Origin of the sequence: Ginsengibacter hankyongi, assembly GCF_008710285.1 — a bacterium.
Taxonomy (GTDB): Bacteria; Bacteroidota; Bacteroidia; order Chitinophagales; family Chitinophagaceae; genus Ginsengibacter; species Ginsengibacter hankyongi.
On sequence record NZ_VYQF01000016.1, the window covers coordinates 1 to 55,361 of the forward strand.

Consider the following 55,361-nt stretch of genomic DNA (forward strand, 5'->3'; position numbering starts at 1 on the left):
CAAATTAATCTTGCATTTTTCATTCATTCCGGGACTGCTTAATATGGTCTCAAAAATATTTGACTTCTCTTTTCCAGGATTGATTGCCACGTTACCCATAAAATTCATTTATAATTTCAAAATTTATTGACAACACAAATCTATTTTGCTAACACCATTTTCACCCCTTCAGAATTTGAACAGGTATTCGCCAATCGGCGCTAAGGTGACCAATATAGACGATGGTCCCGAGTTCCTGTCATTTCATGAAAAATTACATTCAAGATTGGTTTTAGAGAAATAATTCGGACAATTTTTTTAGACTGTTATACCCGAATAGTTTTTATTCAACTGAACTAGGGTATAGATCATTCAACTATTATTGTACAGGCAAATAAGAATATATCCAATAATAATATTCGTTAGTGAGTCCACTCTTTGCGGGATCAACAGACAAAGACCCAACGGTTTCAGTCCTTATTTTAAGCTGCGATTTACCTTTGGTAAAGGAACCGGGAATCTCAAATTCGGTATCGCGGAATTTAGCCGTAATATTCCCCTTTTGCCAATCCGGTAGTGAATCATTATAATAAAGCCTCTTATTTAAATAATAATTAGCTCCCTGTTCGAACCAATTCCCTGCAAACTTATTATCGACAAACACTTTCACCCGCTGATGATAGGACGTCTGGTTTATTCGCTTTCTTATCCGCACCCCGTCATTTTTTGGATTAATATGGATAGTAAAAGCGGTGCTACCATTAGTCCATCGCCCGGCATCAGAAAATAGGGTATCAAAATCGCCCTCATAGCCTGCCCGGTCATTTTGAAATTGCGCTTTAGTGCCTCTTATTGTATATGAATGAGAAGTTTCTGATTGCAAATCACCAATATCAATACTGTCTGTTCTCTCCAGGTATTGCTTCGGGTTATAATAATAATAGATAGCGCTGTTAAAAATTCCATCACGGTCATGCACATAATAAATGGCGTGGTCTTGCGTAAATAACAGGGAATTTACGAAAGGAATGTAATCGATTATGTGGAATCGATAGCCAATATCCTTTGCGAGCCCTCCTGAAAAAGGCCGGGTAAACCCAGGGTGGATTCCGTAGGAATGATTGAAGTAATCCTCGCCACCCGTACTTTCAACGGCCGGAGTTTTTGAACCATCAACGTATATGCTGAAATTTGCTTCAATAGCTCCTGTTAGCTGCGATACCGTTCCAACCATAATACCTGAACCTTTCACTGAAAGATTAACAAAATCAGGTTGCCCGGCTTTAACAGCAGTCGGAGGGTTATACTTCACCCGAAATGTCCCGGTACTTTGTTCGGGATACGGATTGGAATCAGACCAGTTAAACTGGCAGGAAACATGGATGGGCCTTTGCTGCTTATTTATCAATTCCATTTTAAATGACTTCCAAAACGGCATCGGAAAATAATTATAGAGACTTTTTCCGTCAAAACCTGCCGGCATACCTCTGGCATTATTCATATTAACTTTAGCATAACCACCAAAGAAAAATGCAATCGGCAAACAGGCAGTAACTTCAGAGTCTGTGGAAACACTAATATATATGCTGTCCATTGCGGTACTATCCCCCTGTGGCAGGGTAAGATGTATCTGTCTAATTACGCCCGGGGTAACGTCATTAAAAAAAGTGACTGTTTTGTTTGCTCCAACGATAACATCCACGGTTTTATGGCGATTGCCAGGAACCTTACCGGGAAAACTTCCCACCGGGTTTTGCATCTTCTTGTAAATACCCGCGAGGTCTGCCTTTGATATAGCTTCTGAATAATAATGACTCCTGAAAAGGTGCAAAGTGAATTGGTACCATTGAGGTTTAATATCACTATAGGCTTTAAAATTTTCATGAAAGGGCAAACACGGAAATGCCCACCAAATGCCGTCTTTTGATTCCCATAGGTATTCAGGATACTTCCGGCTATTGAAATAATTCTTGAATGATTTATCAATCCCGGAGGTGCTCTTTTTTGAATCAAAGAGTTTCATTCTTCCCGTGGAATCATTTGATAAAAAAGCAAACCAACAATGCACCAACATTCCTGATTCGCCTTCATAATTAGCCATCTCATAACCATTCTTTCCCTCACTGGTGTAATTTAAAAAGTCCTGAACAGTTTTGTTCAGGGGACTTTTGGAAGTGTGAGACCACAGTTTTACTCCTGTTCGTATAAAAGGAAGGTCTTCCCATACAACTGCGGGGTTCTTAGGTACATGTTGTCCAAATACTCTTAATGAAAATAGCGTGAATCCCCACATTATCGCCATACCCCGGTTGATGTAACACGATTGGCCCGGGATCTTCCATTTATTTAATTTGTTAACCATATTTTTGAGTGTTTCCAACTAGTTCAACTTTTTTGACTTCATAAAAACATAGTGGCCGCCGGTAGAACCGGCAACCACTACATCTCTAAATTTTACCAACCAGGATTTTGTTCCAGTTTATTGTCCAACAGTATCTGTCGTGTCGGTAACGGCATTAGGTAATTTTTGGCCGGGTCAAAATGCCGGTTTGCAGAAGGCTCAACAATTAGATAACCTTCGTTATCGAGCTGAGGTTTAATATCCGCCCAACGCGGATCTGTTGCATATTGTGTGCCCGTCCACTTCACTCCTTCGAGCGCCTGCGGCAATTCGTCCTCTGCTGTTTTCCATCTCCTGATGTCATCAAATCTAAAACCTTCCATACTTAGCTCAATCGTTCTTTCCCGTCTAATTTCCGTTCTCATATCCAAGCCATTGGCGGCTACTAATTCATTAGTAAGTGGCGCCACACCTGCCCTTGCCCTCAATAAGTTTATTGTTTGATTCAACTCGTCATTTGTAATTGAACCATTTTTCTCAAATAAAGCTTCCGCATTTATTAATAATACTTCGGCATACCTGATAACCGGGTAGTCTGTTCCCAGTGGTCGTGCTATTTCCTGTTGAAATTTTAAAGGATAATAGCCCGTACTGGTGGTACGTCCAAAAAGTACGTCGTATATAACTCCCCCGGAATAAGGATTCGACCAGGTCCGGTTGTATTCAGGTGGATAAAACCCCCAAAATACCTTAAATGGAACACAAAAATCATTGGTCATTCTTAAATCCCTGTTTTGGTATTCGCTGGTGGCCGTTTGCTTTCCCTGGAACAGGGGCGACTTATCAATTGGAAGCCCGTCCTTGCAAAGAAACATATCTGCAAATTTTCTTGTCGGGCTATATGAGTTGTTACCACTTACACCGGGCGCAGGCCTGATATTATTATCGAATCTATTCACAAAAATATATTCGTTTTGATTACTCTTGGTTAGGTTGGCGGCGTTTGATTGGACGTTGTCCAGAATGAAAAAATACCTGTAACTCGAATCTCCAAGCACATCTCTCCTGTCGAAAAGGGAATACTGGCTGCTTGTCATTACTGATTTTGAGGCATTAATGGCAATATCAAGCAAATCCTGCCATCCGCTCAAACCCCTGAATTCGCGCCACGTCCCTTCAAAAAGAGCTATTCTTGCTTCAAGCGCCAGGGCAGCACCCTGACTCACTCTTCCTTTATCCGAGCCCGCAATATTGGCTTCAACCGGCAAATCATTGATTGCAGAATCCAGGTCTTTCAATAGGTAACTGGTAACTTCTTCCCGCGTATTTCTCGGCCCATATAAAATATCATTATCACTGAGCGTAAGCACTTTATCAACAATAGGCACTCCGCCATAATCCCGCAATAAGTTAAAATAGGCCATCGCCCTGAAAAACCGTGCTTCGCCTCCATACACGGCAACCTGGCTTTTTAAAGACGGATCTGCCGAATTTACTTTGTCTATAAGATAGGTCGTGTTTCTAATGGTGATGTAGGCATTTTCCCATAAGCTACTGGAGGCTGGCGCAAAATAACTTCCGTTACTTATCGTATTAGTACCTCCTACGTTAGCCAGAATATCGGAATAGCTATCACGGGCGTAACCGGTCGTTTCATTGGGCAATCCAATGTAAAATTGATTTGCAAATAATTTAAATTGATCCGGTGTCTTAAAAAAAGTGGCCTCCGAATAATTAACCTGCGGAACAAGGTTCAGGTTTTTCTCACATGCGGTAAGCAAGAAGCACGGTATAAATAGTGCGTAAAAGAAACATTTGAATGTTTTGTTCATAAAATTAGAATTTAGAATTTTAAGTTTAGACCAAAGGAAAATTGCCTTGGAAAAGGTGTAACAAAATGGTTGAACGGCTTTTCCGGATCAAACACACCGGGGAGATTATATAGTTCAAAAACATCGGTTCCACTAAAAAAGACGCGTAAATCCTTTATCTTATATTTTTCTGTTAAGCGATTAGGGACATTATAACCGAATTGGATATTCTTCAGTCTTATATATTTATCATTAAATAACCGGTAAGGGGCGTCCGATACGGTGTAATTATTATTATTAATATCTCCCCTGACATTCAGTTCCGGGTAACTTGCGTTGGTTTGTGTCGGTGTCCAGGTATTATGGTAAAAATAGCTAAGCTGAGGCCAAGAGTCGGCTTCGAAGGCTCTGTTCCCATCATACACCATCCATTTCAATACCCCCTGAAAGAAAGTGCTGAAATAGAAGTTTTTATAATTTAATCCCAGATTAATCCCAAAAAGATAATGCTGGCCTGCATCTCCGAGGTAGGCTAAATCTCCTGAAGTCGACGTTGGTTTTCCGTCGGCTCCTAATTGGTACAACTGCGGGGTCAATTTTCCGTCACCGTTTAAATCTTTATATTTTGCATCACCGGGTTGTAACCCCTGTGGAATTCCGGAATGTATAGAGGCGGTGTATTTATCTGCTTCACCCTGGCTCTGTAATAATCCATCATAGCGGTATCCGAAGTAGGCATCTGCAGAATACCCTTCAACAAAGCTATTGAACCCAATATTTGGAATCCTTGAGTCGGCAAGTTGAATTACCTTATTAGTACTGTTGCTCAGGTTAACCCCTATATTATATCCAAAATTTCCAAATTCGCTCTTCCAGTTTACAGCTACTTCCCAACCTTTTGTTCTTACGTGAGCTCCGTTTATACTGGGTGGGTTAACGCCTAATAATTGAGGAAATTCCTTACTGTAAAACATATTCGCGTTGTCCTTTATAAAATAATCAACGGAACCGGAAAGCCTGCTGTCCAGTACTGAAAAATCAATGCCCAGGTTTCTGGAGTCTACTCTCTCCCATGTCCTGGTAGCACTACCCAGGCCAGCCAACATCGCTTGCTGTGTTAGCAAAGGGGAAGACGAACTACCAAACGGATAACTTCCGCCGATGTTAATCTGGGGTATGTAATCATATAATCCTATACTGGCTTCGTTACCCAGCTGTCCCCAGGAAGCACGTATTTTCATAAAATTGATAACATTGCTGAATTTTTGCATGAATTTTTCGTCGGAAATGGTCCACGCACCGGAGAGGCCGTAAAAGGGCGACCACTTATGGCCGGGTGCAAATTTGGAAGACCCGTCATACCTGAAGTTGCCTTCCAGGATATATTTTTCTTTATAGTTATAATCCAGCCTCGAGAAAAATGACTCAAGTGCCTGATCTGTTTTCGATTCACCATTGAACTGCTGCGTGGAGCTACCCAGTCCAAAAGTCGGCAATTGGCTACTAATCAAACCAAGATTTCGTTGTACTCCAATATTCCGGTATTCCTCCTCCTCGTGGGAATACCCGGCAAGGAGGTCGAATTTATGATCATTTTTTATGCTGAATTTATAATCCGCAAACAAGTTACCTACAAAAGACTTTGTGCGATTATAATAAGCCCCCGCGCTATTCCGGTTGTTGGTAGAATTGTAAGAAAACACGTCATTTTCATTATACATATCGAAACCGAGGTTGGCCCAGTCGCCTTCCTGGATATCGAAATTATTAGCCATATCGCCCGTTATATTTAAGTTTTTCACAGGCGTCAATTCAAACCCCAACTGGCTGTTTATCCGGTAATTAATCTCCGTAACATCTCCCCCCGCCTCTGCATACCCGATTGGGTTTTGGTGGGAACCAAAATTATAATAATGCCCCGCAGGAGTATACGGCATATAAACAGGCCAAATAAGCCCCTGCCAAAATTCAATAGACCCGAAATTATAAGGCTCCACGACCTTTTGCCTCTCTAATTCGATATTTTCATTGATTTTAAGCCAATTGGTTATATCGTAACTGTTCTTTAACCTTGCAAAAAATCTTTTGTTATTATTCGAACCATAGCGGAGCATGGATTGCTGGTCCTCGTATCCTATCGAGTTGTAATAATTCAGTTTATTTGTCTTACCGGAAATCGATAAAGTATTTATATTTAATGGCGCAGCATGGTACATAATTCCGGGCCAATAATAATTTCCAAAAACAAAATTCTCCGTATTATCAAAAGGCCACTGGGTTTGGTATTTCCCGTCATTCTTACTTATTTCTGCCATCGTTAAATTATTCTGCTTGATGTAGTTTACTATATGGGTAAATCCATTGGTAACCTCGCCTGCATTTACATAGGCATCATTCATCATTTCTACTAATTGCAGAATATTCACAGACTTTTTCTCTAGCGCCGGCTGTTGAATAGTATACGTAGAAGAAAAATCAATGGTTGGTTTCAATGACTGGCCTTTCTTGGTGGTAACTAATATTACGCCACCAGCCGCCCTTGCTCCATAAATTGCTGCCTGGGCATCTTTTAGAATGCTGATACTGGCGATATCGTCAGGGCTGATATTATCCAAAAGGTAGGAAGCATCACCACTTTGTGGTATCCCGTCAATAACAACTAAAACACCGGGATCGCTGCGTGAGGTAATGCCCCTTATAGTTATACTACTTTGGGTGCCCCGAATTCTTCCTTCATTTCCCCGGACAATCTGTACTCCTGGCGCCATCCCCTGGAGAAGTTCCGTTGTTCGCGCAGCGGGCCTCCCTTCCAATTGTTTTTCTCCAATCGTAGATACTGCCCCGGTTAACGTAGCTTTCTTTTGCGTGCCGTAGCCAATTACCACCACTTCGTTTAGCCCGGTCGTCGCCGGTTGCAAGGCAATGGTGATTTCACTAAGTCCATTCAGTGGAATTTCCTGTGTTTGGTAACTAATAAAGGAAACTACCAATACGGCATTTTTGTCCGGCACATCGATAGAGAAGTTACCATCGGCTTTAGTGACTGTACTAACTTTGCTGTTCTTCAAAGTAATAGTTGCGCCATTAAGTGGTTTATTACCTACGGCATCGTGCACGGTCCCGTTGATTCTTCTTTGTTGGGAAAAAACCGGCGTTGATAGTAAAAGTAATAATACAATTCTCAAACAGTAATTAAACAGTTTTGATTTTTTCATGCTCTTTTTTTTTTGATTTAATAATTAGTTCTTTATCAGGGAACTTATGATAGATAATTCCCGGGGTATACCTAAAACCACGGGTTTATTTGATCTAATTTTTTATTTCAAACACAATGTATTTTCCAGGTTGCAACATTCATTCTATTGGCTTAATCGATGGCCGAAAGTACATGCATGGCATTATCGTTCGCTATTTTACGAGCGTCACGTTAAGGCTGAATTTTGTCCGATAACAAACTAATTCAACAGCTGCTGCAACAATTTGAAAAATGTTCCTACTTAAAAATTCGCAGCCGGAAAGCAATCATTTACTCAACAAGTATTTTTATTATTTAAAAAGAGTTATGTTATTAAACCCTTCTAACAAAACGTAAAACAAATTTACCATCCGGAGCAGGTAGGCAGAATCGACGTTCTTAGCATTTTATTATATGATATTAGCAAACAAATGTTTTTTTCCTGTGCCGGAATGAATAGCAGATTTCGACCGTAGAATTTATCTATTGTACGGAATTGGCGGGCCATTAACTATGTGTTTCCGCTTTAATTAATTTTTTTAGCTTAAGCAGCCTGCGCGGCTGCATCGGCATGTTAACATGTTTATTAAGAACAACCCGGGATTTGCTAGAGGACGGGATTATTGTTACCGCTGATAAAAACCTACCGGAACAAATGATGAAAGCTGAATAGGCAAAGCCGTTTGTTTAAATTTTCAGGGCTTAAATTTTGTATTTTAACCCAATAATTAAGCTATTTTATCTTTTAAAGCTGAAGTTCTTGGCCAGATGGAATATATATGATAACTTTTGACAGAAGTTTTTTACAAAAGATTGCTAAAAACTACTGATATGAAACCACAACTATTGAAAGTGTCTGCTGAACCCTCCTGTTCGTTCAGCGTTAGACAAGACAGGGTCCCTTATGTAAATAACCGTTGGCATTATCATCCTGAAATTGAATTAATTTATTTTAAGGAAGGGCGCGGAACTCAATTTATAGGTGACAATATCAGCCTCTTTAATTCAGGCGATGTAATTTTAGTGGGAGCCAACCTTCCCCATTACTGGAGTTTTGATGAAACGTATTTCAATTCTCAAATTGAGGAACCGAATGTATTTGTCACTCATTTCTGCGATTATTTTTGGGGGAAGGATTTTTTGACCATTCCTGAAAACCTTCCCATAAAAAACATTTTGGAAACCGCTAAAAGAGGAATACAAATAACAGGGCCAACCAGAGAATTTATCGGGAATCTTTTAGAGAAAATGCTTGTATCAGATGGGTGCAATAAAATAATATTAATATTGGAAGCGCTCGTCAATATTGCTCATTCCGGCAATTATAAAATACTCTCATCCATTGGATTTCAACACAATGTCCGGGAAGCGGGGAACGACCGGATCAATTCCATTTACGAATTTTCTTTAGCCAATTACAAGAGGAAAATTCTAATGGAGGAAGCGGCAGCGATAGCCTGCATGAGTCCTAATTCTTTCTGCCGGTATTTTAAATCCAAAACAAGAAAAACATACTCCAATTTCCTGATTGAAATCAGGGTGGGAATCGCCTGCAAATTATTAATTGCAAACAATTTAAGCATCAAACAAATTTGCTTCGAAAGTGGGTTTAATAATTTTGCAAGTTTTCATAAATTTTTTAAGATGATCACGGGCAAAACTCCTTTGAACTACCAACGGGAATTTATCTCAAAAAATTAGCGATGGATGGCCGTAACGGATAACCTAACTTAGTAAATATACTTTCAGGCTTCTGGCGCCGTGCGCCCCGACAACAAGAGATTGTTCAATATCTGCAGTTTTCGAAGGGCCCGCCACAAAGACACCATAGCCTTCGTTACCAAGCGTTATCCTCTTGTAGGCCTCATGCATGTCAGCTACTATTTTAGTTACGTCCAGGACAATAACCAGGTGCTGGCAAATAAATGGCAGAAGCCTGTTTCTCATCTTGCTTTCTTCAAGCCAAATGGCGCCGTTTTCTGCAATACCCAATGTTCCACTTATATATGCAATTTCTACAGGGTCTAAAAAAGCAGGGTTACTGTTGATATTGATCTCTTCGTTAACGATGCCCAAGACTTCGGTTGTATTGATCGTATAGTGACCGCCTGCGATATTCTTTTGTAGATCATCTTTTATGGTTTGTACATTTTCTACCCAGACTGCAGTTGCTCCATTTATTTGTAAAATATTTAAAAATTGCGGCACAAGGACAGAATAATCATATTTTATGTCGACAACCACATCCGGCATTGGCTGGAATGCAGGTTTGTTTATAGCGATGGCTGCCAGTATTTTTTCTCTGCTGTTCATTTTTTATTTTTAAAATACCAGGTTCGAAAACTCTGCCTCGGCGGGACAGGCATTTCCCGTTGTTTATACCAGGAGTTAATTGTTTTGTTCGCAAGCAATGATGGGAAATATCTCATTATCCACCTTCCCGTTCTGCCTGCAACCCGGTATATAGAAGGATATGATACAACAAAAGACATCATCTTCATGCCGAGCCTCTTGCCGGACGATACATGCCCTTTTTTTGTCAATGCCTGGCGCCATTTCCACAATTGGTCATGGATATCAATTTTTACAGGGCAAACATTACTGCAGGACCCGCATAAGGTGGAGGCAAAAGGCAGATCGGCATTTTCTTGCATATTTATATTTGGATTCAAAATAGCGCCGATGGGTCCGGCTACAGCGCTGTGATAGCTATGTCCGCCACTTCTCCTGTAAACAGGGCAGGTGTTAAAGCAGGCACCACAACGGATACATTTTAAAGAGTTCCGGAAATCGGGTCTTCCCAATTGCCTGGTTCGGCCGTTATCAACTATTACCACATGCATTTGCTGGCCGTTTCTCGGTTTATGAAAATGACTGGAATAAACAGTAATAGGCTGCCCCGTTGCACTCCTGGTAAGCAAACGTAAAAAAACACCCAGGTGTTCCGCTTTTGGGATTATCTTTTCAATGCCCATACAGGCAATGTGAATTCCCGCAGCATGTGCACCCATATCAGCATTGCCTTCATTGGTGCATACCACGAATCCACCAGTTTCTGCCACCGCAAAATTTACCCCGGTAATCGCCAGCTCGGAAAAGATAAATTTTCTTCTCATATGCTGCCTGGCAGCTTCCGCCAGGTATTGCGGGTTATTATTACCTTTTTCTGTATGCAAATGGCTGTGAAAGGTATTGCTTACATCCTCCCTTTTTAAATGTATAGCCGGAAGTACAATATGACTTGGATGCTCTTTCCTCAATTGTACAATATACTCACCCAAATCAGTATCAATGACTTCAATACCCTGTGATGTGAGGTAAGAATTTAAGTCGCATTCTTCCGTAAGCATGGATTTACTTTTGACTACATGCTTAACTTGATTATTACGAATAATTTCAGATATAATTTCGTTATGTTCTTTAGCGTCTTCAGCCCAATGAATATGTATCCCATTGCTTCTTGCCTTTTTTTCAAACTCAATTAAATACTGATCAAGGTTGGATAAGGTATGATTTTTTATTTCGGAGCCATACTCCCTTAACTGCTCCCATTCAGGAACGTTATGTACGGCCCGGTCACGTTTGCTCCGGACGAACCATAATGTTTCATCATGCCAGTCTACCCTCTTTTCATCTTCATTGAAAATAGCTGATAATGCTGAATGGTTTCTCTTATTATGTTCCATGATGGTGCATTCTAAATTATTAAAAATGGGCCCTTTGGAAAAAGAGCCCCTGAAACAGCTTGATTAGCCTGTTTATGAGAAAATGAGTTGTAATACCGGACGTCAGTTTAAATGCCAAGTAATTTTTATCCAAAAAATTCAAATGGGTTATCATTAATAATTTCCGTTTATGTTCAAATTGCATTGAGAATTTCGGCGATATGTATCACCCGTATATCACTTTTTTTTCTTCTCAAGATACCTTCCAGGTGCATCAGGCAACTTACGTCTGTGGAGGTGATATATTCTACCTGGTTTTCTTTATGTTCCCTAATTCTATCTTTTCCCATTTTTACAGAAACGGCTTCTTCAAAAACAGAAAATGTACCCCCAAACCCGCAACATTCATCCCATCGTTCGGGCAACATCATTTGTAAATTCTTTACCATGCTTAATAGTTTCTCCGGCTTTGAAAAAGGGGAAGCGACCAGTTCTGACATAGAGCAGACGTGCAATCCCCGTTGGCCGTGACAACCAACATGTACGCCAACCTTATGGGGAAAATTTGATGGCAGCTTTTCAACTTTTAATACATCGAGCAAAAACTCGGTTAGTTCAAAAACATGCCTGCGAATATGCAGGGCAGCGTCTTCATTTTCATCCGTCAAGTGTTCTTTAATATGCAGTACGCAACTTCCGGAGGGCGATACTACGTAGTCGAAATTGGAGAAGTTTTCTACGAAGTTTTTATTGCACCCTTTTGCTAAACCGGCAAAGCCACTATTGGCCATCGGCTGGCCACAACACGTTTGGTTTAAAGGAAAAATTACTTCACAATTAAGACGCTCTAATAACTCCACGGTGGCAACGGCTACCCTGGGATAAAACTGATCAATATAACATGGAACAAATAAACCCACTTTCATAATTACTGTTCAAAAGTTGCAATAGCTTTAATGGTTTTTATCACGGAATCGGGGGTCAGTGAAATACTATCGATGCCCTCCCGTACAAGAAACTGCGCAAAATCCGGAAAATCAGAAGGTCCTTGTCCGCAAATACCCACTTTAACCCCATTTCTTTTGGCGGCACAAATGAGTTTGGAAATCATTTGTTTTACGGCAGGGTTTCGCTCATTGTATAAATGAGCCACCAATGATGAATCCCGGTCAAGACCAAGCGTTAATTGCGTTAAGTCATTTGAACCTATTGAAAATCCATCGATATGTTTGGCAAATTCATCGGCCAAAATAATATTTGAAGGCACTTCTGCCATCAAGTAAAGCTCCAGATTATTTTTACCTCGTTCCAACCCAAACTCTCTCATCACTTCCTTTACTTTTATTAATTCCTCAACGGTACGGCAGAAGGGTATCATCACGACTACATTATCCAATCCCATTTCTTCCCGAACTATCTTTATTGCTTTACACTCAAGCCCAAAAGCTGCTTTATATTCATCAGAATAATATCTTGAAGCGCCTCTCCAGCCAATCATAGGGTTTTCTTCATGCGGCTCAAAATGATTTCCGCCCAAAAGATTATAATATTCATTAGTCTTGAAATCGCTGAAACGCACAATAACAGGATTTGGATAAAAAGCAGCACCAATCTTAGCAATCCCGTATGACAACTTTTTGATAAAGAAATCTTCTTCATTATCATAGCCGAATATTCGTTTTTCTATTTCTTTTGTTAATAAAGAATCATTTAATTCTTTATGATGCATTAACGCAAGCGGATGGATCTGAATATAATTATTAATGATGAATTCTTCTCGTGCGAGCCCCACACCACAATTAGGCAAATGTGAAAACTTGAAACACATCGAAGGTGATGCTACATTCAGCATAATCTTTGTATCGATTACCGGCAAATTATCAAGATTATATTCTGTGGTTAAATAATCAATTATCCCTTCATAGATATAGCCTGTTTCTCCTTCGGCGCAGCTCGCCGTAACCTCATCACCTTCCTGCAAAATTTTGGTAGCATTGCCACAGCCAACAATGGCCGGAACTCCCAGCTCTCTTGCTACGATAGCAGCATGGCAGGTACGGCCACCTTTATTTGTAATGATCGCTGAAGCTTTTTTCATAATTGGCTCCCAGTCCGGGTCTGTCATATCAGTAACTAATATATCGCCATCATTAAACTCATGCCCTTCTATTACCCGTTTATCTAAAGAATATAAAATATTGGCTTTGCCCGAGCCAATTTTATCGCCAACCGCTATGCCTGTCAGTAATATTTTTTGCTCTTTTGGATTTTTCCTGATTTCATATTCTGTTATTTTTCTATGATTGGTCTGTGAATGAATAGTTTCTGGTCTTGCCTGAACAATGAAAAGTTCTTTGCTCAACCCGTCGAAGGCCCATTCTACATCCATGGGCGTCCATCGGTTTTTGATTTTTGTATAATATTCTTCGATCTTTACGATCCAGTCTGAAAGCTGAATTACTGTCGCATCCGATAAACAAAACCGGTTTTGAAAACCTGTCTCTGTCGGAATAATTTTAACTCTTTCATCCGCTTTATCACCATATACCATCATTTTATCTTTTACCCCTAGCTTTTTCTCAATGATAGAATTGTACCCGTCCTTCAGGGTGGGTTTGAACACAATAAATTCATCGGGCAATATGGCCCCCTGAACTACCATTTCTCCCAATCCGAAAGATCCATTGATAATGACAACATCTTTAAAGCCGCTCTCCGTGTCGAGGCTAAATGCGACTCCGGACGACCCCAAATCACTTCTTACCATTTTCTGCACGCAAACACTTAATCCGATGGAAAAATGATCGTACCCGAAACTTTGCCGGTAGCTGATGGCACGATCCGTAAACAGCGAGGCGATACAATTGCGAACGGCATCCATGAGAGACGCGGGGCCACGAACATTCAGGAAAGTCTCCTGTTGCCCGGCAAATGAAGCGTCAGGCAAATCCTCAGCAGTGGCTGAAGATCGTACTGCAACATCCGTAAATTCCTGGTTATAATCTGAAGATAGTTTTTCATAGGCCTTTATGATCACCTCGCTCATTTCTTTTGGGAAACGGCCGTTTTCGAGTAAAAGCCTTACCTGCTGACCTCCTCTCCTGAGTGATTCAATATTATCGTAATCTATTGAATTTATGATGTGAGTGATGGTGCTTTCCAGATTATTATATTCCAGAAATTTCCTATAGGCTGCAACGGTAACAACAAAACCATTCGGAATATTAATTCCCAAAGAAGCCAGGTGCTGCATCATCTCACCCAATGAAGCATTTTTACCCCCGACCGTTTCAACATCATTAATGCCTACCTCGTTAAGTTCCAAAATAAATTTATCCTTCATAACCATTGCGTTTCGCTAAAATAAATTTGATATTTTCCCAAAAATAGAAGACACAAGGCCATTCATTTTTCAGGAATTTGCCTATTTATTAAACAATCCTGCCATTTCTTTTTTTTGCGATAAATTATTGGACACCAAACGAGTCATAAAAACCGTTTAAATCTATTCAGGTCCATACATCTGCCATTCCAAAAGAGAAGGTGCATCGTCCTTATTTTCAATGAGCAACCTGAAAGATTCAGCGGTGACGGGCATAAAATTTTTCTGATCACCGACACCTTTAGTTGTTGTTGCAATAATCGTTTTCCAGGTTTCTCCGGATTTATATTGAAGGGTTATACCTTGCTTTTTGTTTTCCCAGGGATTCCAGGGTTCGTCTACAATAAGACTCGAAATGGCAACCGGCTTTTTGAAATCAACGGTTGCAGAAGCATTTCTTTCTGTTTTAGCAGCTGTCCATCTTGTAAGACGATTCCCATCGGTCAGGTTTTTAGCGCCTTCTGTTGCATCATTTTCTGAAGACACCACCGCTTCAACGTTCTCCATAGGCGATGGAATTATTTTAAGGTCACCCTCAAATTCAACAGCAACGACTGTATTTATAGTATCGGGAATCTTTTTGGGCAAATGAATCACGGAATGTTGGTTCGCTTTATTTATCGTTACTAAAAGTGGTTTTGAGGGATCCGCCAGTAAATAAGCTTTCCTGATTTTGTTGGCCATCGGAACACCCAGTAAATCATTTGCTGGGTAATCAAATACATGGAGGTATAATTTCTGGCCTTTCCTGGTACATCTTCCATAAGATAAATAGGGAAAAGGGCTGGCAGTAGTACCATATATGGCTTCCTTATTCACATGAAGCCATTTTCCCATTGCTGCCAGTCTTGTAATACTTGCTTTTGGAATTTCGCCTTCGGCGGTTGGACCCACATTTAGTAAAAAGTTCCCTCCTTTGCTTACAATTTCTGTAAGGTTCCTGATAAGCGTTTTTGAGCTCTTCCAATTGGAGTCATAAGATTTATATCCCCACGTATCATTCATGGTCATGCAGGTTTCCCAGTTTCTGCCGGGAAAACCGGTAGAGGGAACAAACTGCTCCGGGGTTTCTGTATCCCCTTGGAATTTGCCGCCTAAGCGGTTATTGGTAATTAGGTTAGGGTGTTGCTTTAATATCGGCATGAACTTTTCGGCTCTCGCTTTGGTCATATCCTTTGGAGTATCCCACCAGAGAATATCGATATTACCATAATTGGATAAAATTTCCCTGACCTGCGGAACAGCAATATTATCCAGGTAAGTATCCATATCCCCATCCTGAGCTGGGTCCCAATGACCGTTGATAGCAGCGCCACCGGGATGATTCCAATCCTGTGCCTGCGAATAATAAAAGCCAATCCTGATGCCCTCTTTTCGGCATGCCGCCACCAGCGGCTTCAGCAAATCTTTACCATAAGGAGATGCATCAACTACATCCCAATCAGTAACTTTTGAATCAAATAAGGCAAAACCATCGTGGTGCTTCGAAGTAATAACAATATATTTTACCCCGGCATTCTTGGCCATTTTGACCCAGGCTTCCGGGTTGTATTTTACCGGGTTAAACTGTTTTGCATAAGGTTTATATTTATCTATCGGAATTTTAGCTGTATTCATAATCCATTCGCCAATGCCCGGAATCTTTTTTCCTTCATAAGTTCCCGCCAGAGCAGAATAAACGCCCCAATGGATAAACATGCCGAACTTGGCGTCTTTCCACCATTGCATTTTTTTAGCTTCTGCCGTCGATTCATTAGATTGCGCATGAACGGCATGAATAGCAAGCACGAATAAAAAAATAGAAGATATTACTTTTTTCATTTTTAAATTTTTAAGGTATAAAATATAACTTATCGAAAACGATTCTTTTTAACGGAATAATTTGGCAATTACCCTTCTGTCCATATAACCAGATCCAGGAAAAATAAGCAGGAATCTTCCCCTCGTAATTTAGCTGATAACCATCCGTTCTCCGGTAAAATAGTATTGAAAAATCACCTCTATTCGCGGTATCTTCATGCTTTCCGTTTATGCGAAATCCTATTTTAGAAACGGGTTATTTTACAAAGGAAAGCAAATTCATTGCGGTAAATTTTTCCATTCAAACCAATAATTAAACTATTTTGGCTTTTAACTTACGATCGTCATTTCCCTGCTGACCTGCTTAGAAATCGATCTTCCAAGTTTATACCCCTTCACGGAGAAAAATAAGAGGAAAATATAACAGGGCACCAAAATCCAGTAAGCCTGACGGGGATTATAATAATCACTCAAATATCCATAAACTAAGGGAGTGATTGCGCCTCCCACGACACCCATGATCATCAAAGCCGATCCCCGTTTCGTGAATTTCCCCAAACCCTCTATTGCGAGGGGCCAGATAGATGGCCATAGTAACGCGTTACTCAGGCCTAACAATGCTATGAACCAAACCGATGTTTTGCCTGCAATGAATATGGCGGTTAAGGATAGGATAAGACCTAATAAGGAAGACCATTGCAAAGCTTTTTTTTGTTTAATATATTTTGGGATTGCAATAGCGCCCGCGATATAACTAATAATCATGATCAACAGAATATACGTTGCAAAGAATTTAGCCTCCTTAAAACTATAGCCCATATATTCACTATAGTTAATAATGGAATCGACCGCTAATACCTCTACGCTCACTTCAAAAAAGATAGCTATAGCCCCCAAAACAAGGAAGGGGTACTGAAACACGTGCCGTTTCTGCACCGCTTCTTCCCCGGTAAATGCCTCCTCCTGCTCTTTCACTTCCGGAAGCTTTGAATAACGGATCATCAGTCCAAGGCCCACCAAAACTATAGTCATAATCACGTAGGGCATTATCAGGCGCGAGGATAATTCATTCAGGATTCCCAGTTGCTCAGTGTGTTTTAATGAGGGCAGTAATTTTTTTAACTGGTCGATTTCATCCGGGTTTTTTGTTATAGCGCGAATAAGAATAAGGGGCGCTAATGCTCCTGCAGCCTTATTACAAATTCCCATGATGCTAATCCGTTTGGCGGCACTTTCAATCGGGCCCAGGATAGTGATGTACGGATTCACTGCTGTCTGTAGAATGGTAAGGCCCGTCGCCTGGACAAACAATCCCAATAAAAATGTAATATAATTGCGACCCAGTGCGGCCGGTATGAAGATGATGGTGCCTGCGGCCATCACCAGCAAGCCCAGCGTCATCCCATTTTTAAACCCTGTTTTTTTCAGCAGCGCAGACGAGGGAATTGCCATTACAAAGTAAGAAAAATAGAAGGAAAAAGCAACCATCATCGATTGCCAGGTAGCGAGGTTGCAAACAAATTTAAAATAAGGTATGAGCAAAGAATTAAGCCAGCTTACAAACCCAAAAATGAAAAAAAGCAATCCAATAATGGCGATGGCTCCATAATTTTTTTTGTCCTTGTAATTTGCTTTTCCCATAAGTAATTGTAATAGTATTGATTTCCTTTTATGAATGATAACGGACTTGTTAACCGTCTGCCCTACATTGAAAATTACCTAACATTCTCGTCCTCGCGAGATACACCAGAAGTATTTCTTTGCATACTTCAATCAAATGAATTCCCGGCCTATTTCCGGCACGATCTCCTCTTCTAGAAATAATCGCTAAACGGCCGTTGTTCAACTATGGCAGTTAGTCCCATCATCGGTCCCGCTATCCCGGCCAGGAATCCCATCGCTCCGCCTGCGCCCTTTGAATCGATCCACTCGGGAAATGCCAGTTTTTCAACGTTAGCTACCAATTCTTTCGCAATTTCAACGGCAAATTCGATATCCTGGTGAGCAATAGCCGGCAAAACCCAACCGGTACCTATGGACCAAAATCCACCGTTGGTATAACTGCCTAATGGAACATTTACCAATTGTCGCTGCCAACCGTCCTTTTCAGCAATCTGTCGGGTGAAGCCTTTTAAAAAAATGTCATCGCGGTGCTTACGGTACCAGTCTACTATGCTTTTTTGTTCAGCGGGCTCTACCATCCAATATGCTAATCCATTTCCCCAAACATTTACCTGCCTGCAATCTTTTGATCCGGCGAGGAAGGCTCCTTCCTCTTTGTCAAAGAGTCGGTATAGATTTTCGGGGATACCCTTTGCCAGGCGTGTCCAGCGTGTGGTAACGTCCTTGTCAATACAATTGTCAAAAAAACGGGCTGCCCGCGTCAGACCAAAATGAAGTATCATACTGCTCATCAATACAAAACCTGTGATCGCTTCAGGATCATGAAACCCAAAATCTACTCCCGGGTGCTGGGGATCAATATAAGCCAACCCGCAGGAAAAGGGTACCAACTCCATGCTTCGTTCAAAAATCCTGGCCCAGTCTTCCTTCCTGGGAATTTCAGCCCCCCATTTTTCAAGATGATCGATAAGCCTGATCCAGGCCGCAGGAAGATGCAGCGGCATGTGTATCGCATGGGGGCTATTCAAACTTCCGGGCTGCATTACGGGCATCCCGTCTGCTTCTACCCTGTCGGGGAAGCAAGGCAAATCAACAATACTTTCTGTAAGAAAACGGGCAATGGCGGTAAGCTCTTCCTTGTTATAAAGATCCGGTTGCACCATCATGGGATACAAAAAATCATCTGGCCATATTCCCCGGTAGGTAGCACTCACGGATGGGGAATGCAATTTAAGAGAACTGCCAAAGACAATCTTTGAACGTGTCAGGGACTCAAGAAGACTTTCTCTTAATCGTTCAAGCAACTTTCGAAAGATGTCATTGTTAGATTTATACCCTTCTGATCCTGTTCCGGATCCTGGAATTAAATCGATTGGAGCTATGCTCAAAACGGCTCCCGCCTTCCCCGTAAGAGCCAGGAACTTCCTCCGGCTTAATCTTATTTTTTTTCCGGCCATACTCACTTATTACGTTTAATCAATCGATTAATTAAAGTGTCAATCGGCTACTTTTTTTTGAATAATGATAATCCCTCCTTTGCCCGCCGGAACCACGACGTCATCCAGGTTATTGTAAAAATGCGCTTCCTGAAAATCACGAATGGAAGGAGCCCGAATGCCCACTTGTGTTGCATTCAGGTTTACCGATTTCCAGTTAATATCGAGCTTGATATGAATATCCTGCGTGGCCCAACTGGCATAGGCGATTAATATCTTATCCGACCGCCGATATACTGTTACTTTAACCTCTTTACTATTGCATTTAACGGGCAGAAATGGATCCCAGTAACCTATCATTTTTGCCTTTTTAATTCCGAATTGATCCCACAGTTGCCAAAGGGCAGAAGGATCGCATCCTCCCCAACCCAGCCGGGAGGTGACGCCATATACCATACCACGCCAGGCATTGCCACAGCCGTTAAGCATTTCGCCATACAACCCGAATGGAATGCCCGACATTTCCACCAACCAGTAATCGGGGTTTTCATTATAATTGAACATTTCACCCAGCCAAAGACTATTAATACACGGAAACAATTCCATGTATTCATTGGCCGTACTGTTCAATCCGTATGCCGGCTGAAAATTATTACCGGAATGAAAATCGATCAGGCAACTATCTGCGGACCGGTCCAGTACCTTTCGAACCCTCTTCATGATCTCACGGTCATATCCTACCCCATCCAGGTAAATGCCCCGTATACCCACGTTCTTTACCAGCCACCTAAGGCCTTCCAGGTAGTAATTATGCCACCTCGATAATCCTTGTGTCCGAATCGCCATATCCCATCCACCGCCTTGAACCGGGCTGTGCCAGGCCGCGTCATAATTCGTCCGCAAATGTTCCGTGAGCCATGACCCCCCGGTGGAATATAAATTACCCCCTGTTCCGTCGTCAGCAAACTGGTCAGCTAGCTGTGAACCCATGCCGGGAGTAAAAATTTCGTTGCCCAGGCTTCGTAACGCCCATAACTCCGGGGTGTGGTTACTCAATTCCCGTACGGTATAGTAAATTTTGCAGCGGATACCCTTTGACCGCGCCGCGGCAATAAAGTTTTTCAAAGTATCAGTAGCTATAAAAGGATAGTTAATATACGGGTTCAGGATGTTTCCCTGGTGAATGTTCATAACATTCGCGCCTTTTTCAACTGCCTTCGTTAGCCAATTATCTACGGGTGGGTCCGATTGAAAATACCGTTCGCTCCAGTGATTATTGTCCAGCAGTTTAAGCGGTGTAATCAAAAGGCCAAAATTAAGATGCAACACCTGCCCGGCCCTAAGTACCTTTTTGCCTGTGAAGGCCTTGAATAAAAAACTATTTCCCTGCTCCGACAAACTGCAACCGCCTAATCCTTCATTGCTCCAGTCTTTATAAGTCCCTGTTTTATCAAAATTGTATAGGGTCCAATCCGGGAATTCATTCTTCAACTTGCACTGCAGGCCTGCATTTACGTCTCCAATCCATACCATGTTGTTGGCTCGTTCTTTATTCCATCGCCAGTCCCATCTTTCGGGTCGCAGCCCTCCTTTAAACCCCAACCCCATCATATAGGTAGCGACCGGTTTAGCATAAGGTATAAGCAATTGTATATCATCTACAGTCATAGCTTCCCGGGCTTTAAAATCTACCTGGTAGTTGATATACCCGTCACATTCCATTTTTGCCCTTATAATCATTTGGGCATCCGGTCTTTCTTCCGTAGTACGCCAGCTCACCGCACCTTCTTTTTTTTCAGTTATCTGTGGTCCACCTGATTTCCATTTTAGTTTTTCTCCATGCTGCAGGGTTACTAATTGTACCGGAGCCGCAATTATATCTCTTGGTATTCCGTTTATCGAATCATTGCTTCCGGTAAAATAGCTGGTTATTTTATCGGGCAATCCATATTTATTAAAACGAAGTGTGCGGCCCAATACTTTTACGATTTGCCGGTTTAACTCTACGGGAATGTATGGCTTAAAAACGCTATCATCTAAACCAATATCAGAATCTAACCAATTCAGCCTGGCCATCCTGAAGAGTTCATCATACCCCCTGTCTGCAATTATTCCGTCTCCGACACTTATATGGACATCTATCAGCCGTGCTCCAATTCCATGGGCCAAAACGGTTACCGTTCCTGTATATAGCCCGGGACTTACATCTTTCATAATATCGACACCGATCCACAGCGCCTGTACATGGCCCTTTTTTATATCGACTTCTTTTGTAAAGGCTTTACCCAGCCAGTCTCTCCCTTGCAGGTTGATACACCGTATAGAAGAAGCAGGTATTTTTTGGCCGGTTTTTTCCGTAAGGTCTGAAAAAACCAATCGCACGTTTTTTAGTGCTTTAAAAGCTGCGAATATCCCTAATTGATATACATAAAACTCGTTTCTTAAAGCGCTTCCGGAGAAGGCCTGGCTTTCGTTTTCCACTGCCCAACGTTCAGGAATATGCGTGTCCATCCGTATTGGATGCTTACGGTCTTCGGGAAATATTAAAAACTCCTTGTTAGAATTTTGATCCAAAAATGACCGCACTGTTTTTTTTGTTGCCACGATCTCCATGGGATCGAAACTATTGAAGGTATTTATAGATTCAAATCGAACTACCCTGGCTTTAGGCAAACGCCCCGTATCAGGCAAAGTCAGCACATTATTCTTTTTCTCCCATGTAACATCACAATGATCCACATAACCCGGGTATATTGTATTGGGGAAGTACCAGCTTCCGCTCGTCCTGTAGGGCATAAAGTACAGGTAGTAGTCGCCCTTGCCTGTAGCCGGTTGAAAGATAAAATCGCCAGATTCTGTATTGACGTTAACTCTGTAAATATTTTCCACGGTTTTGCCGGTAGAAGCATCCACAAGAATGACAGACTTCTTCTCCGGATTATCTTCCCTCCGCCAGGGCACATGAACCCATACGGCATCTGAATCAACCGGGACCTCTATTACAGCCCGGTGATTACCATATTCTTTATTATCCCATTTCCCGGTGCCATAGCAGATCTCCTGCGCAAATACGGCTCTTTTTCCCAAGAGAAAGAAGACCAAAATAAACAAGCCGGCAGCTCTCAGATTTTTTTTATTGCACATATGTTAGATAATTAACCCAATAGGCTTCAAATTGCCAGTTAACTGATTTTAAAATCAAATGATTCCTTTTCTTTATCGTTGATTAAACGATCTATGGTTTTTCTTTAATTGCAAAAAGATCAGTGACCACCATTTGCAGGGCATTCACAACAGCATTTGTAATTTGTATCCCCTTCCCGACGTCAGCTTTCAGAGGATTTCCAAAAATTCCATTGGAAGTCATCGTTTTAAAGTTGCGGTAATAGGAAGCCTTCGGGCCCTTTAACATGTCTCCCTCTGCCCATGGGAAGCCGGCTTTGTTTCCACCTTTTTCCAGTTGCTCCCTGGCCACCAGGTGAGGAGCAATGACTTCCATAAGTGACGTTTCAAATTCGCATGCATGCCCGGTACCTCCCGGGCCGGTCTCGCTGATTTTTTTCAGGGCTTCCTGAACTATCAGCCACCACGTTACGCCTACGATATGCGCTTTTGGATTTTCCTGGCCGAGCTGTTCCAATATCACCTGTCCTATTCCCTGGTTGCCACCATGGCTATTGAACAGAATTATTTTATAAAATCCATGATGCAAAACTGAGCCTATGATATCCTTTACTACCATCCCAAAGGCGGCATGGCTCAAACTTAGGGTACCCGGAAATCCTAGGTGATGGCCGGAGCATCCGATGCCAACCGTGGGTAGTATCAATATCGAATCTCCGATGGCAGCGTTTAGCGCCGCGGCAAAATGGTCCCCGATTAACCGGTCGGTTGCCAGTGGCAAATGAGGCCCGTGCTGCTCTGTAGCGGCAAGAGTCAATAGCACCGGAATATTTCTATCCAGCCTGTCTAATTGCAGATAGCTGAGTTGATCCCAAATCATAGTACATGCTTTTAACGAGAGGGTAGTTGATCAATGCAATGGATGTTACAATACCGCCCAGCATTCCACTTCTACCAATAAGGTGCTCAGCAACCCGGCCTGCACCGCAGTTCTTACTGGCATGATGGCTTCCCGGAAATATTCTATATATACTTTGTTAAACCTCCCCCAGTCTTCTATGTTTTTCAGGTAGACGGTTACCTTAAAGACCTTATCCATACTGCAGCCAGCAACAGCCAATTGCCTCCTGCAATTTTCCAGCGTGAAAGCCGCCTGCTCTTCGATAGTGTCTCCGATGATCTTTCCTTCCATATCAATCGCTGCCTGCCCGGAAATCACTACCAGTTTACCGGGGTTGATCATAAGAACAGGTGAATAAGGACCCGAAGTTTTGTGTTGTGCAGCATTGGCCGGCACCTCTATAGGGGCTGGCCTCCGGTCCTCAAATGTGCTGCCTATGAAGTTGGGAAGATAACCGGTAAACCCGGCAATTTTCCATGACCCGTTAACCCGGCGGCAATGGTATATGCTTTGCCAGTTAGCTGGAACCCTCTCCCCCTCCAGCTTCTGGGAGTCCCATATGAATTTCTTATGTGCCAAAGCGACATCTCCTTTAATCTCTATATCGCGGAGAATTGTTGCCCGGTGCAGTAAATTTTCCGCATTATCGTTGCCAATAGCTTCCCTGAAGGCCGATGCTTGCCTAAGCCATTCCGCTTTATAAGAACGGAGATCACAAAAAGCCAGCGTCCACGCGTCAGGGTTATACGTGCGGTTACCATCTATTGCCATAAACCCTTCCTTTATAAAATCACCCTCTGTTAAAGACCAGTCTTCACTAACGAACGCACGGATGTCTTTTGTTACCAGGATTTCCCAGATCGCTGCCCTGTCTTTATCTGTTGCGGCAAATGGATTTATTGTCATATCAGTAGTATTCTATTTTATTTATTTGGTAATGTGCAATGGCGTCGAGGTCCGGCTCTACCCCCAGGCCCGGCCCTTCCGGCAGGTATACAAACGGAGGCTCGAAACGAAGTGGCGTTTGAAGCAAGTCATGCTCCCGGATCATGCGTCCAAAAATGTCCCCCGGCCACGTGCAAGACGATGCAGCAGCAGAACTATGAATATACATGGCTTCCAGTATACCAAGATCGATTTCTGAACCATGCCAGCAAGGTAACCCGGCTGCAGCAGCAATGTGATCCATCCGCTGGAAGTCGGCAAGCCCCGAGTTAAAATTAAATCCGTCGACAGCTTGCAACTGAATTGCGCGAATTGCATCCTGAATTCTCTGGCCCTGGAGGACATAAGGAAGCGAAACATGTAATACGATGGGTATAGAACTGTAAGTCCGCAACGCGGCGTATTCACTGATCTTCCAGCGCGGTATCGGATCTTCGAGACACAAAACGTTCCCGGGTTCCCGCAGGGCATCTATCCTTTTTCGAGTCTCAAAAGCATACTCCCATCGTTCATTGGGATCGAGGATGACCTGCATACCGGGGGCCGCATCCGCAATAGCTTTACACCACCCTACCACATCGTCTTCGAGATCACTTTTAAACTTGATACAATCATATCCCATTTCCTGAAAATACCGAACCAACGGCCCGACTTCTTCGGTCACTCTGTGGCTTGACCAGGCTCCCACTTTCACTTTCTCCCTCAGGGCCCCGCCCAGGAGGTCCACCACCCGCATGTTCCGCATCCTTGCATATGCATCCCATATAGCACATTCAAAACCATCGTACTCCCTGCAAAAAACAAACGGCAGTCTTTGAAGTACAAGACTTTCGATATCGCGATCAACCAGGATCCGGGCTATTTCGGCTACCATAGCCAGGCTGTGGCCCCTGTAAAGTTCCCCCCAACCCATGATGCCCGAGTCCAGCTGCAGTCCGATCAGCATTTTCGGCAATTCATCGAATTGAAAACTCCATCCCTCTTTGGCACCTACCGGGAGTTTATGCAGTGGCTTGCTTACCTGCATGCTATCTATAGAGCCCTCCCTGGCCGGCACAATTACTTCAAAGCAGGAAATCCTTACAACTTTCATATGCGTAGTTAAACTGAGCCTAATAGTTTAATGGTAGTACCGCAATCGATATAAATGGTTTGCCCTGTGATACAGCGGCTATGATCTGAGAGCAGGAAGCCTACAGCATAACCACAATCTTCTGCTTGTATTTTACGATGGATCACCTGTTCCTTGAAGATATATTCTTCCACCCACTGTTCAGGGTTTTCCGTCCAGGATCTGATTAACTCATAATTTTGTTCGGCGTGTACATACCCGGGAGCTATTGCATTTACACGGATGTTCTTCCCGCCTAATTCTACCGCCATTCCCCGGGTGAGGCCTTCCACTGCAGATTTTGCACTGGCATAGATCGCATAGCCGGGAATCGTTGAATGCGCATGTACAGAGGACACATTTACAATGTTTCCTGCAAGCCCGTTTTTTAAAAGCTGGTTTACAAATAATTTGGACACCATCCAAACGCCCCTTACGTCCACACCGTAAAGTTGATCGAATTCCTGCTGATTCGCCTCGTGGGCAGGTTTACTCAATCCAATACCGGCATTATTTACCAGTCCGTCCAGTACGCCATATTCTTTTTCTACAAATGCAAACATATCTTCCACTTCTGTGGGATTACCGATGTCAGCAACAACCGTAAACGCTTTTACATGTTTCTTCCCCGCTGCGTCGGCCATCTCCCGGTTTCGCTCGTTTATTACTACACGGGCGCCGCTTGCAATTAATACATTGCATATCCCTTCGCCCACGCCAAAACCACCTCCGCCCGTCACCAGGATATTTTTTCCTTTCAGGTCCATATTCTAATATATTTATATTGGCGCAATGCGCCCTTTACATGATACCATAAGTTTCAAAAGCCTGTTTTGCACTCATCCCTTCCTGGATCTTTATTTGAACTATTTTTTCTCCTCTCGCCTTTTCGATCGCTAGATTAAATACTTCTTTTACGGCACCGACGGGAACAATACATACCCCATCCATATCCCCGATAACTATATCTCCGGGATTTATTAAAACATCTCCCATCTTAATAGCGACGCGAAAATCAACCACCTTCCCGCGTGGGGCCTGATCCTGCGCATAGTTCCCATAAGAAAAAGTAGGGAAGTCTAGCTTTATGATTCCATTATAATCGCGTGAATAGCCATTTACAACGGCGCCCGCTGCACCAAGCATTTTAGCCCGGGTAGACATCAGCTCACCCCATAATGCGTATGATGGTGACGCGCCGGTACAGATATATACTTCACCTGGGCTTAAATCATCGAGGGCTTGGAGCATAAGGCCGAATTGCATTTTTACTTCCTGGCCTCTCTTATCCGGTTGATTTACACTGATATCTTCTTCCAGCACAGTCATAGCCCTTCCTGCAAGTAGCATGTTCGATTGCAGGGGCTGTATCTGGGGCGGGAGGAATTGATGAAGTAAACCCAGTTTATCCATAACATCGCCAACGACCGCTGTGTACAATTCTTTCCGTACTATACCAAATAATTCTTGGTCAGTTTTCCATAAAGATTTCCTTACCAGTTTCACCTTTCCGCCTGTTTTTTTCATATCGTCAATTTTACCCTCATTTAATTTGCTGGTAAAAATATTTTAAATATACCTCAACCATTCCAATGCATTTACCGAATCCTTAAGGTATTTTAACATACCACATTTTTTGATAATCCAAATATTTTCACAATTATATGCGGCAAATTAGCAGACGAAAAATCTTATCTTGATTTACCTATTTCTTAAGGTATTTTAACATCATACGTACTTTAACAATAAATATGTGTTAATTTAGTTTTAGAAAATAATGTCTCGATGAAACCGCAGTTAATTGATATCCCGCTTGAGAATAAAACTACCATCCGGATAAAAAAGGTAGACCAGTTTCATCTCAACAGCCCCTTTCATTTTCACCAGTTATGCGAATTAGTATGGATTGAAAAAGGATCTGGCAAAAGACTTATTGGTGATCGTGTCGAAAGTTTCTCGGATGGAGATTTGGTACTAATGAGCCCTAACGTACCTCATATTTGGCAGAACGAGGTGGCGGTTTCCGGGAGGAAGGAAAAATGCAAAACAAAAGCCACTGTCGTATATTTTCCACAGGACTTTTTATTAAAACTTTCCGATGAGCCTGCGGTCACACAGCCTGTAGAGCATCTAATTCACAAGGCTTCCAGGGGAATCAGGTTTTTCGGGGACACACATGAAAGCGTCACCCGGATTCTTTCCCAAATTTCGCCGGAAGATGGATTAAAAAAGATTCTTTCCTTCCTTACTGTCGCAGATATTTTATCGGGATCAAAAGAATATGAATATATAGCGAGCGTAGCATATAGAAATTGCAATGATGAGAAGGATATTACGCGCTTCAATGATGTCTACCAGTTCTTAATGCAAAATTTCCGCCGGCAGATTACACTGGAGGAGGTGGCTGCCATTTGTCATATGGCACCCACAGCTTTTTGCCGTTATTTCAAAAGCCGGACAGGAAAAACCTTTACCGGTTTCCTGAATGAAATAAGAATTGGCCATGCTTGTAAATTATTGCAGAACAAGAATAATTCTGTGGCCGATAGTTGTTATAATAGTGGATATAATAACCTGACCAGCTTTAATAAGCTCTTCAAACTGATCAATAAAAAAACGCCCTCCAATTACAGGAAGTATTACAAGGAGTTGGAAGTATAAACGCTACATCCACTGTATTATCCGCTATAGAAAATTCGCATTCAAATTGACAAAAGGCGAAATGTTTACATCCCGGGCTATCCTTTCCCATAAGCTTTTCGCGATTATATTAAATAGCATCCAAAATTACTGAACTTCCTCTTCAGTGATTTTGGTAATAAAAGTGATTGCTAATATGTTATAATAAAATGATAATCCCGGACATAAAGAATTCTTTCTTCTGGTATAACTTTCCATTTCAAAATTCATCAATGAAATTTAAAAAAAGTAGTTTTCTCCAAATTTTATTCACCTGCATTTGCCTGGTTTTTTATAGTAACATTTTTGCGCAATACAAGCCTTCATGGGAATCTCTTGATACCCGGCTGGTGCCGCAATGGTACACCAATGCCAAGTTTGGAATATTTATTCATTGGGGGGTGTATTCTGTTCCGGGATATTCTTCAAAAGGCCAATATGCCGAATGGTATCAAAATGGTTTGAAAAGCGGCGATTCGGCAAGAATAAAATACCAGCACGAAAATTTCGGAGACCGTTCTTATTATGACCTGGTTAAAAATTTTCATGCTGAATTATTTAACCCTGATGCCTGGGCGCAATTAATTGAGAAGTCTGGCGCAAAATATGTTGTGCTTACATCAAAGCATCATGATGGATTCTGTTTGTGGCCCAGTAAAGAGGCCGACAGGGATTGGGGTTTTCCATGGAACGCAGTATCAGCCGGGCCACACAGGGATCTGTTAGGCGATCTTTTTAAAGCCCTTCGTAAAACTTCCGTGCATGCAGGTATGTATTATTCCCTGTATGAATGGTACGACCCTTTATGGTTAAGTAACAGGGATAAATATGTGGGTGAACATATGTGGCCGCAAATGAAAGAACTCATCAATACTTATAAGCCCGATGTTTTCTGGACAGATGGAGATTGGGATGCTCCGCCTTCGATGTGGAAATCACAGGAGTTTCTTGCATGGTTATACAATGACAGCCCGGTTAAAGATAAAATAGTAACCTATGACAGGTGGGGGAGCGGCGTTCGCTTTCATCACGGTGGCGTGTACACGCCGGAATACCAACCGGACCTTGATTTTGAAGATCATCCCTGGGAAGAGAGCCGTGGCATGGGAGCCAGTTACGGATACAATCGTGCAGAAGATGCGTGGGATTATAACTCTGCTCAATCATTGGTTTTGCAGTTAATAGATAAAGTAAGCCGGGGCGGGAATTTTCTGTTGGATATCGGTCCCGATGCACATGGAAAAATCCCCCCTGTGATGCAGGAGCGTTTATTGCAGATTGGTAGCTGGATGGACATTAATTCGGAAGCCATCTACAATACAGAAAGATGGAAAATAGCTTCACAATGGAGTGAAGGTAACAGGAAGTACAAGCCAAAAAAAGGTGACAATGATTTGTTGTTGAAGATCACTGTTGACCCGGATCCTGGCTATGCGGTAAAAGAAATCTTTTATACGTATAAACCAACAACCAATTCATTGTATGCCATTTTCCCCCAATACCCGGATGATAAAAAAATAGTATTAAAAGATATAACCTTACCCGAAAGGACGACTATAAATTTTTTATCAACAAAAGAAAATCTTTCATGGCAACAGCAGGGAAAAGACGTAGTGGTTTCTTTGCCCGGTTATGATCCCAATAAAATCAAAGCGCCTTATGCTTATGTGGTAAAAATATCGAACTACGGAAAATTTGCACATAAGCCGGTTATGGAAGTATCTTATGCAAATAATTCCCTTAAGCCAGTGGTAACTTTTTCCAAATTTGAGGGAAATGAGATACGCTACACTTTGGATGGCAGTGAACCTGATGGCAATTCGCCATTATACACGAAGCCATTTTCACTAAATAAAACGTCACTTGTAAAAGCGATTGCTATGTTCCCAAATGCTTTATCCAGTGATGTTACTTCTACTGACGTAAAATGCTTTCCATGGCTAAAAGCAACTAAAGAAAAAAATTTTAAGGCCGGCATTTCATGGAAATATTATGAACCTGAAGGAACTATCAATTTGGAGTCCATTCAAACTTCACCAGTAAAAAAAGAAGGAGTTGCCGGTAGTATTTCGGAAAAAGTAAAACAGCGTGAGGACAGGTATGCCTTGCAATTTGACGGATATATTAAAATAGAAAAGGAGGCGATTTATGATTTCTTTACTTATTCTGATGACGGCAGTAAATTATTTATAGATAACGAAGAGGTGGTGAACAATGATGGTGAACATGGCGGTATGGAAGCTTCGGGCAGAGCAGCTTTGAAGAAAGGATACCATAAAATAAAGGTTGTTTATTTTGATGCCGGTGGTGGTAATGAGTTGAAAGTTTCCTGGGAGTTACAAGCAGGAGTGAAACAAGAAATTCCCGCAAAAATTTTATTTCACTGATTATTTAAGAATCAGCTATTTTCCCGGAATAGCAGGAAGGTAGATATTGGAAGTTGGATATACTCGTTCCCACTTCAAGACGTTACCGGGGTAACTCTCCAGCTAATGATCTCAACGGTTCATTATTTCCTCTTTGCTGAATTGGGGCTGTTTGCCATGGGAATTCCCATGGCAAACAGCCAGTGAATAATATGGGTATTATGAGAAATCATTACCGCGTGTGGCTTTGATTTTATAATTTGCCGGACCACCTTAGTTGTTGTCATCAATAACTAACGATTTTTCCATCGCAGATATTTTCTACTAACTACCATCGTCGCACAAGTTAGACGGTCGTACACCCTGATGAAAATCTGGAAGCGGGTAATCAGGTTTAGTTATAATGTATTTAAAGAGGGCAGATTATAGCCAGGAGGTGTATACGCATTTCAACAGCGTTTCAGTTACTTTTCTACAGCGGCCAATTGGCCGATCAGTTGTTATATGGTTGTAATAAATGGGCTGAAAAAGAAATATCATTTCCAGTCGAATGTAATTAACGGCTTTTATGACCTAATTTACTTTTCATACCAAAAACAAGCCCAAGCATAATTTACAGGTCCACCAAACCAGTTCCACGACTCCATATCAAAACGTAAAGATTTTTTAAATGGTAATGCATCTAAATTGCGTTCACGCGAATTAATTGTTGTGCCGCCCTTATCGGTTAAGTTTGCATTGCCCATGGGCTGAGAATTAAAAATATGATTAAACGTTTCAGGATGACCCCACGCATAACCGTAATAGTCTTCTGAACCTGTTCCAAAATCATCCGGAAATTTGCTGCCATCAATGTATATTTTCTCGTCTCCTTCTCCCCACCAGCCTCCAACTGACTTATTTACCTGCAGAATATCGCCTACATATACTCCTGCCCTGTTTTCCAAATCGATATAATTAAAATCCGTGCCTTTTTGCGCCACCGTCATATAATTTTGCATCTTCTTAAACATGGCGTGAAAGTACATAGACTTATTGTCCCATTTCCAGTCCCCGCACGCAACCTTTATAAATCCATTAATGCGCTCACTTCCTTGGTTTACAAGACGAATGATGGCGCTATGGTGATAAGGCATTACCCAATAATTCGCCATCGTTCCATCCGTGTCTACTTTGCTGTACCAGTTGGCGGACTCAACAAGCTGATCTCCGCAGCCAAAGAAAAAACCTGCAGGAACATTCACCGTCACCTTGCCGTCAAATTCAATCTGAACAACGAGTTTACTAACTGCGTTATCACGGCTCTTGCCTTGTAAGGATAAAAATATGCTTCTGACAGATCCAGTTCCCTGCAAGTTTATAGATTTTGTCGCTCCCGGGGTCAAATCAAATAACGTTCTTTTTGTTGATTTTTCACCCCCAACAGCGGCAGTTTTTGCTGACTTTGCCATAAAATTATTAAAGACTTCATTGGTCCAATGCAGCAGGGATGCACACTTCCGTGGAGTTTGGGCCGAAAAGCTCGTAACGTTCACATCACTGTTGTAGATCCTGTAATCGATATTGTACCAAAACCCGCTATCGGCTTCGCCGGGGGCTTTATCATACGTCACCTTAATATGATGTTTAAAAGGGATAGGCGCATATAAATTATGACCGGGTTGAGCTCCCGGATTGATTGTCAGGTAATCCTGGTCAACAGATCTTTGTGATAATGGTGCCCCAATTTCCGTGTTTTGTCCAATAAGGGCTCCTGTATGATCAGCCTCCCAAAACGGGGTGCGCTGTCCGTCTATATAGAACCTTAAATGAGCTTTTTGATTGGGATGACCTGCCACCCAGAAATGAGTAATGACACCGGGCCCCTCTGCGTCCATTAACACATATTCAATGACGCCGTTGTTAATTTCTTTACGGATATAATTATCCCAATCTTTATTAGCAAACCATCCGGGTTTATTCCTGGCTATCGAACTCCGGTCGTAACTGCTTACATGATGCAAGGTCCATGATCCGGCAGGATATTTAGCCAGGTCTGCCCTGTTTAACATTTCGCCGAGTAAATACCTGAAATCGATTACAGGGTATTTGGGGTTTACCCTGTTTTGAGCTTTTACTATAAAAAGATTGAAGCATATACCAATTAACGTAGCGCATAAGAATTTAATGACTCTCATATTTTCGGGTTATTTTCCTTTTTCATGATCTCTATTTACCGGAATTCACTATTATTAAATATCCCTTTTTACCCGGGATCTGCAGCAGATCCAAAGTACTTAATTGCATGGCGGTTTGGTAGCCTTCTATCTCCGGTATAAAAAAGCTGCAAGATGACTTGTTATACCCCAACTTTTGAAAGTTTATATCCAACGAACACTTTTGGTCGGTGCTGCCAAAATTTGCTACCGAAATAATCGATTGTTTGGTACCCTTATAAACTGTGACCTTGATAGAATCATTATCCACCGTTACCGGGTTATCATCATCCCAATACCCGATCATGCTTTTATCTTTAATATCATATTCATCCCAGAAATGCCAGATATGATCAGGCGAGTTGCCGGTCCAACCTCCACGGTTTGTCATACCATATACCATTCCTCGCCATGGATTGCCGCCATCCTGCAGCATCTGGCTGGGTATGCCGAAAGGAATGCCCGAAATTTCTGTTAGCCAGTAATCCGGCGGTGTATCATAGTTTCTGGCTTCCCCGATCCATAACTGATCAATGTAAGGAAATAAGTCCATGTAAAGGTTCAGGCAACTTGCCCACCCGGCGTATTCATTGAAATGATTCCAGCTATGCATATCGATATTTGCATGTTCACGGTTATTATCCAAAATCTTTCTTACACGTCGGATAGTAATGCGATCCATGGAGCAATCATCAATGTAAATCCCGTCTATATTCAGGTGATGTACCATCCAGTCTAAGCCTGACACATAAAAATTATTCAACCTGCTATCTGGTGTAGTAATTACAGATAGGTCTTGCTTGCCGGCATATTTTCCCTCCGAAAAATGAGATACCCACGCCGGAATATATTTTCTTCCACGAAGGTTTTCCCGCAACCACGGGTCCGGGCCATCGGGGTCAGTCACCGTTTTTGCCGCAATACCCGGACCCGGATAAATTATTTCACCGTTCAGGCTTAAAAAAGGCCATAATTCAGGCAGGTTGATCGTTAGTTCACGCGTGGTGTAATATACTTTTACCCGCTTATGATCCTGGTGACCGTCTGCTATGGCACTTTTTAAGCTTGCTATGTTGTCATCAGAATAAGGATAATTGATATAAGGATATATATCGTTTCCCTGGTGCACGTTGACGATATTTGCGCCTAATGAATCAGCAACCTTTAGAAACTGCTGGCTGGAATTCTTGCCCGACTGGTAATAACGGGCCCCAAACTGAACTGATTTATTGATCGTTTTGAATGGAGTTATCAGTAATTCAAAATCATAATGTTGTTCTTCGCCGGCTTCCATGCTTCGGCTGCCGGAGTAAGCGTTTACCACCACATCATCGTTTTGTTCAGCTACGGTAACACCCCCTTTCCCTTCATTTCCCCATGAAGGAGGAAGATTCAGTTTACCAAAAGCATAATATACGTTTACCAGTGGCGCCACATAATTTTCTGCTTTCCACTTCATTCTCAAACCACCGTTGACGGCTCCCAGCCACAATGCATCCTGGTTTTTAGTAGTGTCCCATTTCCAATCCCACGCAGCGGGTCGCAATCCGCCCGGCCGGTTCAATCCCATCATGTAAACCGCTTTATTTTTGTCCATATTCACTTCCATGCGGATATCTTTTATTGACAGTGCCTTTTTTGCTTTTACCGTCAGCTGGTAATTCACAAATCCATCGAACTCCAGCCTCCCGTTGCAAATAACATTACAGGCTTCCGATGTGCTGGTAGTTTTCCAGGTGATAAATGACGGGGATTGGGCAGTAAATTGCGTTTTGCCGGGTTGTAGGTGGATGACGGACCCGTCCGTCTCTTCGATAATAAAATGAAAAGGGGAATCTATGACCGGTTCGCCGTTTTTTCCAATGGCCTGGTTGGACACGGTAAAATAGCTCGTTATTTTCGCTGGCAATCCATCGTTACCTATTTCCATCGTACGCCCCAGAATTTTCATAACATTACCTGCCCGTTTGATAGCCGTATAACCCTTTGTAATATTGTTATTGATTCCATCTGCAGCATTAAGCCATGCGAGACGGGACAATCTTCTTCCTTCATCAAACCCATGATCTGCTACTACTTTTCCACTTACCGCTAGCTGAATTTTTATGGTGCTTGAAACACCGTTGGCCGCAATAGTAACGGCGCCCTCATATTTCCCTTTTGCAGACTCAGGCACATTTATCCCCATCCACAATGCCTGCACCTGACCCGAAGGCAGGTTAATTTGATTCGTAAATGGATACCCCTGGTAGTTGACCCCACCTTTATTAAAACAGGTCATTTCTTTGGATGAGATGGTTTCCCCCTGATCATTTCTCAAATTGGAAAATTGAATTTGTGCATTGTTCATATCATTTTCAATTGGCCAGACGCCGAGCTGAAACACAAAATATTCCCCTGGCTGCGCATGCAAAATAAACGGGCGTGAACGATAATCATTTTCAAGCCAGCTTACCTGTAAGGAGTCTGACCAATGAATGGGAAATTCTCTTACCTCCGGAAAAACAATAAACTCTTTTCCCTTTAAGAGGTCGTTGTATTGGTTTACGGCAGACTGGGTAGAAATATAATTACTGGTTGTCAGCTGTGCATCCGTATCTATACAAAGAATAAACAATAGCGAAAAACAAAGAATTTTCATACAAATTTTACTTTATTAGAAATGAAGGTTAAACATTCATATATCGGCCAGGGAAGTGTTTTATTTATGTGTCCCGGTAATATTTATTAAAATTTTCGCTCTGTTCATTTGAAATCAGGGCCATATGCATTTTATTGCTGCCCGCTGCCCGGAATCACCTGCCCGCCTGTTAACTGCCGTTCCTGTTGATCAATGGATGAAAGCGACATCAGCCTTTCCTTTATCTTTTCCCGGTGCTGCTTACTGTTACTTGTCTCGCCCGGCCGGCTATACCAATAGGTTATCATTGAATAGGACAACAAATCATAAGAATGCCTGATATCTACACCAGGAGAAGCTTCCATGTCAAACCTGAGTTCATCTTCAAAAGGAATAGCATCCAGCATTCGGTTCCTCACGCAAATATTATAGCCCCTCGGGTTATCCGTGTTCCCATTGCGCACGTTCGACCCAAAGGGTAAGGAAAAGGTATCTTTTCCACTGGGTACCAGGCCACCAGCCCATCCATAGTAATCTTCAGTACCCGTCCCAAACAGAGAAGGGAAGTGGTGTTGCACATCCGCTTTACTAGTATAGATCTTTTCATCCCCTTCCCCCCACCATCCTTTGCTGGGTGAAAGAACTGTCAGCGCGTCGCCGGCTATTACTCCCTTACCGGTTATATGAACAAAATTCAAATCAGAAAATTTATTGCCCGGTAACGCTCCGTAATTGCACCAGGTGGTATGAAAATACATAGATCGGTTATCCCATTTCCAGGGGCTTGTTTGAACGCTCCATTTAAATCGCAGGGAACGGCCTGAATAATTTACCAGTTGAATTTCAGCATGAGACCGGTAAGGCATAACCCAACGGGAAATCAGTATGTTTCCGTTTTTGACTTCGATGAATTTTGTCCGGAAATTGTTGACCTGGTCCGGACTGCAAAAGAAATCACCTAAAGGACACCATACATTATCGTGTCCATCGAAAGTTATCTTTACTAATATATTCCGGAGGTCACCCCAGGCAAGATGCGTATCTACCTTGATTTGAATATAGCGGATAGCTCGACTGCCGGACGGAAGCGATATCTGCGCTGAATCTTTTAGCAGTAGTGTTGTTGGTTTACCCGGAACGATCCCGCCGGTGACCTTTGGAGTCCGCAGGAGGGCAACAGCTGTCTTATTCATTACATATTTTGCCTGCTCCAATTCATCCATGGAAAATGATCGAACTTTTGAACCTGATGGATATGCCCGGTAACTAATGCAATAGTAAAATGGCTTTTCATCGAGCGTTACCTTGCAGCTTTTTGAAAATGGGATCGGCAAATACATGAGTCCTGCGCGGGTGGTGAGATTAGCAAAAGGAGGGCGAACAAAGGAATTTCCGGTGAGCAGTTTGATGAAGTTGCCGGTCAAAGCCGGTTGCTCCTTCCCGTCAATATAAATCCGGATGGCCGGCCCCTCATGATTTTCCAGGCTGTAGTAAAAATAAGGTGTCCACATACGCGTAATGCAGCCTGGACCTTCATGCTCCATGATCACATATTCTTTTCTGCCTTCCGTTGTATCTTCCCTGATATATCCTGTGCCGTCGCCGTCTGCAAACCATCCCGGCTTATCGGGACTCACAGATGCGCGGTTATAACTACTTGCCTGTAGTGTTTGATAGACCGGATCGGGAAAACGGGCCAGCTGCGCATCTTGTGTCATTTCAAATAATAGCGACTTAAAGCTAACCGGTTGATGCTGGGCTTTGGCTTGAAATTCAAGTACGCCTGGCAGGCAAAATAGCAGGCAAATTATTTTTCTCATTTTATTTGGTTATTTATTATAGGTTCGCTTCATCCAGTGATACCCCTAATAATCGTTTTGCGACTTCATTTAATTCGTTCTTCTTCCCCTGGAAATGAAAGATGTACTGGGTATGGGTCAGGGATTGGTTTTTCCGCAGGGCAATTGCCGGCGAGGAAGTTTCCATTTCGTAAAAAGTACCCAGCTGGCTGCCCAAGTCATTAGGCCCGTCATTATAAGAATTAACCACATCTCCTTTGTAAGGAAATTGCTGGTGTTCCCAGGTGGAGTTAACATAATCACTGTCGCCATTATAATCAAATTTAATGATTGTCAGCACGTTTCCCGACGCATCGTAATCACCTAAAAGTTGTTTAACTATGGAAGGAGGAACACCGATCTTGCTCCTGTATTTTGCATCTGTTTTAAAAAATAAAAAGCTGTCTTTTTTAACAAGCCTTTCTGCCGGAACTTTTCCAAAATAAGTGCTGTTTATTTTTGAGGCGCCGCCGTTCCTGAAAGGAATCATTACCGTGTTTTGCGGGGATGCCTTTAACATACTGGACAACCAAATAGAAAGCACACCCTGTGGTTTAAGCCAGGCGTTTTTGCCGGCATTGGTAATCGTGTTTATTGTTTGATAGCCTACCCAGCTGACGCCTGGTATCGGGGTATGCAATACGGCTACCGCTTCACTGGCAGACAGTAGCTTAATCCGGCGGTCTACTCTCACCCGGAACATAGTTCCCGCATAATTTTCAAGGTCAAATGACCGGGTAAAGGAGGCGGTCGTGGAATCTTTTTTTACCAGTTCAAAACCAGCCGTATCAATAATTGCAGGGGTCTGCCAATGCTTCAAATCAAAAGGATCTCCTGGTTTGAAGAACAAAGCATATTGCCCACCTTCTGGTCCCATCCAGAAACGTTCTTCACCGCCGTAGGCGTTAATATGCGGCATATATTTCCCGGAATTTATTAAGGCGTAGTTAATCCATCCAAAGCTATAGCCCGTATCTCCCCCACAAGTGCTGGTCATCACGCGGGCCTGGTAGCCGGGCGCAATCAATACCTTTGAATTTCCATTCGTCAATTCTACCATTGCCTGGTGCTTCTCCAGAAAATGCCGATCGTCCCCGTATGCATTGCCTGCACTGTCGCGGCCTGATATTTCATGCGGCTGTTTTACAATCTTTGAATGGCAGGAAGAGATTATAAGAAAAGCAATCAATAACAAGCCTGTGTTTTTTTTCATAAAATATATCATTTATTTATATGTTGAACCCTATGGGTAGGCCGCGGATATCCTGGTTTAAAAGAGGCCAGATTCTTTTCGGTGATTTGACAAACGGTTGTCCGTTTCAATTTGCGGACGGCGTCTTCAAACACCCGTTTTAAAAGCAGGGGCTGCGTTTGAACCCTTGCGTTTACCATCAGGGTAACCTGGTGTGTATTAGCCATTTCCTTATGAGACTGCTTTTTGAATGGCTGCCCCGGGGTATAACTTATTTTTTTATACCAATCGCCGTCACTGATCAAAAACTTCAGATGCCCTATGGGATACTTCAACTGATCCAATGCTGTACGGATCAGTTTGATTAAAATCAACCCTAGGACTGCGGCCTTTTTATCGGAAGTACGAATATCAACTGTCGCATCGAGCCATGCCAATAAACCTTCGCCTGATGCGTATTTTTCATAGTCAAGCTGAAGCGTGGCTTTTAAATCAGGAAGTGTTGGAAAATTCAAGAGCATTGTCAACCAGGGTAAGACACCCTCCTTTGTTAGCGAATGCTGATACAATATTTTTTTGCCGGGAAATTCTCTTTCAATTAATGATTTTGCTTTCTTTAACTGTCTGTCACTAAGCAAGTCCGTTTTATTTACGACAAGAATATCAGCCTCTTCCAATTGCTTTTGATAAATGTAGTTCATATCGCGATGGAACACTTTTTTATGGTTTTGAAGGTAGATGGCCAACACCCGTATATCTGCAAAAACGGACAAACTAATATCCAACGGGTTTTCGAGCTGCAGGAGGGGATTTACAACTGTTGCAGCAAGGTCTGTGCAGGATCCAACGGATTCAGCAAAAATAATATCAACCCCTGCGTTAGCGTCTCGCAATTTGCCGATACGGTCAAGCAACTCGCCGAAATTACAGCAAAAACATGCTCCGGATACTTCCTCCGCAGCGACATGGTTCATGCGAAAAAGAGCGGTATCTACTAATGTGTCGCCCTGGTCGTTGGTTACAATACCTGCCTTTTTACCCTCTTCCTGAAGACCCATTGCAGCCTGGAGGATCGCCGTCGTTTTACCACTTCCCAGGAAGCCGCCAACCAGGAATAATTTCATCAAAAGAAGTTTTAATTTTCATAAAAAATCGGCATGGAAAAGCGTCATAGATTCACCGTTAAGTACTGGCCATTATATATCGTTTCGGAATCGTCCAGCAGGATTTCGCAAACCGTTTCGTATTGAGTTATTGTACAGGACAATCGCCTGTTATTTAACATCACTGTTGCCGACCGGACCTTGTGATTTATATCCGGCTCAACACATATCTTTTTTACTTTTAGTTTACCATATTTAACTTCCAGTTTCGCCGAAAATTGACCGCGATCCCTTCGCTGGGAGTAAGAGCCCCAGGATTCGGCAGTCGTAAATGCCGATCTAAATTCTTCCGGGCTAAGTTTTGGGGCAAATCCGATAAATCCTTTTGGCCCATGACAGGTAAATCCACAGATATTTATGAACGATCCATAACTGGCCATGGCTCGTGCGTAGTGATCACTGCACTCGATCTCGTTATAGGGGTTCCGGCGGGCTGCATGATACCTGTCATGAATGGTCCGGGTTATTACCAGGCCTTCTTTCACCATACCTTCCGCTATCATATGGGAAGCAACCTGGTGTTCGAACCCCGTCATGCATTCATTAAAATAGCCCACCTGCCAGGAGATGTCATCTCCAAACGGATCGGTTGCGTGATGAGGATTTGTATCCATTAGCATTCCACCCTCACCTGCCAGGGCATAAGGACGTCCGCCTTTATGGTCGCGTATGTACGGCCCGACGTCCGGCGTATAGTTATATTTCCACAAAGCTCCGAGCGCAGACATCGTCTTTTGCTTCTCCAGGATGCGCCCCAGGCCAACCTGCCATGCCCACGACTGACCAAATACCTGGTCTATCTCGCAGGTTTTATACGAGCCCAAAGGTCTTTTAGGCAACGAAGGGTCCGGTAGCTGAATAAAAAATTCCCCGTTGAATAATTGATTTTCCAGGTTTTTCTTCCCAATTGCAAAGCGTTCTTTACAAAGTGTGGCAAAGGTTATATCTCCCATTTCCCTTGCCATCTCCTCCCCTGCACGCCAGGCTGCCAGGCATAGACTGCTGATCCAGGCTATTTCTCCAAACCAGGCCGCGTCCAGGGTATTGGGTTGGGAGCCATCTACGAGGCCGTCATTATTACTATCATGATCCAGCAGGTATTGAATTGCTTTTCGAATGCGGGCCCAGTTGCGTTGCAAAAATGAATGATCAGCCGACATCTGGTGTTCCCTGTAAATGCGTAAAATCGTCCCTGCCTGTCCATCTATAGCCGCCCCGGTTCCTTCTCCCCGGTAGCCTATCATTCCTGTTTTTTGATCAAAAGCGAGATTAAGGTCAACCCTTTCCCGGGTATCCCGTTCCAAAGAGGGAAAAATCCTGGACATCGCCTGAGCATACTGCCATACATGCGTACAGGTGCCCTCGCAACATCCTACTCCCTCCCATCCCCAGAACCGGCCTGTACCGAAACGATGACTGGTGGAGGTAGCTAAAGTGGTAATATTAGCAAAAGACCTGTCTAAAAACCAATAAGGCAGGGAGGAATCATACCAGGTATCGCGCCAGGCATGTGTAAGGGAACTCAATCGCTCAAAATCCAATGCAACATACCGGACTACATCCGAAGCATCTTTAAAACGCCGCGTATAATAATTTCCTTCCGCGGCATCCTTTACTTTTAATTCGGTGAAAGGAAAATGCCAGCTAATAAAGAAATTACAGTTAGCCATTGCACCTGGACCCAAATCAATTTTTTTTCTTACTCCGCCAATCAACAAATTTTTCGCTGGAACTGCGGCCACAGCATCCCCAGGTCCAGACTTAAATAATATTTCGGGACACTCTTCTGCATCCAGATTTACAAAGCTTTTCGTGTCCGTTCCAAGTGCGGCAATACACATCGTACCATATTCAGGCATTTTGGAAAATTTCTCGTCCGATGGCTCAAAACTGCAAAGTACGCCTGACGCATTATCAACTTGTATCCTTTTATTGATCCGTCTTCCTCCTTCGTCTTTGTGTAAAAGAGAGGCATTTTCCAACACACCCCCAACAACTACTTCCAGGCGTCGGTCAGTTTTATTTTTTATATTAAAAGAAAGAATGGTAACTGGTATTCCCGAATCGTCTTCCTGCAAGGGGATAAAAGGAGAGTAAACTTCCAGCACCACAGATACTGGCAGATCATCAGCTTCATAAGTTACGGTACCTATCGGATAAGTCCCTGCAAAAATAACTTCAGTAAAATCCTCTGCTTTTAAACTTCGGGAAATCGTGTTATTCCCATCACTCACCTTAATAACAAACTCCTGGTAAAACGGAGAGTTCGGAAGATTCGGTTGTACGTAGGCTGCGCCGCTGGTAGAGCCAATTTTTTCTCCCTCAAATTCTAATGTCTTGGGTATAATCCCCTGCGGATTGCGGTTAAAAACATCCCATAGCCAAAGTCTGCCATCACCCCCGAGGTATACTGTGCCGGTTGTAATACCTCCAACAGGCATACCAATATACTTTAATTCATCCTTTGATTTCCGGTATAAAGTTGGCTGCCCCCTTTCCATAATAGAGCTGATCCAGCCCGGATTAAGATGCTTATCTGCAGGAGCCACCCCGCCCTTGAATTCGGATGGGTGAAATGGGCCGGCAATTGCAGGGAGACGGAGACAATAAAATCCCGCAGTAAACAGCCCCGATGATTTTAAAAATTTACGTCTTTGCATTTGAATGGAGCTTTATGTCGATTTTGTTCTATCGAGAAAAATAATTCCCTCGCGGGTAAGAGTGATCGCCTAACCCTGGACAAATTTAACCCTTACCTATCCGGGTTAAATCAGCAGATTAGCATTTTATTCAATTATTTTAGCAAACGAGTTTCTTTGTTTGTTTTCCGCACATTCTTTTACAAGCTGACAAGGATTATACCGTTAGCATAATCCTTGTCAATCATTGTAAATGTCGGGCAGTAATCCCTTTCAAACTCCACTATAACCTGATAGTTACATGCTATCGTTCTTAAAATATCATCGAAAAGACTTTTATTGCAGCGGATCAAAATTACCACCCCAGGTATTGTTTTGCTCAATTTTGCTATTGCGGTCTAAAATCGGTTTAGGAATGCCAAAGAAGGAATATTTGTCTTCACCCAGCATTACAACCGGGTTGTAATCCTGCATGACTGTCGCTGTAAACTGGTTCCAAATAGTATTAATATCAGTTAGACCTGAAGGCCTTGATGCGGTTGTCCCATTCCATTCGATTCTTAACCCATGTAGGTAGTGATCCTTCAAATTATTGAGCGTTGACGAGTAGATGCGCCATCTGCGCAAATCCCAGAATCGCAGTCCTTCAAAAGCGAACTCAACAAATCTTTCATCCATTATAGCCTGCCTGACTTCCGGAACCGATGTAGCTGTAATACCGTAATTTCCATTAAGACCTGCATCAATGCCAGCCCTCTGCCGGATTTTATAAAGCGCAGAAAGAGCCTCCGCCGTATTGCCAATTTCATTAGCAGCCTCGGCCATATTCATAAGCACTTCTGCATACCTGATTTCAATCCAGTCAATTTGTCCATCTTCTACGTTATCTCTTGTTATGGACTGATCAAGCATTTTTGCAGGATAAAAGCCGGAATAGGAATATAAATTCTCGCTGTTATCGGCACGTGCTTCTTTTCCGTTAATACCGGTAGAAGGATCACCATCAGCATCATAATAATATGACCACATATTCGTTACCCCAAACATCGGAGCAATATAAGGAGCAGCGCCATTATATGCAATTGAAGCATAAAAACGCTGATCCCTGTTTTGATAGAGGGTTCTATAATCCATGGTATTTGGATCGTATTTAGAACCATCTTTCATAGGATATGCATTTACCAATTCGAGCGAAGGGACGTTTCCCCCTACAGCATCTCTTGAGTAAAGAAGGGGGCGCATGGCTGCCTGGGAATATCCGTCTGTGTAATCCGGATATTGGTGCATTTTTACCATAATCACTTCCTCGTTCATTTTTTTAGTCCATATATCTTTATAATTACTGAGCAGTCCTTTCCCCATTGAATTTAAAAAATCCAGCGCGGCTTTATTGGCATTATATGCGTCGGTCCAGCGCGAGATATCGTTATTACGGTTGAACTGTGGACTGGCCCAATACAAAAGCACCCTGCCTTTGAATGACATCGCAACACACTTATCAATACGTCCCACACTACTCATGTCTTCTACCAATGGAATGGCATCATTAAGATCCTTGATAATCTGGGCGATACATTCGGTGGTTTTATTACGGGGAACAAAAACGGAATCGGTGATTGCCTGGGGTTTTAAAATTAAAGGCACCCCACCATAGGCTTTAACCATTCTGAAGTAAGCCCAGGCCCGCCAGAATAAAGCCTGTCCCTTCAATCTATTTTTTGTGGCCACATCAAATGTTGCATTGTCAATTCCTGCAAGGAAGATATTTATGTTCCTGATAATATTGTAGGGCCAGTCATAGTAGGTATCTGCGGTTAAAGTACCTTTAAGATAATCGGTAAGTCCACCGCCGTAATCGGTATTAGCCCCCATTGTTTCTTCTGTATAGCGGGGAACCACAAAATGATCGGGCATAAGGTTCGCGTACATATCATTTACATAAGCCTCCGCCACATTGGGATTCGACCAGACCTCATCACTGTTTATCGCTGCTAAGTTCTTTTTATCAAGGGGCTTGCTGCATCCTACAATAAACAGCAGCATCAATACACTACCCGTTAATATTAATCTCTTTATTGCTTTCATTTTTTTGTTTTTATAAAATAATAATAAGGTGGTTAGAATACAACATTCGCACCCATTGTAAGCGACCGCATGGTGGGATATGAGTTCATATCTGCAGCAGCAGGGTCATAATAATTAAATTTTGTAATGGTGAATAAATTGGTGCCCGAAAGAATAAAAGTCACATTGGAAATTTTTATTTTATCACAAATGCTTCGGGGCAGCGAGTAAGTAAGATTTACATATTGCAGGCGCAGATAACTGCTGTTTTTTAACCAGAAAGTTGATGGTACATTATCCCTGGTGTAATCCCATGGAACTGGTTTTGGATAGGCAGCATTAGGATTATTCTCGCTCCAGGAATTCAGCCAAAAAGACGGCGGCCTTGCGCCATCAAAGAACCGCCTTCCATACCCGTCATCATATAATTTTGAAATACCGGTTATTCCCTGAACAAATATATTTGCTCCAAAGCCATTCCACCTGGCATTAAGATTCAGGCCAAAAGTGTAGGGATTCCGGTAGTGTTTCCCTTTGATTACCTGCCTGTCATAATCGTCAATTCTGCCATCAGGAACTCCGCCAGGACCACTTACATCCTGAAAATTTAGTGCCCCAAGTGTTGGTTTAATTCCATAAATAGTATAACCAGACGGAAGCGCATCCAATGCTTTTTGATTGCGGATTATGCCAGTAGAAACTAACATTGAAACATAATCAGTAGACCGGCCGTTTGGATTATCAACGCTGAGGGCGTTTTGAGCTACATCCTTTAATACTACCTTATTTGTTGCGTAAGCAAAATTACCCTTTACCCCATACGATACTTTTCCAAGATTTCCATTGTATCCCAATTCGAGCTCATATCCGTGCGTGTCGACTATTCCATAGTTTTCAGGTGGCAAAGCTCCGCCAAAAGAAGATGGCAATGATACGGTCCGGGTATCTAAAATGTCATAATTGTGCCCCTTGTAATATTCTGCAGTAAACAGAATATTCTTGAATAAGCGTGAGTCAATACCAAAGTTAAATTCCCTGGTTTTTTCCCAGGTCAGGTCAGGATTAATAATTCCATCATATTGTAACCGAGGTTGCGGAGTTGTACCGAATAAATAATCCCCATTTACCGAGTAAGATTCCTGCCATTTCCAACCGCCTACGGCATCATTTCCTGTTAAACCCCAGGAACCGCGTAGTTTTAAATAGTCAATATATTTCACCTTGAAGAAATTCTCGTTTGAAGCTACCCATCCACCGGAAACTGAGGGAAATGTTCCCCAGCGATGACCCGGGGCAAAAAGCATTGAACCATCAACGCGGGTTGTGACGTTCAAAAAATATTTTTCATCATAATTATATAATATTCTCCCTACATAGGAAGCTCTGCCGTTCTCGCTTTGGTTACCATCAACATAACTGTCCGTCCTTGAACTTGAAGTGGCCCAAAACTGGCCCGTTTGTACGAGCGGAAAGTTTTCCCTTGCGCCATAAAAATAGTCGTACTTACCTTCGCTTTGCTCGTATAGCGCGAGTGCATCGAAACTATGTTTCCTGAATTTCTTAGCGTAATTTGCTGAGAAATCCAACTGGTAATTGGTGGTTATCTCTTGTGACTCCGCATATTTTTCCTTGGATGGGTATGCTGATTTTTGTGATCCAATAATCGAATCGGTATAGATAGCCCCATTGGAACCTTGTTTTGCTACATCATATATTGTAACTTTTTTATCTAATTGGTGCACGGTAGTAGCTAAATAGGTTGGGCTTACTTTTCCTGACAATGATAATCCATCTACAAATGGAACCTTATATGTTAACCCGACTAACATATCAACATTATTCTGGTTTTGCGACTCGGTGCCTCCCTGTTCAATAAATCCCACCAGGTTTCCTATCCAACCGGGATTAATGAATTTACCGTCAGCAGTCTCAGGTTTTGCATTGGGAAGGTAGTACAGTGTGCGTCCCCAGATACTTCCTAAATCAGGATCGATACTAAAACCTACACCTCCATTCCAGTAGGAAAATCTTTCGTTAAAGCCGTGGCTGTATTGCATATTGACAAAACCACTAAAATTCTTTGTAAAGTTTACAGTTAGATTGGATCGAATATTATATCTTTTAAAATCCACATTTTCTACTGCGGCCGTCTGGTCAAAATAAGAACCGCTGATGAAATATTTTACCTTTTCAGTTCCCCCGGATGCCGTAAGCGTATGCCTGTTTAAAGTAGGGTTCCGGGCAGTTAATGAGTGCCACGCTAACGCAGGGTCATTCTTATCAAAGTACGCTACTTCCTGCGGATCATACGCCACCGGTAATCCCACACCGGTTCTCATATAATTTTCCAGTTTCACCATATCCTTTGCGCCTACGTATTGAGGAATCTTCGAAGGCTTATCACCGGTGTAGGAATAATTATAACTAAGCTGAAATTTACCAATTTTGCCGGTTTTTGTAGTTACAAGGATAACACCATTAGCCGCACGTGCCCCGTAAATTGCCCCTGAAGCGGCATCTTTCAGAACAGTAATATTGTCTACCTCAGAAAAATCCATTGCATCGAACGCCTGCTTATCCGAGATGACTCCATCAATCACATATAAAGGATTATTACCCGTACTTTTCCAGGTGTTAACAGAACGAACGCGAATGGAAGCATCATATCCCGGAACACCGGAAGCCTGGTTTACAAATACGCCACTCATCCGGCCGGCCAAAGCATTTGAAAGATCTCCTACCGGAATATCTTGAACATCTTCAGCTTTTATAGAAGTAAGTGCACCGGTAACGGAAGATTTTTTCTGGGTTCCATAACCCACAACAACCACTTCATTAAGTGCTCCCGGTTTCACTACCAGCGCGACATCAATGGAGGTTTTTCCGCCAACCTTTATTTCCTGGGTCACATACCCCGTAAAGGTAAATACCAGTGTTGCATTTCTGCCACTAACTTCTATTGAATACTTCCCGTCTTTATCGGCAACCGTTCCGGTCGAGGTTCCTTTATACATTATGTTTACCCCGGCCAAAGGCTGGCCGGTAGATTCATCTGTTACTTTACCGGAGATTACAATTTGTTGCAGGTCATAACGGAAGAGCTTATGCGAAGGACGGGAATAGGCGGGCAGCGCCGATCCCCAAAACAGAACAAGCGCCATAATTTTCGCAGGCAAATGCAACTTGCGAAAACTCATTGTTGGCTTAAAAAGCCAAAGACAATTCCAGGGCAGTAATTTTGATTTTTTCATTTGCTATTTTGTGTTTTAAAAAATTATACTTTATTGTTCCATCTCGTGCCTCTGATTACAGTTCACGTGAGACCGTCGTCATACCTATTTTACTTTCCGTTTTTGTGATCCGGCAAAAGGTGAAGACTGTTACTTTTTGGCCACGGTTTATATTTACTATTTCAAATTATGTAAGGTCTGAAAATCGGGTTCAGGCTCCGTAATTTGAAACGCTCACCTGATAACATCAAATCAGATAAACACGTCGTTAAATGAAGTTTTAATGGGTAATTTTTATAGTTGGATTAAAAAAAGATTCTCACGTTCTGCAAAGCAATTATCCACCGGCAAATATTTTTACAAACACCGATTATAATACCATACCGGTTTATTAAACAACAATACAAATCTATCATCCCGTGAATTTGTGGAAAAGGGCGCGATTACCATTTTTTACAACTATTCTAACAAACGGTTAGTTTTTTTTGCTTTTGCCACAAGGGCATAGCGATCCGTTCCAAAATGTGCACCCATTAAAAAAGTGCAGTAAAAAAGGATGAATATCGTGAGAGGTCAAAGTGAGAAAATTGCAGCTATACAGAAAGAAAACTATTAACGGTGTAACAGGGCCATGTATGCTCATATCAATTGTAGCAACTATCCATTACTATTTAAAGGAAACAGTTATATTCATTTCTGACTGGTTACGAATAATAGTACAGTTAGCAGCACCCATCCATTTCACAGTTTGGTATGTATCCGTTAAGTCGCTGATAGATTTAATGGACGCATCGCCCATTCTTATAATTATATCTCCTTTCTTCAGATTATTTTTTTCTGCCAGGGAATGTAAAGGCAGACCTTCCAGCAAAGCTCCGTTATGATCATGTAATCCTGCTGCAGAGCGCTCGCCCAATGTCTCTATATTTTTAAAAGTAGCTCCGAGCCATTTTATGGACGCGCCCTTATGGTTACCAGTGTGGGTATACAGTGGTTTTATAATTGGTTTACCAGCTATTTTTTTTAGAGAAGGGCTTGTTACCCCAAAATTCATATTGAAATTTTTAAACCCCAGTCTGAAAGCCGGTGAACCAGCCTTTAACTGGTAATTGCCTACCCTGGAATTTACAAATAAGGCATCTGCTGAAAGGCTGTTTTTATCTAAATGTAAACTTTGCGCTTTTGCTAAACCCGCCCTGGAAAGGAAAAGATTAGCATCAATTTTTTTCCCCCAATAATTCATTAATATCGGGGCATAAGGTGTAGTAACAATATTGTGCATAAAAACATCCCCGCTGTTCTTTAACCACACGTGCAAGTGAAAAGTGTTATTAATTAAGATATTATTAGTTACAATGCGATGATATCCTTCCCGCAATTTTAAACCCCCATTTAAACAAACATTGTTATAAATCCGGTAATTGGAACTGCCGTCGTCCAGGTCAATATCCCATCCGTGGTCGCATTGAAAGCGGTTGTTGCGAATCACAATTGGATCTATGACATCCAGTGACTCGATTCCCGGTTTAGCAGCAACAATACTATCAATTGCACTTCTGTCCGGGCTCCAATAACGGTCACGGCCCCACGAATTAAATGCACCATGGTCCCCGGTTTCTAAAACAGTGTTAAATACATCATTGTATTCCAGTATATCGCCGCCCCAACAGCCATCGCCGATATTAATACCAGACCTGGGTACATTGTAAATCGTATTATGGCTTATAGTTATGTGGGATGACATGGAGACTTCCACTCCTGACACTTGCTTTTCAATAATACCGATGTTGTGTATAAGATTGCCCCGGGCTAAACAATACCGGGGATAATTATCGGTCTTCGGGCCTGGCGTATAATCCATTTCAGGCCAGGGGACAAAAAGGTTATAATTAAAAGCCGGAGATCTTACGGCGCCAGGATCACCCACAAAGGCAATGGCATTGCCCCCAATATTATAAATATTGTTATCCCGGATAGCAACGTACCTGTTGTAATTGCTTACGAAGATCGCGTTGCCCCCCAATTCAAAAAAGTTACAATTACTAATACGCACATTTTCAGTTCCATCCAATAATATAGCACCACCGCGATAAATGGTCCAGTCACTGCGCAGCAGCGGTTCTTTAGTCAACATAAAACTGCGTGCAGTTCCCGTAAAGGAAAGATTGCTGATAGTAATATTTTTTAAAGGCTTACTGCTGCTTCCCCTAATATGTATTAAGTCTGTCAATTGACTGATTGTAAACCCGGACTTTTTAATATCGGTTCCATCGGGAGGATAGAGATATATCGTTTTGGCAGAATAATCGTAAAACCATTCACCGGGTGAGTCCAGTTCCTCAAAAATGTTTTCAACAAACCTATATTGCTTGTGCATGGGTGCAGGACGATTATTTTGCCAGCCCCCGGTATAGGTAAGTTTTCCATTTTCCTTTTTTCCTGTAATAAGATAATCCTGTGAACCCCATTCTCCTTCATGCAGAGCGTGGATATACCCCCCGGCAGGATTTTTCCAGGTGTTTATTCTTTCATTGCTAATGGCATCTGCAGCCGTGCCATTGTAAACCTTTGCAGTAGCATCGAAATTTGGATATCGTGCCATAGGTAGTGCCTTGCCGTCCACGAAAAATTGGTCAGGCGGTTTTACCAGGTTCAAAACTGCTTTTAATATTCCATTTCTGTATGGTTGCCAATCGGGCCTGATTTTTCTTGCCCCTGAGATGATAACCTTTTCATTCTTATAAGCCCGTATGTCAAGCGAATGCAGCAAAAAATTACCAGAGGAAATTTTAATTGTTGTATCTAAACTATAACTACCTCCGCGTATTTCTATGGCAACATCTTTACCGGTACACCTAAGCGCTTTTACAATTGCTTCGCCCAATGTTTTCACAGGCCGGTTGAATGTTCCTTTGTTATTATCGCTGCCAAAGGCCGATACATAAATTTTATCCTGGCCTGTACAATAGAATAAAGCCTGTAAAAGTATAACCGATAATAAAAGCTTTTTTTTCATGATTACAAGTTTCAAGGTATCCTGGCTAATCTCGTATATAGCAGGTTAACCCGATAGCATCTTTATCCATTTGCCAGCGCCCTGTCTAAATGAACATAGCCCCCGTCAACGTGAATCAGCTGCCCTGTAATATGACTTGACTTCTCTGATAATAGAAAGGCAGTCATGTTAGCTATTTCTTCAGGAGTAGTCATTCGCTTATCTAAAGGAATTCGTGATGTTATCTCTTTTAGTTTTTGAACAGCATCCGGTAGCGTTTGAATCCAGGTTGCATACTGTGGTGTCCAGCATTCAGATACTACAATCGCATTTACCCGAATACCATATTTTAATAAATCAACCGCCCACTCTCTGGTAAGGGCATTACGGCCACCGTTAGACGCAGCATAGGCGGACGTATTTCCCTGCCCTGTCTCTGCTGTCTTGGAAGTGATATTTACAATTGAGCCTTTGTGCTTTTTGAGTTCGGGCAACGCGAAATGTGCCATAAGATAGTAATGAATTAAATTCCTGTGAAGGCTTTCCATAAAAGAAGCGTAATTGCCATTCTCTAAACCAACGCCGTCATTTTGTCCCGCATTGTTTACCAGCCCATCTATCCGTCCATATTTTGCTATAATTTTATTTACGGCGGTTTCACTTTCACCAGGATTATTTAATTCTGCAACCACCTGGAACATTTCCTCTTTACCGTTGGCCAGTTCCTTAGACAGTTTTAGGTTATCAATTTCATTACGTCCTACAATTACCGGAATGGCCCCTTCACCTGCCAATAATTTTACAATTCCTTCCCCTATTCCTCTTGCACCACCGGTGACAATAATTACTTTGTCTTTTATTTTTAAATCCATATGATGATTATAAATATTAATTGTTTAGGGTGATAAAGCCACCATCCACCCGGTAATCACATCCTGTAATAAATGAGGCTTCTTCCGAACATAAAAATAAAACCAGGTTTGCAATTTCCCCGGGTTGTGCCATCCTGCCTATCGGCTGGCTTTTGGATAATTTTTCAAACATTTCGTTCTCTCTCCCCGGGTAATTTCTTTTAATAAAGTCGTCTACAAAAGGAGTATGAACTCGTGCAGGAGAAACGCAATTGCAGCGAATTCCATCATGAAGATAATCTCTTGCCACCGATAAGGTCATTGCATACACTGCTCCTTTACTCATTGAATAAGCAAAACGGTCCTGCAATCCTACATGATTGGCGATCGATGCAAGATTGAGAATGACGCCTTCCTTATTTTTTTTCATGATAGCAACTGCAGCCTGCAGGCAATTATAAACGCCTTTCACATTCACATTATATATTCTTTCAAAATCAGCCGGTAAGGTATTTTCAACACTTCCAATATGAGAAACTCCGGCGCTGTTTACTAAAATATCAACCTTGCCGATTTTGCCAAAAGCTTCCTTCACTTTTCCCGGCGCTGTAACGTCGCATACATTGGCAATCGCCCTTCCTTTAATTTTATAGATCTCCGTAACTGGGGTATTGCAGGCTTCTTCATTCAATTCCATAACATGGACTTCTGCGCCTTGCTTGGCGAATAATAATGCGACCGCTTTCCCGATTCCACTGCCCGCGCCCGTAACAACCGCAATCTTTCCCTCTAACTGAAACATAGTTCACGATGAATTTACCGGTAATTAAAGGGATACTCCACGCTTCCAGGGAATAAAATCATCCTGGCCGAGCAAAACTGCTTTAGGTATTACTTCGCCACTGGCTGCCTTAATGCAGTATTCGAGGATCTCCTCGCCCATTTGCTGAATGGTTTTTTTTCCACTAATAATATCTCCCGCGTCAATATCGATTATATCACTCATCTTATTTGCAAGCTTTGAATTCGTTGCAATTTTTATAGTGGAGGCTACAGGGTTACCGGTTGGGGTGCCAAGGCCTGTGGTAAATAGAATCAATGTGGCACCGGAAGCCGTTTTTCCGGTAGTGGATTCAACGTCGTTACCGGGAGTACATACCAGGTTTAACCCGGGCTTAACGGCGGGTTCAGTATAATCGAGCACATCCGTTACGGGAGAGGTGCCACCTTTTCTTACAGCACCTATAGATTTCATTGCATCGGTTATCAAACCGTCTTTAATATTACCGGGAGACGGGTTCATATGGAAACCGGAACCTACCCTCTTTGCAAAATCATTATACGATTCCATCAGCCCAATAAATTTTCCCGCAACCTCCTGATCAACACACCTCTCAATGAGATCCTGTTCCGCGCCACAAAGCTCAGGGAACTCAGCCAACAAAACTTTGCCGCCCAATGCAACCAGCAAATCCGAAGCATATCCGACGGCCGGGTTAGCAGAAATGCCACTAAACCCGTCGCTACCGCCGCATTTAACGCCGATAGTTAATGTTTTTATAGGCGACGTTTCTCTTTGAATTTTATTAATTTCGGTTAACCCCGAAAATGTTTTTCGTATCGCATCAAAAATCAATTGTTCTTCACTTGCCCACTTCTGTTGTTCGAAAACATACATGGGTTTATCAAATGATGGATTGCGTTTTTTCAGATCATTTAAAAAATACTCTACCTGTAAATGTTGACACCCTAAACTTAGAACCGTAATACCCCCAATGTTAGGATGGTCAGCATAAGCGGCAAGCAGGGAACTCAATGTGGCTGAGTCCTGCCTTGTTCCTCCACAGCCTCCTGTGTGATTTAGAAATTTTATCCCATCAACATTTTTAAAAATCCTGGCTTTTTCGATTGAAGAGGTATTTAATTCAATATCAAAAAGATCTTCATCTTTTTCGAACGCTTTTATTAGCTGCCGTGTAAACTGGTTGTATTTATCAGAAAGGGCATACCCCAATTCTTTTTGTAATGCTTCCTTTATAACATCCAGGTTCCTGTTCTCGCAGAATACCATGGGAATAAATAACCAGTAATTGGAAGTGCCTACCCGTCCATCGCTGCGTTTATAACCATTATAGGTGCGGTTGATAAAATTTGAAATATCCGGTTGCTTCCAATCGTAATTAAATCCGTTGTAAGAATAAGTACCCGCCGCATGTTTTGTATTCTCCGTTGTCATTAATCCTCCTTTTGGAACCTTAGATTGAACTTTTCCTACCAGGGCACCGTACATCATCACACTATCACCTTCATCCATGCTATTAATAAAAAATTTATGCTTAGCGTCAACAGCCTGCGGAAGAATCAATGGGCCGTTTTCTAATAAAATAGATGTGCCGGCAGGAAGATTTTGTAAGGCCACAAGTACATTATCATCCGGGTGTATTTTCAAAAATGGAGTTGCGTTATCTTCCCTCATAATAATCTTTCATCATTCTTTTAGTTAAGTAATATCTTTTTATTCACGTCCTTTTATCTTATGTCCATATACGGCAAATACGAATAGAGGCAAGTCATCGGGACTGTATACGAAAACACTGTTGAGTGGGTTGTAATGAGCCTATTTATGAACAAGTACTCTTTTTTGACTTCAGGCATTGAAGTCCTGAAAAATAATAATGCTACCACCAAAACAATAGCTGAAAAAGCGATATATACAGATTTCACAATACCGGGTAAAGAAACCAGCCAGGTCACGAAAATAACAAGTAAAGTGTAATTGCGATTATTCATTTCAAAAATTCCTGGTAAATCGTCCGTACGTGATTATTTTTATAAAAATATTTTTTCACCACCGGCGTTACCCGGTTATTTTTATTGGCTGACTACCAATAACAAATAAAGAATGAAACCGGCTTACTTTCTTATCTAAAATTGTCTTTCCATTCAATTATATTAACATTATCTATTTTGCCGGTTTTACCATAAACCTTTTTACCGAAGGAACAAAGCCTGTTTTTTTACCAAAATTTGAATCATCCCAAACATTCAACAAAAAAACCCGGCTCCAAACAGCCGACTTAAAAGATGGCATATACTGAATGTATCCAAAATCATGAAGGTCTTTAAAGCACTTATGGTAGATAGCCAGCCCGCTTATTTTGGCCGTAGCCATTACGGAAACCCTAGTAATGCTTATAGGATTACAAAACCTGTTTAAGTTAAACAACTAGAAAAGTGCCATATACAAACTAATATGCGTGGGTCCGATCCTGTTGTAATCTTTGATCGCCTCGTAAAACCCGGTTAACGCTCCCACTTGTTCTATTCCCCCTCCTTTTAAAACAGAAATTTCCCACACCACACGTATCACGCGCTATTGCTCTTCAGCAACTTTTCTATATCCTCGTACCGGTAATAATAAATTCCGCCGATCCTGCTGTGGCGGAGTTCACGGGACAACCTAAGCCTCCGGATCGTGTTGGACGAAATACCCAGCATTTTTCTACCTCTGAATTTTTAAACCAGGGCTTAACCGGTTGTGCCACCCGTGATTTTCAGCAATTGCTTTATATCGTTTAACAACTGAACCTTGAATTGCTGCAGGTCCTCTTTCGATGCCATTACCGGTTACTTTCAAAATGTACGTATCTACAAGAATAAGGAAGCCAAATTAAGATCTTTATTGTTTGGCGGTACCGGTCAGTTACGAACACAAAAAGCATTTTACTTATGTGAAGATTTTGCAAAGAAGGGAGAATTCATTTTTATCTAACAGCGGCCTTTAATATATCTGTGATAAGAAAAAATCCTGCGGTCATAAAATATTTTCTTCATTAATTCCTGCACAAAGTTCGTCTTTAGACTGCTGAGGCGGCAAAGAAATTCCGGCATAAAAAAAGGCTGGCCTCAATTATTTAAGATACCATTTATTCCGTTGCTTCTTTGCCTTGATTGTCCAAAGACGGCGGTAGTTCCATAATTAATTTTTTAAACTATTAAAATTTACAGTTATGGAAGAGTCAATGAAATCAATGGTAATAAACCAGGTTGCCGAAGTTGAATTGAGGTACAAATCAAAAGTAAAAGCATCAGAACGTCCGAAGGTCAGCCATTCAAGAGATGCTTATATTATCTTTAAAAACACCTGGGATGAAAACAAGATTGAATTGCAGGAACA

At 42.1% G+C, this 55,361-nt stretch carries 34 protein-coding genes; 4 read left to right on the forward strand and 30 right to left on the reverse strand.

The genetic code is table 11. The annotated features are described in order from the left end of the window. Nucleotides 1-358: 358 nt before the first annotated feature. The 3 genes from FW778_RS22600 to FW778_RS22610 form a co-directional block, all read right to left on the reverse strand. Complete coding sequence (locus FW778_RS22600; protein WP_150417193.1) at nucleotides 359-2,341, reverse strand: DUF2961 domain-containing protein; 1,983 nt, start codon at nucleotides 2,339-2,341, stop codon at nucleotides 359-361. A gap of 92 nt (nucleotides 2,342-2,433) precedes the next feature. Next, on the reverse strand, nucleotides 2,434-4,152 hold the full coding sequence (locus tag FW778_RS22605; protein WP_150417194.1) for a RagB/SusD family nutrient uptake outer membrane protein: 1,719 nt from the start codon (nucleotides 4,150-4,152) through the stop codon (nucleotides 2,434-2,436). An 11-nt stretch (nucleotides 4,153-4,163) separates the two neighbouring features. After that, nucleotides 4,164-7,346, reverse strand: a complete 3,183-nt coding sequence (locus FW778_RS22610; protein ID WP_150417195.1) for a SusC/RagA family TonB-linked outer membrane protein — start codon at nucleotides 7,344-7,346, stop codon at nucleotides 4,164-4,166. 851 nt (nucleotides 7,347-8,197) lie between these two features. On the opposite strand from FW778_RS22610, the gene FW778_RS22615 reads away from it, so the two are divergent. Further along, nucleotides 8,198-9,067 carry an AraC family transcriptional regulator gene (locus FW778_RS22615; protein WP_150417196.1) on the forward strand — a complete coding sequence of 290 codons (870 nt, stop codon included), beginning with the start codon at nucleotides 8,198-8,200 and terminating at the stop codon, nucleotides 9,065-9,067. A gap of 24 nt (nucleotides 9,068-9,091) precedes the next feature. On the opposite strand, the gene FW778_RS22620 is transcribed toward FW778_RS22615, so the two are convergent. The 13 genes from FW778_RS22620 to FW778_RS22680 all read right to left on the reverse strand — a co-directional run bounded on the left by FW778_RS22620 (nucleotide 9,092) and on the right by FW778_RS22680 (nucleotide 26,879). After that, nucleotides 9,092-9,679 carry a LutC/YkgG family protein gene (locus FW778_RS22620; RefSeq protein WP_150417197.1) on the reverse strand — a complete coding sequence of 196 codons (588 nt, stop codon included), beginning with the start codon at nucleotides 9,677-9,679 and terminating at the stop codon, nucleotides 9,092-9,094. Next, on the reverse strand, nucleotides 9,676-11,052 hold the full coding sequence (locus FW778_RS22625) for a lactate utilization protein B (RefSeq protein ID WP_150417198.1): 1,377 nt from the start codon (nucleotides 11,050-11,052) through the stop codon (nucleotides 9,676-9,678). Before FW778_RS22625 ends, FW778_RS22620 begins: the two co-directional genes overlap by 4 nt. A gap of 173 nt (nucleotides 11,053-11,225) precedes the next feature. Then, nucleotides 11,226-11,957, reverse strand: a complete 732-nt coding sequence (locus tag FW778_RS22630; RefSeq protein WP_150417199.1) for a (Fe-S)-binding protein — start codon at nucleotides 11,955-11,957, stop codon at nucleotides 11,226-11,228. Nucleotides 11,958-11,959: 2 nt separating this feature from the next. Beyond that, complete coding sequence (gene ppsA, locus FW778_RS22635) at nucleotides 11,960-14,374, reverse strand: phosphoenolpyruvate synthase (protein ID WP_150417200.1); 2,415 nt, start codon at nucleotides 14,372-14,374, stop codon at nucleotides 11,960-11,962. A 162-nt stretch (nucleotides 14,375-14,536) separates the two neighbouring features. Then, nucleotides 14,537-16,234: an alpha-L-fucosidase gene (locus tag FW778_RS22640; protein WP_150417201.1), complete on the reverse strand. Its 1,698-nt coding sequence runs from the start codon at nucleotides 16,232-16,234 to the stop codon at nucleotides 14,537-14,539. Between the two features lie 309 nt (nucleotides 16,235-16,543). Then, the gene (locus tag FW778_RS22645; RefSeq protein ID WP_150417202.1) at nucleotides 16,544-17,854 is read right to left on the reverse strand and encodes a sugar MFS transporter; all 1,311 of its coding nucleotides are present in this window, start codon (nucleotides 17,852-17,854) and stop codon (nucleotides 16,544-16,546) included. A gap of 173 nt (nucleotides 17,855-18,027) precedes the next feature. After that, a complete protein-coding gene (locus FW778_RS22650) occupies nucleotides 18,028-19,293 on the reverse strand; it encodes a hypothetical protein (protein WP_150417203.1) in 1,266 nt (421 codons plus the stop codon). Nucleotides 19,294-19,332: 39 nt separating this feature from the next. After that, the gene (locus tag FW778_RS22655; protein ID WP_150417204.1) at nucleotides 19,333-22,416 is read right to left on the reverse strand and encodes a glycoside hydrolase domain-containing protein; all 3,084 of its coding nucleotides are present in this window, start codon (nucleotides 22,414-22,416) and stop codon (nucleotides 19,333-19,335) included. 91 nt (nucleotides 22,417-22,507) lie between these two features. After that, on the reverse strand, nucleotides 22,508-23,275 hold the full coding sequence (locus FW778_RS22660; RefSeq protein WP_150417205.1) for a creatininase family protein: 768 nt from the start codon (nucleotides 23,273-23,275) through the stop codon (nucleotides 22,508-22,510). Nucleotides 23,276-23,320: 45 nt separating this feature from the next. Further along, a complete protein-coding gene (locus FW778_RS22665) occupies nucleotides 23,321-24,202 on the reverse strand; it encodes a RidA family protein (protein ID WP_150417206.1) in 882 nt (293 codons plus the stop codon). 1 nt (nucleotide 24,203) lies between these two features. Continuing rightward, complete coding sequence (locus tag FW778_RS22670) at nucleotides 24,204-25,334, reverse strand: mandelate racemase/muconate lactonizing enzyme family protein (protein ID WP_150417207.1); 1,131 nt, start codon at nucleotides 25,332-25,334, stop codon at nucleotides 24,204-24,206. Nucleotides 25,335-25,342: 8 nt separating this feature from the next. After that, on the reverse strand, nucleotides 25,343-26,119 hold the full coding sequence (locus FW778_RS22675) for an SDR family NAD(P)-dependent oxidoreductase (protein WP_150417208.1): 777 nt from the start codon (nucleotides 26,117-26,119) through the stop codon (nucleotides 25,343-25,345). A 34-nt stretch (nucleotides 26,120-26,153) separates the two neighbouring features. Continuing rightward, complete coding sequence (locus FW778_RS22680) at nucleotides 26,154-26,879, reverse strand: RraA family protein (protein ID WP_150417209.1); 726 nt, start codon at nucleotides 26,877-26,879, stop codon at nucleotides 26,154-26,156. 258 nt (nucleotides 26,880-27,137) lie between these two features. On the opposite strand from FW778_RS22680, the gene FW778_RS22685 reads away from it, so the two are divergent. Next, nucleotides 27,138-28,013, forward strand: coding sequence for an AraC family transcriptional regulator (locus FW778_RS22685; RefSeq protein WP_150417210.1), 876 nt, complete (start codon nucleotides 27,138-27,140; stop codon nucleotides 28,011-28,013). Nucleotides 28,014-28,264: 251 nt separating this feature from the next. Beyond that, on the forward strand, nucleotides 28,265-30,418 hold the full coding sequence (locus FW778_RS22690) for an alpha-L-fucosidase (protein ID WP_150417211.1): 2,154 nt from the start codon (nucleotides 28,265-28,267) through the stop codon (nucleotides 30,416-30,418). A gap of 122 nt (nucleotides 30,419-30,540) precedes the next feature. On the opposite strand, the gene FW778_RS23365 is transcribed toward FW778_RS22690, so the two are convergent. The 13 genes from FW778_RS23365 to FW778_RS22750 all read right to left on the reverse strand — a co-directional run bounded on the left by FW778_RS23365 (nucleotide 30,541) and on the right by FW778_RS22750 (nucleotide 53,660). Continuing rightward, nucleotides 30,541-30,684 carry a hypothetical protein gene (locus FW778_RS23365; protein WP_202552448.1) on the reverse strand — a complete coding sequence of 48 codons (144 nt, stop codon included), beginning with the start codon at nucleotides 30,682-30,684 and terminating at the stop codon, nucleotides 30,541-30,543. 291 nt (nucleotides 30,685-30,975) lie between these two features. Beyond that, on the reverse strand, nucleotides 30,976-32,574 hold the full coding sequence (locus FW778_RS22695; protein WP_150417212.1) for a glycoside hydrolase family 172 protein: 1,599 nt from the start codon (nucleotides 32,572-32,574) through the stop codon (nucleotides 30,976-30,978). Between the two features lie 31 nt (nucleotides 32,575-32,605). Continuing rightward, nucleotides 32,606-35,233, reverse strand: a complete 2,628-nt coding sequence (locus FW778_RS22700) for a glycoside hydrolase domain-containing protein (RefSeq protein WP_150417213.1) — start codon at nucleotides 35,231-35,233, stop codon at nucleotides 32,606-32,608. Nucleotides 35,234-35,364: 131 nt separating this feature from the next. Further along, complete coding sequence (locus FW778_RS22705) at nucleotides 35,365-37,032, reverse strand: glycoside hydrolase family 172 protein (RefSeq protein ID WP_150417214.1); 1,668 nt, start codon at nucleotides 37,030-37,032, stop codon at nucleotides 35,365-35,367. A 16-nt stretch (nucleotides 37,033-37,048) separates the two neighbouring features. Next, entirely contained in the window at nucleotides 37,049-38,263 is a 1,215-nt protein-coding gene (locus FW778_RS22710) for a DUF6786 family protein (RefSeq protein ID WP_150417215.1), read from the reverse strand. Nucleotides 38,264-38,271: 8 nt separating this feature from the next. Continuing rightward, complete coding sequence (locus FW778_RS22715) at nucleotides 38,272-39,366, reverse strand: GTP-binding protein (RefSeq protein ID WP_150417216.1); 1,095 nt, start codon at nucleotides 39,364-39,366, stop codon at nucleotides 38,272-38,274. Between the two features lie 44 nt (nucleotides 39,367-39,410). Beyond that, a complete protein-coding gene (locus FW778_RS22720; protein WP_150417217.1) occupies nucleotides 39,411-42,065 on the reverse strand; it encodes a GH116 family glycosyl-hydrolase in 2,655 nt (884 codons plus the stop codon). Between the two features lie 315 nt (nucleotides 42,066-42,380). Then, nucleotides 42,381-44,129, reverse strand: a complete 1,749-nt coding sequence (locus tag FW778_RS22725) for a RagB/SusD family nutrient uptake outer membrane protein (RefSeq protein ID WP_150417218.1) — start codon at nucleotides 44,127-44,129, stop codon at nucleotides 42,381-42,383. A 32-nt stretch (nucleotides 44,130-44,161) separates the two neighbouring features. Further along, nucleotides 44,162-47,359, reverse strand: a complete 3,198-nt coding sequence (locus FW778_RS22730; RefSeq protein ID WP_150417219.1) for a SusC/RagA family TonB-linked outer membrane protein — start codon at nucleotides 47,357-47,359, stop codon at nucleotides 44,162-44,164. Between the two features lie 646 nt (nucleotides 47,360-48,005). Then, nucleotides 48,006-50,354, reverse strand: a complete 2,349-nt coding sequence (locus FW778_RS22735) for a PDZ domain-containing protein (protein ID WP_150417220.1) — start codon at nucleotides 50,352-50,354, stop codon at nucleotides 48,006-48,008. 62 nt (nucleotides 50,355-50,416) lie between these two features. Beyond that, nucleotides 50,417-51,205, reverse strand: coding sequence for an SDR family oxidoreductase (locus FW778_RS22740; RefSeq protein WP_150417221.1), 789 nt, complete (start codon nucleotides 51,203-51,205; stop codon nucleotides 50,417-50,419). Between the two features lie 16 nt (nucleotides 51,206-51,221). Continuing rightward, complete coding sequence (locus FW778_RS22745) at nucleotides 51,222-51,986, reverse strand: SDR family NAD(P)-dependent oxidoreductase (RefSeq protein ID WP_150417222.1); 765 nt, start codon at nucleotides 51,984-51,986, stop codon at nucleotides 51,222-51,224. 24 nt (nucleotides 51,987-52,010) lie between these two features. After that, a complete protein-coding gene (locus tag FW778_RS22750) occupies nucleotides 52,011-53,660 on the reverse strand; it encodes a UxaA family hydrolase (protein WP_150417223.1) in 1,650 nt (549 codons plus the stop codon). A 147-nt stretch (nucleotides 53,661-53,807) separates the two neighbouring features. Between FW778_RS22750 and FW778_RS23370 the strand changes: the two genes are divergently transcribed. Then, the gene (locus tag FW778_RS23370) at nucleotides 53,808-53,960 is read left to right on the forward strand and encodes a hypothetical protein (RefSeq protein ID WP_202552449.1); all 153 of its coding nucleotides are present in this window, start codon (nucleotides 53,808-53,810) and stop codon (nucleotides 53,958-53,960) included. A gap of 590 nt (nucleotides 53,961-54,550) precedes the next feature. On the opposite strand, the gene FW778_RS23820 is transcribed toward FW778_RS23370, so the two are convergent. Next, entirely contained in the window at nucleotides 54,551-54,682 is a 132-nt protein-coding gene (locus FW778_RS23820) for a helix-turn-helix domain-containing protein (protein ID WP_150417224.1), read from the reverse strand. Nucleotides 54,683-55,361 lie beyond the last annotated feature (679 nt).

Excerpts from the sequence above, each read along its gene's own strand:
- FW778_RS22600 (WP_150417193.1), bottom strand. The coding sequence starts at position 2,341 with ATGGTTAACAAATTAAATAAATGGAAGATCCCGGGCCAATCGTGTTAC.
- FW778_RS22605 (WP_150417194.1), bottom strand. The coding sequence starts at position 4,152 with ATGAACAAAACATTCAAATGTTTCTTTTACGCACTATTTATACCGTGC.
- FW778_RS22610 (WP_150417195.1), bottom strand. The coding sequence starts at position 7,346 with ATGAAAAAATCAAAACTGTTTAATTACTGTTTGAGAATTGTATTATTA.
- FW778_RS22615 (WP_150417196.1), top strand. The coding sequence starts at position 8,198 with ATGAAACCACAACTATTGAAAGTGTCTGCTGAACCCTCCTGTTCGTTC.
- FW778_RS22620 (WP_150417197.1), bottom strand. The coding sequence starts at position 9,679 with ATGAACAGCAGAGAAAAAATACTGGCAGCCATCGCTATAAACAAACCT.
- FW778_RS22625 (WP_150417198.1), bottom strand. The coding sequence starts at position 11,052 with ATGGAACATAATAAGAGAAACCATTCAGCATTATCAGCTATTTTCAAT.
- FW778_RS22630 (WP_150417199.1), bottom strand. The coding sequence starts at position 11,957 with ATGAAAGTGGGTTTATTTGTTCCATGTTATATTGATCAGTTTTATCCC.
- ppsA (WP_150417200.1), bottom strand. The coding sequence starts at position 14,374 with ATGAAGGATAAATTTATTTTGGAACTTAACGAGGTAGGCATTAATGAT.
- FW778_RS22640 (WP_150417201.1), bottom strand. The coding sequence starts at position 16,234 with ATGAAAAAAGTAATATCTTCTATTTTTTTATTCGTGCTTGCTATTCAT.
- FW778_RS22645 (WP_150417202.1), bottom strand. The coding sequence starts at position 17,854 with ATGGGAAAAGCAAATTACAAGGACAAAAAAAATTATGGAGCCATCGCC.
- FW778_RS22650 (WP_150417203.1), bottom strand. The coding sequence starts at position 19,293 with ATGGCCGGAAAAAAAATAAGATTAAGCCGGAGGAAGTTCCTGGCTCTT.
- FW778_RS22655 (WP_150417204.1), bottom strand. The coding sequence starts at position 22,416 with ATGTGCAATAAAAAAAATCTGAGAGCTGCCGGCTTGTTTATTTTGGTC.
- FW778_RS22660 (WP_150417205.1), bottom strand. The coding sequence starts at position 23,275 with ATGATTTGGGATCAACTCAGCTATCTGCAATTAGACAGGCTGGATAGA.
- FW778_RS22665 (WP_150417206.1), bottom strand. The coding sequence starts at position 24,202 with ATGACAATAAATCCATTTGCCGCAACAGATAAAGACAGGGCAGCGATC.
- FW778_RS22670 (WP_150417207.1), bottom strand. The coding sequence starts at position 25,334 with ATGAAAGTTGTAAGGATTTCCTGCTTTGAAGTAATTGTGCCGGCCAGG.
- FW778_RS22675 (WP_150417208.1), bottom strand. The coding sequence starts at position 26,119 with ATGGACCTGAAAGGAAAAAATATCCTGGTGACGGGCGGAGGTGGTTTT.
- FW778_RS22680 (WP_150417209.1), bottom strand. The coding sequence starts at position 26,879 with ATGAAAAAAACAGGCGGAAAGGTGAAACTGGTAAGGAAATCTTTATGG.
- FW778_RS22685 (WP_150417210.1), top strand. The coding sequence starts at position 27,138 with ATGAAACCGCAGTTAATTGATATCCCGCTTGAGAATAAAACTACCATC.
- FW778_RS22690 (WP_150417211.1), top strand. The coding sequence starts at position 28,265 with ATGAAATTTAAAAAAAGTAGTTTTCTCCAAATTTTATTCACCTGCATT.
- FW778_RS23365 (WP_202552448.1), bottom strand. The coding sequence starts at position 30,684 with ATGACAACAACTAAGGTGGTCCGGCAAATTATAAAATCAAAGCCACAC.
- FW778_RS22695 (WP_150417212.1), bottom strand. The coding sequence starts at position 32,574 with ATGAGAGTCATTAAATTCTTATGCGCTACGTTAATTGGTATATGCTTC.
- FW778_RS22700 (WP_150417213.1), bottom strand. The coding sequence starts at position 35,233 with ATGAAAATTCTTTGTTTTTCGCTATTGTTTATTCTTTGTATAGATACG.
- FW778_RS22705 (WP_150417214.1), bottom strand. The coding sequence starts at position 37,032 with ATGAGAAAAATAATTTGCCTGCTATTTTGCCTGCCAGGCGTACTTGAA.
- FW778_RS22710 (WP_150417215.1), bottom strand. The coding sequence starts at position 38,263 with ATGAAAAAAAACACAGGCTTGTTATTGATTGCTTTTCTTATAATCTCT.
- FW778_RS22715 (WP_150417216.1), bottom strand. The coding sequence starts at position 39,366 with ATGAAATTATTCCTGGTTGGCGGCTTCCTGGGAAGTGGTAAAACGACG.
- FW778_RS22720 (WP_150417217.1), bottom strand. The coding sequence starts at position 42,065 with ATGCAAAGACGTAAATTTTTAAAATCATCGGGGCTGTTTACTGCGGGA.
- FW778_RS22725 (WP_150417218.1), bottom strand. The coding sequence starts at position 44,129 with ATGAAAGCAATAAAGAGATTAATATTAACGGGTAGTGTATTGATGCTG.
- FW778_RS22730 (WP_150417219.1), bottom strand. The coding sequence starts at position 47,359 with ATGAAAAAATCAAAATTACTGCCCTGGAATTGTCTTTGGCTTTTTAAG.
- FW778_RS22735 (WP_150417220.1), bottom strand. The coding sequence starts at position 50,354 with ATGAAAAAAAAGCTTTTATTATCGGTTATACTTTTACAGGCTTTATTC.
- FW778_RS22740 (WP_150417221.1), bottom strand. The coding sequence starts at position 51,205 with ATGGATTTAAAAATAAAAGACAAAGTAATTATTGTCACCGGTGGTGCA.
- FW778_RS22745 (WP_150417222.1), bottom strand. The coding sequence starts at position 51,986 with ATGTTTCAGTTAGAGGGAAAGATTGCGGTTGTTACGGGCGCGGGCAGT.
- FW778_RS22750 (WP_150417223.1), bottom strand. The coding sequence starts at position 53,660 with ATGAGGGAAGATAACGCAACTCCATTTTTGAAAATACACCCGGATGAT.
- FW778_RS23370 (WP_202552449.1), top strand. The coding sequence starts at position 53,808 with ATGAACAAGTACTCTTTTTTGACTTCAGGCATTGAAGTCCTGAAAAAT.
- FW778_RS23820 (WP_150417224.1), bottom strand. The coding sequence starts at position 54,682 with ATGCTGGGTATTTCGTCCAACACGATCCGGAGGCTTAGGTTGTCCCGT.